The organism is uncultured Sutterella sp., from assembly GCF_937923675.1.
Classification (GTDB): Bacteria; Pseudomonadota; Gammaproteobacteria; order Burkholderiales; family Burkholderiaceae_F; genus Sutterella.
In genome coordinates, this window is the sequence record NZ_CALDXB010000019.1 from 1 (window position 1) to 55,449 (window position 55,449).

The 55,449-nt window shown below is 60.4% G+C and carries 55 protein-coding genes, 1 tRNA gene and 1 riboswitch (1 of these 57 only partly in view); of the genes, 40 read left to right on the top strand and 16 right to left on the bottom strand.

The genetic code is table 11. The features are described 5' to 3' along the window. Positions 1-93 precede the first annotated feature (93 nt). The 6 genes from Q0106_RS01770 to Q0106_RS01795 all read left to right on the top strand — a co-directional run bounded on the left by Q0106_RS01770 (position 94) and on the right by Q0106_RS01795 (position 7,085). The gene (locus Q0106_RS01770; RefSeq protein WP_297608066.1) at positions 94-2,793 is read left to right on the top strand and encodes a bifunctional acetate--CoA ligase family protein/GNAT family N-acetyltransferase; all 2,700 of its coding nucleotides are present in this window, start codon (positions 94-96) and stop codon (positions 2,791-2,793) included. A gap of 13 nt (positions 2,794-2,806) precedes the next feature. Continuing rightward, positions 2,807-3,568, top strand: coding sequence for an enoyl-CoA hydratase-related protein (locus Q0106_RS01775; protein WP_297608069.1), 762 nt, complete (start codon positions 2,807-2,809; stop codon positions 3,566-3,568). Positions 3,569-3,779: 211 nt separating this feature from the next. Then, entirely contained in the window at positions 3,780-4,682 is a 903-nt protein-coding gene (locus Q0106_RS01780; RefSeq protein ID WP_297608072.1) for a transporter substrate-binding domain-containing protein, read from the top strand. A gap of 196 nt (positions 4,683-4,878) precedes the next feature. Continuing rightward, positions 4,879-5,613 (top strand): amino acid ABC transporter permease, encoded by a 735-nt coding sequence (locus tag Q0106_RS01785; protein WP_297608075.1) that lies wholly within the window; start codon positions 4,879-4,881, stop codon positions 5,611-5,613. 12 nt (positions 5,614-5,625) lie between these two features. Then, on the top strand, positions 5,626-6,312 hold the full coding sequence (locus Q0106_RS01790) for an ABC transporter permease subunit (protein WP_152157769.1): 687 nt from the start codon (positions 5,626-5,628) through the stop codon (positions 6,310-6,312). A gap of 44 nt (positions 6,313-6,356) precedes the next feature. Continuing rightward, positions 6,357-7,085, top strand: coding sequence for an amino acid ABC transporter ATP-binding protein (locus tag Q0106_RS01795; protein ID WP_165697889.1), 729 nt, complete (start codon positions 6,357-6,359; stop codon positions 7,083-7,085). Between the two features lie 3 nt (positions 7,086-7,088). Here the strand turns inward: Q0106_RS01795 and Q0106_RS01800 are convergent, their stop codons facing one another. Further along, positions 7,089-7,226: a hypothetical protein gene (locus Q0106_RS01800; RefSeq protein ID WP_297608078.1), complete on the bottom strand. Its 138-nt coding sequence runs from the start codon at positions 7,224-7,226 to the stop codon at positions 7,089-7,091. Between Q0106_RS01800 and Q0106_RS01805 the strand changes: the two genes are divergently transcribed. The 8 genes from Q0106_RS01805 to rapZ all read left to right on the top strand — a co-directional run bounded on the left by Q0106_RS01805 (position 7,225) and on the right by rapZ (position 13,770). Beyond that, positions 7,225-8,217, top strand: coding sequence for a KpsF/GutQ family sugar-phosphate isomerase (locus tag Q0106_RS01805; RefSeq protein WP_297608081.1), 993 nt, complete (start codon positions 7,225-7,227; stop codon positions 8,215-8,217). The genes Q0106_RS01800 and Q0106_RS01805 overlap by 2 nt on opposite strands. Beyond that, positions 8,217-8,750, top strand: a complete 534-nt coding sequence (locus Q0106_RS01810; protein WP_297608084.1) for an HAD-IIIA family hydrolase — start codon at positions 8,217-8,219, stop codon at positions 8,748-8,750. The genes Q0106_RS01805 and Q0106_RS01810 overlap by 1 nt, the downstream gene beginning before the upstream one ends. 4 nt (positions 8,751-8,754) lie before the next feature. Then, positions 8,755-9,363 (top strand): LPS export ABC transporter periplasmic protein LptC, encoded by a 609-nt coding sequence (gene lptC / locus Q0106_RS01815; protein ID WP_152157772.1) that lies wholly within the window; start codon positions 8,755-8,757, stop codon positions 9,361-9,363. A gap of 80 nt (positions 9,364-9,443) precedes the next feature. After that, complete coding sequence (gene lptA / locus Q0106_RS01820; protein WP_297608087.1) at positions 9,444-10,046, top strand: lipopolysaccharide transport periplasmic protein LptA; 603 nt, start codon at positions 9,444-9,446, stop codon at positions 10,044-10,046. 29 nt (positions 10,047-10,075) lie between these two features. Then, on the top strand, positions 10,076-10,855 hold the full coding sequence (gene lptB / locus Q0106_RS01825) for an LPS export ABC transporter ATP-binding protein (RefSeq protein ID WP_297608090.1): 780 nt from the start codon (positions 10,076-10,078) through the stop codon (positions 10,853-10,855). An 8-nt stretch (positions 10,856-10,863) separates the two neighbouring features. Next, positions 10,864-12,327, top strand: a complete 1,464-nt coding sequence (gene rpoN / locus Q0106_RS01830) for an RNA polymerase factor sigma-54 (RefSeq protein ID WP_297608092.1) — start codon at positions 10,864-10,866, stop codon at positions 12,325-12,327. Then, entirely contained in the window at positions 12,324-12,803 is a 480-nt protein-coding gene (locus Q0106_RS01835; protein ID WP_297608095.1) for a PTS sugar transporter subunit IIA, read from the top strand. Before rpoN ends, Q0106_RS01835 begins: the two co-directional genes overlap by 4 nt. 76 nt (positions 12,804-12,879) lie before the next feature. Beyond that, the gene (gene rapZ, locus Q0106_RS01840; RefSeq protein ID WP_297608098.1) at positions 12,880-13,770 is read left to right on the top strand and encodes an RNase adapter RapZ; all 891 of its coding nucleotides are present in this window, start codon (positions 12,880-12,882) and stop codon (positions 13,768-13,770) included. On the opposite strand, the gene mutY is transcribed toward rapZ, so the two are convergent. Beyond that, entirely contained in the window at positions 13,758-14,855 is a 1,098-nt protein-coding gene (mutY, locus tag Q0106_RS01845; RefSeq protein WP_366139465.1) for an A/G-specific adenine glycosylase, read from the bottom strand. The two genes, rapZ and mutY, sit on opposite strands and share 13 nt — an antisense overlap. 82 nt (positions 14,856-14,937) lie before the next feature. Between mutY and Q0106_RS01850 the strand changes: the two genes are divergently transcribed. The 14 genes from Q0106_RS01850 to Q0106_RS01915 all read left to right on the top strand — a co-directional run bounded on the left by Q0106_RS01850 (position 14,938) and on the right by Q0106_RS01915 (position 29,562). Continuing rightward, complete coding sequence (locus Q0106_RS01850) at positions 14,938-16,764, top strand: tetratricopeptide repeat protein (protein WP_297608101.1); 1,827 nt, start codon at positions 14,938-14,940, stop codon at positions 16,762-16,764. After that, positions 16,761-17,258, top strand: a complete 498-nt coding sequence (locus Q0106_RS01855; RefSeq protein ID WP_297608104.1) for a lipoprotein insertase outer membrane protein LolB — start codon at positions 16,761-16,763, stop codon at positions 17,256-17,258. Before Q0106_RS01850 ends, Q0106_RS01855 begins: the two co-directional genes overlap by 4 nt. Continuing rightward, on the top strand, positions 17,258-18,172 hold the full coding sequence (ispE, locus tag Q0106_RS01860; protein WP_297608107.1) for a 4-(cytidine 5'-diphospho)-2-C-methyl-D-erythritol kinase: 915 nt from the start codon (positions 17,258-17,260) through the stop codon (positions 18,170-18,172). The genes Q0106_RS01855 and ispE overlap by 1 nt, the downstream gene beginning before the upstream one ends. Further along, a tRNA-Gln gene (locus Q0106_RS01865) sits at positions 18,163-18,237 on the top strand. The genes ispE and Q0106_RS01865 overlap by 10 nt, the downstream gene beginning before the upstream one ends. 104 nt (positions 18,238-18,341) lie before the next feature. Continuing rightward, positions 18,342-19,292 (top strand): ribose-phosphate pyrophosphokinase, encoded by a 951-nt coding sequence (locus tag Q0106_RS01870; RefSeq protein WP_165697890.1) that lies wholly within the window; start codon positions 18,342-18,344, stop codon positions 19,290-19,292. Between the two features lie 81 nt (positions 19,293-19,373). Beyond that, positions 19,374-20,009: a 50S ribosomal protein L25/general stress protein Ctc gene (locus Q0106_RS01875; RefSeq protein ID WP_297608110.1), complete on the top strand. Its 636-nt coding sequence runs from the start codon at positions 19,374-19,376 to the stop codon at positions 20,007-20,009. A gap of 243 nt (positions 20,010-20,252) precedes the next feature. Further along, complete coding sequence (locus tag Q0106_RS01880) at positions 20,253-22,076, top strand: DEAD/DEAH box helicase (RefSeq protein ID WP_297608113.1); 1,824 nt, start codon at positions 20,253-20,255, stop codon at positions 22,074-22,076. 50 nt (positions 22,077-22,126) lie between these two features. Continuing rightward, entirely contained in the window at positions 22,127-22,747 is a 621-nt protein-coding gene (gene pth, locus Q0106_RS01885; protein ID WP_297608116.1) for an aminoacyl-tRNA hydrolase, read from the top strand. 6 nt (positions 22,748-22,753) lie between these two features. Beyond that, positions 22,754-23,260, top strand: coding sequence for a DUF523 domain-containing protein (locus Q0106_RS01890; RefSeq protein WP_297608119.1), 507 nt, complete (start codon positions 22,754-22,756; stop codon positions 23,258-23,260). A 75-nt stretch (positions 23,261-23,335) separates the two neighbouring features. Next, entirely contained in the window at positions 23,336-24,430 is a 1,095-nt protein-coding gene (ychF, locus tag Q0106_RS01895) for a redox-regulated ATPase YchF (RefSeq protein WP_152157296.1), read from the top strand. 114 nt (positions 24,431-24,544) lie between these two features. Continuing rightward, positions 24,545-24,910, top strand: coding sequence for a helix-turn-helix transcriptional regulator (locus tag Q0106_RS01900; RefSeq protein WP_152157295.1), 366 nt, complete (start codon positions 24,545-24,547; stop codon positions 24,908-24,910). A gap of 115 nt (positions 24,911-25,025) precedes the next feature. Further along, the gene (gene ahpC / locus Q0106_RS01905) at positions 25,026-25,589 is read left to right on the top strand and encodes an alkyl hydroperoxide reductase subunit C (protein WP_297608123.1); all 564 of its coding nucleotides are present in this window, start codon (positions 25,026-25,028) and stop codon (positions 25,587-25,589) included. Between the two features lie 138 nt (positions 25,590-25,727). Then, positions 25,728-27,287, top strand: a complete 1,560-nt coding sequence (gene ahpF, locus Q0106_RS01910; RefSeq protein WP_297608126.1) for an alkyl hydroperoxide reductase subunit F — start codon at positions 25,728-25,730, stop codon at positions 27,285-27,287. 151 nt (positions 27,288-27,438) lie between these two features. Continuing rightward, on the top strand, positions 27,439-29,562 hold the full coding sequence (locus Q0106_RS01915) for a hypothetical protein (protein ID WP_297608129.1): 2,124 nt from the start codon (positions 27,439-27,441) through the stop codon (positions 29,560-29,562). A 5-nt stretch (positions 29,563-29,567) separates the two neighbouring features. On the opposite strand, the gene coaD is transcribed toward Q0106_RS01915, so the two are convergent. Both coaD and Q0106_RS01925 read right to left on the bottom strand, forming a co-directional pair. Further along, the gene (coaD, locus tag Q0106_RS01920; protein ID WP_297608133.1) at positions 29,568-30,050 is read right to left on the bottom strand and encodes a pantetheine-phosphate adenylyltransferase; all 483 of its coding nucleotides are present in this window, start codon (positions 30,048-30,050) and stop codon (positions 29,568-29,570) included. A 3-nt stretch (positions 30,051-30,053) separates the two neighbouring features. Continuing rightward, on the bottom strand, positions 30,054-30,683 hold the full coding sequence (locus tag Q0106_RS01925; RefSeq protein WP_297608136.1) for an RsmD family RNA methyltransferase: 630 nt from the start codon (positions 30,681-30,683) through the stop codon (positions 30,054-30,056). Positions 30,684-30,775: 92 nt separating this feature from the next. On the opposite strand from Q0106_RS01925, the gene ftsY reads away from it, so the two are divergent. From ftsY to trmL, 6 genes are all read left to right on the top strand, one after another. Beyond that, positions 30,776-31,726, top strand: coding sequence for a signal recognition particle-docking protein FtsY (ftsY, locus tag Q0106_RS01930; protein WP_297608139.1), 951 nt, complete (start codon positions 30,776-30,778; stop codon positions 31,724-31,726). Between the two features lie 39 nt (positions 31,727-31,765). Continuing rightward, positions 31,766-33,229 carry a Ppx/GppA phosphatase family protein gene (locus Q0106_RS01935; protein WP_297608142.1) on the top strand — a complete coding sequence of 488 codons (1,464 nt, stop codon included), beginning with the start codon at positions 31,766-31,768 and terminating at the stop codon, positions 33,227-33,229. A 10-nt stretch (positions 33,230-33,239) separates the two neighbouring features. Beyond that, the gene (locus Q0106_RS01940; RefSeq protein ID WP_297608145.1) at positions 33,240-33,914 is read left to right on the top strand and encodes an ATP-binding cassette domain-containing protein; all 675 of its coding nucleotides are present in this window, start codon (positions 33,240-33,242) and stop codon (positions 33,912-33,914) included. 5 nt (positions 33,915-33,919) lie between these two features. Then, on the top strand, positions 33,920-34,810 hold the full coding sequence (locus tag Q0106_RS01945) for a permease-like cell division protein FtsX (protein ID WP_297608148.1): 891 nt from the start codon (positions 33,920-33,922) through the stop codon (positions 34,808-34,810). 93 nt (positions 34,811-34,903) lie between these two features. Continuing rightward, positions 34,904-35,938: an RNA polymerase sigma factor RpoH gene (rpoH, locus tag Q0106_RS01950; RefSeq protein ID WP_297608151.1), complete on the top strand. Its 1,035-nt coding sequence runs from the start codon at positions 34,904-34,906 to the stop codon at positions 35,936-35,938. 26 nt (positions 35,939-35,964) lie between these two features. Next, complete coding sequence (gene trmL, locus Q0106_RS01955) at positions 35,965-36,435, top strand: tRNA (uridine(34)/cytosine(34)/5-carboxymethylaminomethyluridine(34)-2'-O)-methyltransferase TrmL (RefSeq protein ID WP_297608154.1); 471 nt, start codon at positions 35,965-35,967, stop codon at positions 36,433-36,435. A 21-nt stretch (positions 36,436-36,456) separates the two neighbouring features. On the opposite strand, the gene Q0106_RS01960 is transcribed toward trmL, so the two are convergent. From Q0106_RS01960 to Q0106_RS01970, 3 genes are all read right to left on the bottom strand, one after another. Then, on the bottom strand, positions 36,457-37,116 hold the full coding sequence (locus Q0106_RS01960; protein ID WP_139688245.1) for a response regulator transcription factor: 660 nt from the start codon (positions 37,114-37,116) through the stop codon (positions 36,457-36,459). A 235-nt stretch (positions 37,117-37,351) separates the two neighbouring features. Further along, the gene (gene secB / locus Q0106_RS01965; protein ID WP_297608157.1) at positions 37,352-37,891 is read right to left on the bottom strand and encodes a protein-export chaperone SecB; all 540 of its coding nucleotides are present in this window, start codon (positions 37,889-37,891) and stop codon (positions 37,352-37,354) included. 113 nt (positions 37,892-38,004) lie between these two features. Next, positions 38,005-38,409: a rhodanese-like domain-containing protein gene (locus tag Q0106_RS01970; RefSeq protein ID WP_139688247.1), complete on the bottom strand. Its 405-nt coding sequence runs from the start codon at positions 38,407-38,409 to the stop codon at positions 38,005-38,007. A 119-nt stretch (positions 38,410-38,528) separates the two neighbouring features. On the opposite strand from Q0106_RS01970, the gene Q0106_RS01975 reads away from it, so the two are divergent. From Q0106_RS01975 to Q0106_RS01985, 3 genes are all read left to right on the top strand, one after another. Further along, a complete protein-coding gene (locus Q0106_RS01975; RefSeq protein WP_297608160.1) occupies positions 38,529-39,770 on the top strand; it encodes a peptidoglycan DD-metalloendopeptidase family protein in 1,242 nt (413 codons plus the stop codon). Between the two features lie 87 nt (positions 39,771-39,857). Continuing rightward, positions 39,858-41,372, top strand: a complete 1,515-nt coding sequence (locus tag Q0106_RS01980) for a S41 family peptidase (protein WP_297608163.1) — start codon at positions 39,858-39,860, stop codon at positions 41,370-41,372. An 84-nt stretch (positions 41,373-41,456) separates the two neighbouring features. Beyond that, complete coding sequence (locus tag Q0106_RS01985; protein WP_366139461.1) at positions 41,457-42,233, top strand: HesA/MoeB/ThiF family protein; 777 nt, start codon at positions 41,457-41,459, stop codon at positions 42,231-42,233. A 62-nt stretch (positions 42,234-42,295) separates the two neighbouring features. Here the strand turns inward: Q0106_RS01985 and sppA are convergent, their stop codons facing one another. From sppA to Q0106_RS02025, 8 genes are all read right to left on the bottom strand, one after another. Further along, positions 42,296-44,104, bottom strand: a complete 1,809-nt coding sequence (gene sppA / locus Q0106_RS01990) for a signal peptide peptidase SppA (protein WP_297608166.1) — start codon at positions 44,102-44,104, stop codon at positions 42,296-42,298. Positions 44,105-44,112: 8 nt separating this feature from the next. After that, positions 44,113-44,772 (bottom strand): HAD-IA family hydrolase, encoded by a 660-nt coding sequence (locus tag Q0106_RS01995; protein WP_297608169.1) that lies wholly within the window; start codon positions 44,770-44,772, stop codon positions 44,113-44,115. 131 nt (positions 44,773-44,903) lie between these two features. Further along, the gene (gene dksA, locus Q0106_RS02000) at positions 44,904-45,323 is read right to left on the bottom strand and encodes an RNA polymerase-binding protein DksA (RefSeq protein WP_139688251.1); all 420 of its coding nucleotides are present in this window, start codon (positions 45,321-45,323) and stop codon (positions 44,904-44,906) included. Between the two features lie 224 nt (positions 45,324-45,547). Beyond that, positions 45,548-46,543, bottom strand: coding sequence for a GTP-binding protein (locus Q0106_RS02005; RefSeq protein ID WP_152157278.1), 996 nt, complete (start codon positions 46,541-46,543; stop codon positions 45,548-45,550). Positions 46,544-46,625: 82 nt separating this feature from the next. Beyond that, a complete protein-coding gene (locus tag Q0106_RS02010; protein ID WP_297608173.1) occupies positions 46,626-47,831 on the bottom strand; it encodes a class I SAM-dependent methyltransferase in 1,206 nt (401 codons plus the stop codon). A gap of 29 nt (positions 47,832-47,860) precedes the next feature. Then, the gene (gene dapF / locus Q0106_RS02015) at positions 47,861-48,721 is read right to left on the bottom strand and encodes a diaminopimelate epimerase (protein ID WP_297608176.1); all 861 of its coding nucleotides are present in this window, start codon (positions 48,719-48,721) and stop codon (positions 47,861-47,863) included. A 21-nt stretch (positions 48,722-48,742) separates the two neighbouring features. Further along, positions 48,743-49,630 (bottom strand): lysophospholipid acyltransferase family protein, encoded by an 888-nt coding sequence (locus Q0106_RS02020; RefSeq protein WP_297608179.1) that lies wholly within the window; start codon positions 49,628-49,630, stop codon positions 48,743-48,745. Beyond that, complete coding sequence (locus tag Q0106_RS02025) at positions 49,630-50,502, bottom strand: lysophospholipid acyltransferase family protein (RefSeq protein ID WP_297608182.1); 873 nt, start codon at positions 50,500-50,502, stop codon at positions 49,630-49,632. The genes Q0106_RS02020 and Q0106_RS02025 overlap by 1 nt, the downstream gene beginning before the upstream one ends. 419 nt (positions 50,503-50,921) lie before the next feature. Here Q0106_RS02025 and metK point away from each other — a divergent pair, with 419 nt between their 5' ends. The 3 genes from metK to ahcY all read left to right on the top strand — a co-directional run bounded on the left by metK (position 50,922) and on the right by ahcY (position 55,203). Further along, on the top strand, positions 50,922-52,100 hold the full coding sequence (gene metK / locus Q0106_RS02030; RefSeq protein ID WP_139688257.1) for a methionine adenosyltransferase: 1,179 nt from the start codon (positions 50,922-50,924) through the stop codon (positions 52,098-52,100). A gap of 189 nt (positions 52,101-52,289) precedes the next feature. After that, positions 52,290-53,600 (top strand): tryptophan--tRNA ligase, encoded by a 1,311-nt coding sequence (locus tag Q0106_RS02035; RefSeq protein ID WP_297608186.1) that lies wholly within the window; start codon positions 52,290-52,292, stop codon positions 53,598-53,600. An 83-nt stretch (positions 53,601-53,683) separates the two neighbouring features. Then, a riboswitch (S-adenosyl-L-homocysteine riboswitch) is annotated at positions 53,684-53,782 on the top strand. Positions 53,783-53,802: 20 nt separating this feature from the next. Continuing rightward, positions 53,803-55,203, top strand: a complete 1,401-nt coding sequence (ahcY, locus tag Q0106_RS02040) for an adenosylhomocysteinase (RefSeq protein WP_297608189.1) — start codon at positions 53,803-53,805, stop codon at positions 55,201-55,203. 92 nt (positions 55,204-55,295) lie between these two features. On the opposite strand, the gene Q0106_RS02045 is transcribed toward ahcY, so the two are convergent. Beyond that, positions 55,296-55,449 carry the end of a 5-formyltetrahydrofolate cyclo-ligase gene (locus Q0106_RS02045; RefSeq protein WP_297608192.1) on the bottom strand. The gene runs 404 nt beyond the window's last position, so only the last 154 of its 558 coding nucleotides appear in the window; its start codon lies beyond the right edge, outside the window; it ends in the stop codon at positions 55,296-55,298.

The window sequence follows — 55,449 nt, forward strand, 5'->3', positions numbered from 1 at the left end:
TAAAACTATACAGGGCTGAGCTTCAATAAATATTTGTAATCGTCAGCCCTGGGCTACACTCTCGAGTGCACGCACTTTCCGCATGGCCGATTCATGTTGAGCTCAAAGCTATCCGCCGCACTTTCCCCGCGCTCCATCGCCGTCATCGGTGCAAGCAGCAATCCGGGCAGCCGCGGCTATTACGTCTGGCGCTCCGTCCTCCTTTCGACGGGACTCGAACGCCTGTGGGCGGTAAATCCCAAATACCGCTTCATCGGCGAGCGCCCCTGCTTTGCGGATGCTTCCAGAATTCCGACGGACAAGATAGACCTTGCCATCCTCTGCGTAGGAAGAAAGCACCTTCCAGCCGCACTCAGGCAGCTCGCCGACAAGCCGCCCGAAGCGGTGCTCTTTGCACCCCAGGAGGAAGGCCCGCTCTCCGACCGCTTTGAAATTGAAGATCTCCTCGAATCAGCCCGCGCGATGGGGGCAAGACTCATCGGCCCCAACTCCATCGGCATCCTGAATCCCGCCAAAGGCATCAATGCAAGCTTCTGGCCTCGCATGCCTCAGCCGGGCGGAATTGCGCTCATTACCCAGTCGGCCATGGTCGCGACGGGGCTCATGGATCATGCAGAGGAATCGCGCCTCGGTTTTGCCGGCATCATCAACACCGGACTCGAAGCCGACATCAGCATGGCCGAGTGCATTGAATGGTTCTCTGCGAATGCCGCTGCCCGCGTGATTGCAATTGAAGTTGAGGCGCTGCGGAACCCAAGAACCTTTGCGTGCGCCGTGAGAAAAGCCTCCCAGACAAAGCCCGTCATCGTGCTTCGCGCCGGTCCGGGGTCAGGCTATGCGGGCGACAGACTCGCAGCCGGCCGCTTCGGCACGGATGCGGGCGACGACAGAGCATTCGATGCGCTTCTTGCCGCTTCCGGCGCCCTGCGCGTGCGCTCCTATGAGGAATTCTGCGCCGCCGCAGCAGCCTTTTCCTCGGGCACGCTTCCGGCCGGCCGTTCTGCCGCCATCATCGCCAACGACAGCGGCGTAGCCGCGCTCGCGGCCGATGCCGCCGACTCCGCGGGGATCCTCATCCGGGGACTTTCCAATCGGACCATTCAGGCGCTCCACAAGGCGCATCCGGAAGAACACATACCCGTCAACCCCGTCGTCCTCGGCGCAAGCGCTCCCGGAGAACGCTTTGCCGGAACCCTCAGCATGGTGCTTGACGACCCTGGGATACACGGCGCCGCCGTGGTTGTCGGTCCGAGCCCGGTCTCAACGCTCGATCCGACGCTCTCTGAAATCGCCCGCGCAGCCATGAAGACCTATAAGCCGGTCTTCGTCTCCTGGATCTCCAGCCGCAGCACGCCGGTCGTACGCCGGCAGCTCGCGGCATTCCCTGATTCGCGCATCATCCCCGTACGGACGCCCGAGCTCGCAATGCGCGCCTTCGGTCTTCTTGCGGAACGCGAGGACCTCATCCGAGAGCGACGCTCGCCGCCTCAGCACGGCAGGAGCTCCCTCAAAAAAGAGGAGCTTGACGGCATCCGCACGCTTTTTGAGCATGTCCTTCATTCAGGACGCCATGTGCTCGGACCCCGTGAAGTTCGCGAACTCATCAGCGCGCTCGGGCTTCTGCCGGTCCCGGCAAAGCTCACCACGTCGCTTGCGCAGGCAATTGATGCCGCAAAGGAAATCGGCTGGCCCGTCGCCATCAAGGCCGTCAGCGAAGGACTCGGAAGCCGAAGCGCCTCGGGTCTCGTTTTTCTTTCCATTTCGGGCCCGGACGACCTGGCTCAGGCCTGGGAAAAGCTCACGGCAAATCTTGAGGATTTTTCTCCTCTTGCCCGTCCCGAAGGCGTGCTGGTCGAAAAAATGGCGTCCCACTCCCTTGAGCGCGAGCTGAGGCTTTCCATCAGGCTCGATGCCGTGCTCGGCCCCGTCGTGGAGTTCGGCGGCGCCGGTCTCGCTTCTTCCCTCTACGGCGACTGCGCCGTAGGGCTCCCTCCCATTTCCCGTCTTGCGGCCGAACGAATCGCCAGAGCACCGAAAGCAGCCCTCGCGCTCGGCGACTACCGCGGTCTTCCGGAAATCAACTGGGAGACGCTTTTCAGCGCGATCTGCCGGCTTTCGGATCTCGCCGCTGCGGTTCCGGCGCTCCGGGAACTCCGTCTTGAACCGGTGGTGCCTGTGCCCGAAGGCCTTCTCGTGCTCGACGCTGAAGCAGCGCTTTATGATGCGCCGCTCTCCGCCGACCGCAGCTTCAGCCATCTCGCGCTCCAGCCCGCCCAATGGGAGCTCCTGCGCCCCATCGAGCTTCGTTCCGGAAGGACGCTCTATCTGCGCGCACTCATTGAAGACGATTTCCCGCTTCTGAAGGACTTCATTCAGGAGCTCTCGGAAACCTCCCGCTACTATCGCTTCCACACGAATGCCGAGCTATCCGACGAGCGCATTGCAGAACTCTGCCGTCCGGACTGGTCGGCAGGCGGCGCCTGGGTCCTTGCCGAGTCGCCGGACAGGTCCGCGCGCATCGCCGCCTGCGGACGCTGGTCGTCGCTTGCCGCAGGTGAAGCGGAATTCGGCATATGCGTGCGCGACGACATGCATCGCCTCGGCATCGCCCGCAGGCTTCTTCACTGGCTCGAATCCGAAGCATTCCTCGAGGGTTTCCATAAAATGACGGGCTACGTTCTGCGCGGCAACGAACCGATGGAAAGCTTCATGCGGTCAAGCGGCTACGAAGCCGCTCCCGCTGAGGCGGTTTCCCCGACGGTTGCCTGGAGCAAAACGCTCCGCAACTCCTGAAACAATTGAAATCATGAGCATTCAGACCACCCTTCAATACGGGATTCTTCATCTCACCATCGACCGCAAGGAGCGGCGCAATGCACTGACGTGCGACATGTTCCGCGCTCTCGCAAAGGCCCTCACGGATGCCGGGAGCGACCCCAAAGTCCGCGTCGTGCTGCTTAAGGGCGCGGGCTCCGTCTTTTCCGCCGGCGCTGACCTTGAGGAGATGCTTGCTGCGCCGGAGGATGCAGAAGCTGCCGCAGGAGAATTTTTCGCGGCCATCCGGGCCTTCACGAAGCCCGTCATCGCTCAGGTGAACGGTCCCTGCGTGGGCGAGGCCTTCACGGCGCTCCTCTACTGTGATCTGGTTTATGCAGGTCCTCATGCACTTTTCTCGCTCCCCTCGGTGGCGCTCGCACGCACGCCGCGCTGGGGCGCCGGCGCCATCATTACGGCTGCTGCAGGGTTCCCCAAAGCCGCTGAAAAGCTGCTTCTTTCCGAGCCCATCAGTGCGGATGAAGCGGAAGCCATGCGTCTCATCACGCGCGTCGTCGAGGACGAGCACCTCGACAATGTCGTCGCCGCCAAGACGGCGCGCCTTGCCGTGCTGCCGCCCCTTGCCGTAGCCGGCACCAAAGCGGTTCTCAAGGCTGCCCGCGGCGAGGAAATTGAGCGAAGCATCCGGCTTGAGGAAGAAATCTATGCCCGCCAGAGCGCAACGCCTGAGGCGGCAGAAGCACTCAAAGCCTTCCTTGAAGGACGGCGCCCGGTCTTCCAGACGGAAGATTAATTTGCACCAAATTGGTGCTTAGGCACCATATCGATGCATTACAAAATGCCCCGCAGACGCAATGCGGGGCATTTTTACTTGTGCGAACCTCATTTCCTCTGCTCCCCTCGTTTGGCACGGCTATTGCTTCAATAGTTATTACAGGTTCGCCCCGATACGTATACGGCACCTGCAGCATTCCAAGAGACCATTCAGAGATCAGGAGCCAGATATGTTCAAGATTTCCCGCCGCACAGCCATCGCCGCTGCCACATGCCTTCTTGCCGCCAGCACCGCCGTGAGCGCGGCAGAACTGACGGGCACGCTCAAGAAAGTTCAGGAAACCGGCTCCATTACGCTCGGCTACCGCGAAAGCTCGGTTCCCTTCTCCTACCTCAATGCCGACGGCAAGCCCACCGGCTACGCCTTCACGGTCTGCCAGCGCGTCGCGGACTCCGTCAAGAAGGAGCTCGGTCTTTCGAAGCTTGACATCAAGTATCAGGCAGTCACCTCCGCCAACCGCATTCCGCTCATCCAGAACGGCACTGTTGACATCGAATGCGGTTCGACCACGAATTCTCTGAAGCGTCAGCAGGAAGCCGCCTTCTCGGTGAGCTACTTCGGCATTCAGGTTTCCGCTGCTGTCTGGAAGTCGAGCGGCATCAAGACGATCGACGACCTCAACGGCAAGACCATTGCGCTCACGTCCGGCACCACCTCCGTTGCGCTCACAAAGGCTTATGAGCGCGCTCACAAGCTCAAGTTCCGCTACCTCATGACGAAGGATTTCGCGGAATCGATGCAGCTTGTCGCCAACAAGCGCGCCGACGCCTTCATCATCGACGACGTGCTGCTCGCCGGTCAGATCGCCAACCTTTCCAATCCGCAGGACTTCACGATCCTCGATGCCGCGCTCTCCGTCGAACCCTACGGCGCCATGTTCCGCAAGGACGATCCCCAGTTCAAGGCTCTCGTCGACAAGACCGTCACCGACATGATCAAGTCGGGCGAACTTGAAAAGCTCTACACGCAGTGGTTCGAGTCGCCGATCCCCCCGAAGAACACCAATCTCAACTTCAAGATGAACTCCTACACGAAGGAGCTCTTCAAGAACCCGAGCGACAAGGGCATCTGATCAGGCCCTGCCGTCTCTGATTGATCTTTTTCAATCCCGGATGCGGTCTGCTAGCACTTTGGCTGCATCCGGGATCTTCTTCAAACGTCACAGACTCCCGCCCCGGACGGAGCTCCCCCTCAGGCGCTTGACTGAGGGCTTCACGGGAAGACCCCCTTGAGCAGAGCCGTCTGAGTTATAAAAAGAGGATTGCGTCATGGCGCTCAATTTCAGTCTGGACTCGCTCCTTGAGCAGTCCCTCCTTACAGAGGACCCCTGGTGGGTCTACATCCTCAACGGCGCCTGGTGGACGATCGGCCTCACCATCGCCGCTTTTGCGCTTGCGCTTCTGCTTGGCATCATCGTCGGCACTCTGCGAACAGCGCCCAATAAATTCGTCCGCGGTCTCTGTGAAGCCTGGATTGAACTCTTTCGCAATATCCCTCTGATCGTCCAGATCTTCATCTGGTACTTCGTCGTCCCCGAACTCGTTCCCTGGTACAAGGACTGGCTCATTGAAGTTGATCCTGCCGTCGGACAGTTCGTTACCGCCTTCATCTGCATGGGGCTCTTTACGTCCTCGCGTATCGCCGAACAGGTCCGCGCAGGCATCTCATCGCTCCCGCGGGGGCTCCCCAATGCCGCGAAGGCGCTCGGCTTCACGACCGTTCAGGCCTATGTCCAGGTCGTGCTCCCGATGGCCATGCGCCTCATCGTTCCGCCGCTCACGAGCGAATCGATGAACCTCGTCAAGAACACCGCCGTCGCCATGACGATCGGTCTCCCGGAACTCACGATGCGCGCCAATGAAATGGGTGAAAACACCTTCACCTTCTTCGCCGCTTATCTGTGGGCCACGATTCTCTACATCATCATCGCTCTCGTCGTGAATCAGCTCATGGCCTGGGTCGAGAAGAAGAGCGTCATTCCCGGCTTCATCGCCGCCAAGTAAGGAGCACCGATCATGTCCGTTGATTTTTCCTCAATCTCCGGCTCGGTGGACTTCCTCCTTGCCGGCGCCGGCTACACCATTCAGCTCACAGCCATCACCGCCGTTCTCGGTCTTGCGCTCGGAACGCTCCTTGCGCTCGCCCGTCTTTCCTCCATCGGCTGGCTTTCGCTCATTGCGCGCCTCTACATCAACCTGATGCGCGCCGTGCCTCTCGTCCTTGTGCTCTTCTGGTTCTTCCTCCTGATGCCGGAAGTGCTCCGCCTCATCTTCGGCCTCGACCATCCGGTAATGATCGGCGCCAATCTGACTGCAATCATTACGTTCGTGCTCTTTGAGGCGGCATACTTTGCGGAAATCATGCGTGCGGGCATCCAGTCGATCGGCCGCGGGCAGTACTTTGCCGCCACCGGCCTCGGCCTGTCCTATGCACAGACGATGCGCTACGTCATTCTTCCGCAGGCTGTGCGCAACATGCTCCCGGTGCTCCTCACGCAGACGATCATTCTTTTCCAGGACACCAGCCTCGTCTACGTCATCAGCGGCAGCGACTTCATGGGCGCAGTCGTTAAGATCGCCCAGCGCGACGGACAGCTCGTTTTGATGTACTCTTTTGCAGCTGCCTGCTACCTTGCAGTCTCGCTTTCGCTCTCAATGCTCATTCGCCGCCTGCAGGCGAAGATGGCTGTCGCTGCACGCTGACACACTAGAAGAAGAGCTCACCCTTAAGGATCCCTCTCATGGCAATGATTGAAATTAAGAACCTCAGCAAGTGGTACGGCAACTTCCAGGTTCTCAAGAACTGCAACGTCAACGTTGAAAAAGGCGAGGTCGTCGTCGTCTGCGGACCGTCGGGTTCAGGCAAGTCGACGCTCATCAAGACCGTGAACGCGCTCGAACCCTTCCAGAAGGGCGAAATCATCGTCGACGGCGTCTCCGTGGGCGACCCGAAGACGGACCTGCCGAAGCTCAGAAGCCGCGTGGGCATGGTCTTCCAGCACTTTGAGCTTTTCCCGCACCTTTCCATCCGCGAGAACCTGATCCTTGCGCAGATGAAGGTCCTCGGCCGCTCCCGCGAGGAATCGCTCGCCCGCGGCCTCAAGCTTCTTGACCGTGTTGGCCTTCTCGCCCATGCCGACAAGTATCCCGGACAGCTCTCGGGCGGCCAGCAGCAGCGCGTCGCCATCGCCCGCGCGCTCGCCATGGATCCGATCTGCATGCTCTTTGACGAACCGACGTCCGCGCTTGACCCGGAAATGATCAACGAAGTGCTCGACGTGATGGTGAGCCTTGCCAAGGAAGGCATGACGATGATGGTCGTCACGCACGAGATGGGCTTTGCCAAAAAGGTTGCCGATCACGTGATCTTCATGGACGCCGGCGAAATCATTGAGAACCTGCCGGCTGAGCAGTTCTTCAGCCAGCCCCATACCGAACGCGCTCAGAAGTTCCTCTCGAAGATCCTTAATCACTGATCTTTACAGAAAAATCCCTGGCGAAAGAAATTCAGGGATTTCCGGACGCTCCGTCCGGTTCCGGCAAAGCGAGCCGGAATCGGCGGAGCGTTTTTCTTTTAAAATAGAGAGTTGCCCTAAATTCTGGAGCTTAACCGCCATGATCGAAACGCATTACGACGCAGAAGCTGCCGTCCGCCTCGGCCGCGATGTCCTTGCGCACGAAGCCGACGCCATTCTTGCCGCAGCCAAGCGTCTTGGCGACACGCCGGACTTTGCCCTGGCCGTGAAGGCCGTTCTCGGCTGCCGCGGCCGCCTCGTCGTTTCAGGCGTCGGCAAATCCGGCCACATCGGCCGCAAGCTTGCCGCCACCTTTGCGTCGACCGGCACGCCGGCCTTTTTCGTTCATGCGGGCGAAGCAGCCCACGGCGACCTCGGCATGATCACGAGCGACGACATCGTGCTCGGCATCTCCTACTCCGGAGAAACGCAGGAGCTTCTCATGATCGTCCCGATCCTGAAGCGCGAGGGAGCGACCCTCATCGCGATGACCGGGAACCCGAATTCAACGCTCGCCAAACACGCCGACCTGCACATCAACTGCCACGTCGAGCGTGAAGCCTGCCCGCTCAATCTTGCGCCGACCTCGTCCACTACCGTAACGCTTGCGCTCGGCGACGCCCTCGCGGTTGCCTGCCTTTCGGCCAAGGGCTTCAGCAAGGAAGATTTCGCAAGGAGCCATCCGGGCGGAGCGCTCGGCCGCAGACTTCTCATTCATGTCCGCGACATCATGCGGCAGGGCGATGCGGTCCCGCGCGTCACGGCGGACATTCGACTTCTTGACGCCATTCGCGAAATCACCGCGAAGCACATCGGCATGACGGCTGTCGTCGATGCTGACGATCACGTGATCGGAATCTTCACGGAAGGCGACCTGCGCCGCCTCATTGAAAAAGTGGGCGATGTCCGCAATCTGGTCATGCGGGACGTCATGACCCCCAACCCGCACACCATCGGCCCCGATGAACTTGCGGCATCCGCCGTCAAGGCGCTTGAAGCGCATCAGTGCAATCAGCTTCTCGTGGTGGATTCCGACGGCAAGCTCCTAGGCGCCCTGCACATGCACGACCTCATGGACGCAAAGGTGATCTGATGACGACGACGCTTGACCGGCTTAAGGAAATCCGCATTGTCGTCCTCGACGTGGACGGCGTCCTCACTGACGGCTCCCTCGTCTTTACCGACAAGGGCGAGCTCGCCAAAAAGTTCCATGTCCGCGACGGCATCGGCATCAAGCTTCTGCAGGCTGCCGGCATTGAAGTTGCAATTCTTACGGGCCGCACGTCAGGGATCGTCGCCTACCGCGCCGACGAACTCGGAATGACGAAGGTTGAGCAGGGAAAGCTCAGGAAGCTCCCTACCCTCAGGAAGATGCTTGAGTCGGCCGGACTCAAGCCGGAAAACTGCGCCTACATGGGCGACGATCTTCCCGACCTTCCCTGCCTCAGAGTAGTCGGCTTTGCGGCTACGCCCAGGGACGGCAGCAGCGAGCTTGACCCCTACATTCACTGGCGCGCTCCGCATGAGGGCGGCCGGGGTGCGGTGCGCGACCTCGCTGAAAAGATTCTTCAGGCCCAGGGACGCTGGGAGGAACTCATCGAAAAGCAGTTCCTCTCTCAGGAGTAAGCGCATGGCTCACCGCCGTCTCATTTTCCGCGAGCGCATCACCGCCATCGTCGGTTCCGTCATCCTGTTCGGCCTGGTGCTTTTGAGCTACTGGTATTCCGTGCAGTCCGAAATTGCCGGACTCAAATACATCCCGAGCGACAAGAGCCCGGATTTTCTCGCCCGCAATGTTTCACTCACGGACTTCGATGAGACGGGCCAGCCCAAATACAAGGCTTTCTCAGAAAATCTGCAGCATTTCTCCGATGAGCGCATGCATGCTGAAAAAGCGCTTGTGCTGTCGCTCGCCCCGGGCGAAGCCGTTGCAAGCGCGCGCGCCGATGAGCTCTGGAGCAACGACGGCATGGAAACGGTGGAATTTTCCGGAAATGTCGAAGTAACCCGCGAACCCTGGGGAACAGAGCCCGAGCTTTACTTCCGAACAAACTTCCTGCGGGCATGGCTCGACACGCTGCGCTTTGAGACGAACGAACCCGTCTTCATGCGCCGCGGCGAGAATACGACCGAATCTGAGGGCGGTGCAATATACGATAATGTGGCCCGCACCATTGAACTCCGGGACCGCGTCACTACGATTCTCCAGCCGAAAAGTCTTTCGGCCGATGCCCCCTGAAGTCCGGACAAACCTGATTCATCCCTGACACCCATTTTCCCGCCTCCCACATCCAGAGGCCATCTACGGAGTCTTTCTTCATGAAGAAGCTTCTCATCGCCGCCATCGCCGCCAGCATTGCCTCCGGCGCCTGGGCGCTGCAATCCGACCGAGAGCAGCAGATCGAGGTTCACGCCGACCAGTTCAACGGCGACGAAGTGAAGCAGACGGCCGTCTACAGCGGCGCCGTAGTGGTCGACCAGGGCTCCATGCGCCTTACGGGCGACGTGCTCGAACTCAGGATTACGCCCAAAGGCTATCGTCAGGCGACAATCACCGGAGCTCCCGCACGCTTTCGCCAGCAGCGCGATCCGGACGCCCAGAACCCGGTGGATGAATGGATGCATGCGGAAGCGAAGCGCATTGTTTACGACGAAGAGACCGACAAGGTGACGCTCACGGGCGGCGCCAGACTCTCGCGCTCGGGAAACGGCGTTGAAAAGGACATGACCCAGGGCGAGCGCATCGTCTACGACATGAGGAATGCCCGCTCGGTCGTGGAGGGCGGCGTCAAGACGGGAAGCGGTCAGCGCGAGCGCGTGACCACCATCATTGCGCCCCGCACGAAGAACGCTCAGCCTGCCCAGCGCGAAGGCGCTCAGCTTCAGAGTGCGCCCTCGCTTTCCGCCCCTGCCAAGCCCTGATCCCATACTCTTCTCCGTCTTGAATTCCAATGGAAGCAACTGACAAACTTCAGAGCGCCGACACCGTCAAGCACACGCTGGTTGCCAAAGGCCTCAAGAAGCACTACGGCTCCCGCCAGGTCGTCAAGGGCGTGGATCTTTCCGTGAAGTCGGGCGAAGTCGTCGGACTTCTCGGCCCCAACGGCGCGGGCAAAACCACCACCTTCTACATGGTGGTGGGCCTGGTTGTTGCCGACGACGGCACCATCGAACTCGACGGCAAGTCGATCATTCACCAGCCGATCTACCGCCGCGCCCGCATGGGGCTCTCTTATCTGCCTCAGGAAGCGAGCGTCTTCAGGAAGCTGACGGTTGAAGACAACATTCGCGCCATTCTTGAGATGCAGCTCAACGACGAGGGCCGCCCGCTTTCGTCCTTCGAGGTTGAGGAGCGGCTCGAAAAGCTCCTTGACGAGCTTCAGATCAAGCACATTCGTACGAATCCGGCGCTCTCGCTTTCCGGCGGCGAACGCCGCCGCACGGAAATCGCACGTGCGCTTGCCGCAAATCCGCGCTTCATTCTGCTCGACGAGCCCTTTGCAGGCGTCGATCCGATCGCCGTGATTGAAATTCAGCGCATTGTGCGCTTCCTTCGTGACCGCAATATCGGCGTTCTCATCACGGATCACAACGTGCGCGAAACGCTCGCCATCTGCGACCACGCATACATCATCAATGAAGGCCGCGTTCTTGCTTCGGGCGAACCGAAATCCATCATCAACAACCCCGACGTGCGCGCCTTCTATCTGGGCGACAACTTCAGCATGTAGGGAGCGTCATGTCGCCGAGCATTTCCGCCTCTCTTGCCGCTCAGCTCGCGCAGCAGCAGACGCTTGCTCCGCAGCAGCAGTATGCGCTCCGGCTCCTGCGCATGAATGCGCTCGAACTCCTTGCCGAAGCTGATCTTGCTGCTGAAGAGAATCCGCTCCTTGAACGCGAGGCGCCGGAAGCAGAGGCGCAGACCGAATCCGCCCCGTCGCTGCACGAGGAAAGCGATGCTGTGCGCGGCGAGGACGAGACGCCTTTCCCTGAGGATCGCGGCCCGCTCGAAAACATTTATTCCGGCTGGTCCGGTTCCGGCGCAGAACATGCCGACGAGACTCCTGCAGTGGAGCGCGTTGCGGCGGAATCGTCGCTGCGCGACGACCTCATTGCTGAACTCAACTCCCTCAATACCGATGAACTGACGCATGAGCTCGTCATCTCGCTTATTGAGGAACTTGACGACTCCGGCTTTCTGCCGCAATCGCTCGCTGAAACTGCCGAAAGCCTCAGAAAAATTATTTCTGCACCGCTCGAGGCCTGGAAGAAAGCCCTCGCGCTGCTCCAGACCTTCGATCCTCCCGGGGTCGGCGCCTCTTCTCCGGCAGAAAGCCTCGCGCTCCAGGTCCGCCGCCGCATGGAATCGGGATCCGTCGACGAAGAGACCGGCGAACTTCTCATCGAACTCATCCTGAAGCACCTCAGGGAAATTGCGGCCGATGACAGCAAAGCGCTCCTCGCGGCAGCGAGCGGCGACAGCGAGAGACTCGGGAGCGCGCTCGCGCTTCTCAAGACCCTCAACCCGCACCCGGCCGCCAACTATGCGAGCGAAGCCACGCAGTACGTCATCGCCGACATTTCCATCCGGCGCGAAGGCGGCCGCTGGCAGGCCTTCCTCAACCCCGGAGCCCAGCCGGGACTTCGGCTTTCCGCCGTCGCTCAGACCATTGCAGTGGATGAATCCACGCCCTTCGGTCGATACCTCTCGGAAGCGCGGCGCCTCATTTCCGGCATAGAAGCCCGGCAGACCACGCTTCTTCGCGCCGCAGAATTTGCGACCGAACGTCAGCAGGCTTTTTTTGAAAAAGGCCGCGCAGCCTTGCTGCCGCTTACCATCGGAGAAGCCGCCGCTGCTCTCGGGCTCTCGGATTCAACCGTTTCGCGCGCAGTCTCAGGAAAATATTTCCAGTGCCCGCTCGGCACATTTGAACTTCGCAGCCTCTTTCTTCTTCCCGCAGTGCAGGCAGTCGATGCGGAAGGCCTCAGCGCATCCGTCACACCTCTGCGCATCCGCGCACGCATTTCTGAACTTATCGCCCAGGAAAATCCTGAAAAGCGGCTTTCCGATCAGGCGCTCACCGATCTGCTTCGCGCCGAAGGCTTTGACATCACGCGCCGCACCGTAGCGAAGTACCGTGATCTTGAAGGCATCCCTACGGCACGTCTGCGCAGGGACAAGACCTCTGTTCTTTCTGAATGACTCTTCTCACACCCTATCTCAAGCTTGAATCCGTCAGGCTTGACCTCAATATCGCCAGCCAAAAACGACTCTTTGAAGAAGCTTCGCTCGCCTTCGAGCGCGCTTACGGCGTGCCGCACGACGAGGCCTTCGCGGCGCTCATGGAGCGCGAGCGAATCGGCTCGACCGCCGTGGGTCACGGCTGCGCCGTTCCGCACGGCAGACTCGCCGACCTCGAAAACCCGGCAATCGTTTTCCTGCGCACCCTGGCGCCCCTCAGAGTGTCCGCGCCCGACAACCTGGGCGTGCAGCTCTTTTTCGCAATTCTTGTGCCTGCGGAGAATCCCGGCGATCATCTTGCGCTCCTCAGGGAAACCGCCGGCATTTTCGGCGACGACAAGACCCGCGAAGCGCTCCTCAGAGCGCCCGATGCGACGAGCTTCCTTGAAATACTCTCGCAGTGGTCTCCCGGATCAGAATCCGGAAAATTATCCTGAGCAAAACCTCCTCTGAGCCGGCCATTCCTGATAAAACGAAGGCGTTCTCTCAACTCCAGAAGCGTGAGGCACCATCATGCAGCTCATCATCGTCACGGGACTCTCCGGCGGCGGCAAGTCGATTGCCGTTCGTCAGCTTGAAGACAGCGGCTTTTACTGCATCGACAACCTTCCGGGCGAATTCCTTCTCCCCGTTGCGAAGAGCCTCGCCGCAAGCGGCACGCGCGCTGCGGCCGTGGCGATCGACGCACGCTCGCACGCGACTTTCGACAAAGCGCTTGAGGCGTTTGAGGAATTGAAGCGCGAAGGATTTGACATGCGCGTGCTTTTTCTCACCGCTTCGAATGAGGAACTCATCCGGCGCTTTTCGGAAACGCGCCGCCGGCATCCTTTAAGCACGCATGCAGAGCATCTCGATCAGGAACTGACGCTTCAGGAAGCCATCCGGCTCGAACGGGCCCTCCTCGCGCCCGTTGCGCAGATCGCGCACGTCATGGACACGAGCCGCCTGCTGCCCTCGCAGCTGCGCCGCTGGGTGCAGCAGTTCATCGGAGCACCGTCCGCCAGGCTGACGCTCACCTTTGAGTCTTTCGGCTATAAGCGCGGTCTTCCCTTCGCATCAGACCTTGTCTTTGACGTGCGGTGCCTGCCGAACCCCTACTACCTGCCGGAACTGAGGCCTCTTACAGGCATGGACAAGCCCGTTGCCGACTATCTCGCCGGACAGCCTCTGGTCGGCGAAATGGTTGCCGACATCGCGTGCTTCATCGAAAAGTGGCTGCCGCATTACACCGCGCAGAACAGGCACTACCTCACGGTATGCATCGGCTGCACGGGCGGCCAGCACCGATCCGTTTATGTTGCAGAAGCGCTCGGCCGGCATTTTGCCAATCGTGCGGGAACGATTGTCCGTCACCGGGCAATCGAAGCCAATACACCTCAGGAAGCAAAGCTTCAGACGGAGTAGCCGGCAACCTGGAGCGCGGCCTTTGCAAGCGTCCGTACGGATGCCGGCATCCCGGGCAATTCATCCCGCCCGGGGAGAAAAGCGCTGTAGCCTTCGGCCTTCAACGTTCCCTCATGAGAAATAAACGCTGCGGCCTGAATGAACAGCCGCTGATGCGTGAGCTCTCGCTGGGAATTCCCCAGGCAAACCGTCTTCCACTCGGCATCAAGGCCAAAATCCGAAGGGAATAACAGCCCCTTCGACTCCTCAGCAGGAATTTCCCGCACGCAGGGTACCCAAAGCCCACGCCAGATTGAGTCGCTGTTCGGGCGCAGCCAAAGTCCTTCAGCAGAAACAGCAAACCCAAGCAGCAGATGCCGCTCTTTTTTCTCGGGAGATTTCTTGGGCTTTGGGAAATCCTCCGGATGAGCATCCGCGGCCCGGCAGAAAGTCCGAACCGGGCACAACGTGCATTTTGGATTCCGTTTACGGCAAATCTGGCTTCCGAGATCCATGAGCCCCTGCGTATAGTCCGCAATCAGGTCGCTTCCGGGCATCAGCGCCTTCGCGCATTGCCGGACCTTTTTTTCAAAGGTCTTTTGACCTATCCGACCGGGAATCATCCGAATCCTTGCACAGACGCGCTTGACGTTGCCGTCAATCATCGGGACCTTCGCCTCATGACTCGTGAAGGCCGCTACGGCCGCTGCCGTTGAAGGGCCAACGCCCGGAAGCGTCAGCAGACTCTTCACGCGTGTCGGAAACTTTCCCCTAAGATTGGTTACGACATGCACTGCAGCGCGCTGCAGATTTCTTGCCCGGGCGTAATAGCCGAGTCCGGCCCAAAGCCGCATGAGCTCATCTTCAGGAGCTTCTGCGAGCGATTCCACCGTCGGGAATCTTTTCAGAAACCTCTCGTAATAAGGGATCACCGTGGCTACCTGCGTCTGCTGCAGCATGACTTCGGATACAAGCCGTTCGTAAGGCGTATCAAAAGCCTGCCACGGCAGCGTGCGTCTGCCGCATGAGCGCTGCCATTCAACAAGCGTGCGGGAAAAGGTCGTCTGTGTCATGAAGGGATCCTGGGGGAATATTGGGGCGCACATTCTCTCATGCAATCCGAAGAAACACCTTGAGACTTTCACGATCGGCGACGCATAAGGTACTGACGCTGCGTCGGCAGATACAATGATCCGACTTAAGCCGGCGCTCCCGGATCCTGCCGGCCACTCCGAAAGAATTACAAAAGGACGCACCATGCCCACGGGCAGATTCAGTTCACTCTCCGCCGCAGTTCTTGCTGCTGCCGCCATGTCTGCAGCGCACGCCATGCCCGGCATGCCGGCAGGACATCCTGCCGTTTCCATGCCCGACCGCACGCTTTTTGAACTCATCGCCGCCGGCGTCGCCATCCATCGCAATGATCCGGACTTTGCCTATGCCGCCTGGATGGATGCAGCGCAAAAAGAGCGCAACCCTGAAATCGCCGAACTCGCCTGGCAGGCGGCTGTAGCCTCCCGGCAGCCAGAAAAAGCGCTCGAAGCTGCCCGACTCTGGCTGCGCCTTGACCCCAAATCCGAAAAAGCCCTTCAGACGATCCTGGCAGATGCAGTTGAACGAAACGATCAGCAGGGAATCCTTGAGACGCTCGCCCGAATGGAAAAAGCACTGTCTCCGGGCGATCAGAAGAAGGGAGACTGGATTGATCGCCTCCTCGACGTGCTCGGCCACACTGCCAAACCGGGAGCAGGTCTTCAAAAACTCAGCGATGCGCTTGCCCCCTATGCCGCCCGCTACCCGAAGCGCGCCGACATCGAGATCGGTTATGCGCAGCTTCTTTCGCGATCGGGAAAAATGGCGCTTGCCTGCACGCGTGCCGAAACTGCCATCCGTCAGGCGCCCGACGATCCTGAACTTTTAGGACGCGCAGCCGACATCTGCTGGCCTGCCGATACGGCAAAGACGCGCGCACTGCTGAATCAGTACCTCAAGCGTCACCCGGACGACAGTCTTGTTCTCCTGATTTCCGGCCGCGTCGAACAGCGTCTCGGCGAACGCGCTCAGGCGCTCGCCACGCTCGACCGCGCCATGAAGAAGGGAACCAGGGATGCCCGCATTGCGCTCAACGCTGGACAGCTTGCCGCGGATCTCAATGACGCCGCCCGAACGGAAAAATTCCTTCTGCGCTATGTGGAGCTTCTGCGCGAGGAAAGCGAAGAGATTGATCTCTCTCGTCTTGAAGTGTGGCTTCAAATGGGCAACGCCGCGCTCATGCAGAAATCGCCCGAACGCGCCGCCGAATATTTCCATGAACTTCAGAGCGGCCCCTTCGCGCTTCAGGCGCGCATCCGCGAGGCGCTGGCTCTCACAGACATGGGCAGGAACGATGAGGCGCTCCTTGTTCTCAGAAAAGCCCGCGAGACGCTCCCTCTGGACGCCGCCGCCCTCTATTCGGCAGAAACAAAGCTTCTTCTCGAACTTAATCGCCGGGATGATGCGGTAAAGCTCATCACGGAAGCCGCAGAAAAGCTCCCGTCAGAACCCGGCATCCTCTATGACGCCGCCATGGTGGAGGAGGAATCCGGGAACACTGCCGCCGCAGAAAAGCACCTCGAAGCGCTCATCAAGCTCAGTCCCAATCATGTCGAAGCGCTCAACGCTCTCGGCTACCTCTGGGCGGACGGCAACCGCAATCTCAGGGAAGCCCGGGAGCTTCTCGAACGCGCCTATAAGGCCGAGCCGCTCAATCCCTTCATTCTGGATTCCATGGGCTGGCTCTGCTACCGGGAAGGACGCCTCAGGGCTGCGGCGGAATTTACGAGCGCCTCCCTCAAGCGGCTCTGGGATGCTGAAGTTTCCGCCCATCTGGTCGAAATCCTCGCACGGGACGGGCGCACCGCCGAAGCGGAAAGAATGCTTGCGGACTATGCGGCCCGCACCAGTGCGGAGGAGGCTAAGACCCTGGCCGACCGACTATCCCTCAAGATGCCATCTCTCCCTGAGACGAAGAAATGATGCAGCGACGCCTCGTCCTTTCCGCCTTTGCCGCAGCGCTTCTTGCTGCCGGATGCGCCGCACCGCTCGCGAATGCGCGAACCTGGAAAGGACGGTTCGCGCTCCGAAGCGCAAAGGAAAACCTCTCCGGTCGCTTTGAACTCACCGATGCCCCGGACCTTCTGAGGCTCGATCTCCTTACGCCGCTTTCGGGCATCCTCGCGCGCATTGAGGAAACTCCTCACGGCGCAGTCTTCATGAAGAGCCTCTCGGATCCGGGAGTCAAGGGCAAAAACCTTGAAGCGCTCATGGAGTCGCTGCTCAGATTCACGCTGCCCGTTCATGACCTTCTCGCCCTCTTGAGAGCGGGGGCGGCAGCCCGGGATCTTTCATCCCGAAACTGGCAGTGCCGCATCCTCTCGAGGCTCCCCGACGGGGCGCCGCAGCGTCTTCGCATCGAGCGCGCCGCACCGGAAGCCCTTCAGGTCACGCTTTTCATTGATGAGGCTCACTGATGACTGCTGTTTCTCAGGCGCCGCGCAGGCTCATCGGGCTTCCGGCACCGGCAAAGCTCAATCTTTTTCTTCATGTCATCGGCCGCCGCGCCGACGGGAAGCACCTTCTCGAATCCATCTTCATACTGATTGATCTCGCCGATGAGCTCGACTTCACGCTCCGCGATGACGGCGCCATCGTTCGTACGGGAGATCTCGAGTGCGAGGCTGAAAAGGACCTCTGCGTCCGCGCCGCTGCCGCCCTCCGGGAAGCCGCAGGGAAGTCCCTGGCGGGCGCGGAAATTCACGTGAAAAAGCACATCCCGGCCGGAGCCGGCATGGGAGGGGGAAGTTCCGACGCCGCAACAACCCTTATTGCGCTCAATCGCCTCTGGGGGCTGGACCTTCCCCGGGAGGAGCTTGCCCGCATAGGCGAAGCGCTCGGCGCCGACATTCCCTTTTTCATCAGAGGGAAAAATGCGTTCGTTGAGGGCATTGGAGAAATCATCACGCCGATGGATGTTCCGCCCGCCGAATACGCTGTCCTCTGGCCCGGACGCGGTGTTTCCACTGCGAAAATTTTCTCTTCCCCTTCCTTGACAAGGGATAGTGAATCCTTGAAAATAGCCATCTTTTCCGACTTACTCCGGAACCGCTGGCCTGAGCTCCCCGGACATAATGACCTGCAGAAAACTGCAGTCGGTCTTGAGCCTGCGATCCTTCAAGCCCTGGACGCGCTTGCGCCCTTCGGCGAAGCCCGCATGACCGGCTCCGGAAGCGCTGTCTTCGCACTGAACAGGACCGGTTCGGCCGACTCTGCATCTCTGATGGAACGCATCCCTGTTGACTGGCGTTTCTTCAGCGTTCGCAGCCTCCCCGAACATCCGCTCTGCGCGTGGACGCGCAGTGCCGAAGAAGAAAGCACAGGGGTGTAGCCAAGCGGTAAGGCACCGGATTTTGATTCCGGCTACCGAAGGTTCGATTCCTTCCACCCCTGCCAGATCCCCGGGATCATCAGAAAACTGATGCCTCGGCGGAGCGCCCTGGCGGACACCCTCGCCAGCCTCAACCCAACCCCAAGTGAGAGCAGAAATCATGGTCCCCATGGTGCCGGAAAGCATGATGGTCTTTGCAGGCAATGCCAATCCCAAGCTTGCCCAGGCCGTCACCGAATATCTCCACATTCCCCTCGGCCGCGCGTCGGTTGCCCGCTTCAGCGACGGTGAGGTCAGCGTTCAGCTGCTGGATACGGTCCGCGGCAAGGACGTCTTCGTTCTGCAGAGCACCTGTGCTCCGACGAACGACAATCTGATGGAGCTGCTGATCATGGTGGATGCGCTCAAGCGCGCTTCTGCCCGCCGCATCACGGCTGCGATTCCCTACTACGGCTATGCCCGTCAGGACCGCCGTCCGCGTTCGGCCCGCGTCGCCATCTCGGCGAAGGTCGTCGCCAACATGCTGCAGTCGGCCGGTGTCGATCACGTCCTGACGATGGACCTGCATGCCGACCAGATTCAGGGCTTCTTCGACATCCCCGTCGACAACATTTACGCCACGCCGGTGCTCCTCGCCGACCTGCACGCCCGTCACCTTGAGAACCCGATCGTGGTCTCTCCCGATGTCGGCGGCGTCGTCCGCGCCCGCGCCATGGCGAAGGCCATCGAATCTGATCTCGCCATCATCGACAAGCGCCGTCCGCGCGCCAATGTCGCTGAGATCATGAACATCATCGGCGACGTGAAGGGCCGCACCTGCATCATTACCGACGACATCGTCGACACTGCCGGCACGCTCTGCAATGCCGCAGGCGCCCTTAAGGAACGCGGCGCGCTCGGCGTTGTGGCCTACATCACGCATCCGGTGCTCTCGGGCGCCGCGATCGACCGCATTACCAATTCCGCTCTGGACGAGCTGGTTGTGACGGATACCATTCCGCTCTCGCCCGCCGCCCAGGCCTGCCCGAAGATCCGCCAGGTCTCCTGCGCGGCCATCATCGGCGAAACCCTCTCGCGCATCGCGCGCGAAGCCTCCGTGAGCAGCCTGTTCGCGGAGTAATGAGCAAAGCGGCGCGGAGTTGGTCGCGATTCCCGCCGCGCTCTTTTTTCTTAATTAATCATCACTCCTGAGGAGTTACCAATGAAAGTCATCGCCACCACGCGCAAGGCGCAAGGTACGGGTGCGAGCCGCCGTCTGCGTCGTGCGGACAAGCTGCCGGGCATCGTCTACGGCGGCAACCAGCCCGCTGCGCCGATCGAGCTCGAACACAATCCGATCTTCTTTGCCCTTCGCAAGGAAAAGTTCCACGCTTCGATCCTGACGATGGAGCTTGACGGCGTCGAGCAGCTCGTTGTTCTGCGCGCCTTCCAGATGCATCCCTACAAGCCGCAGGTCATGCACATCGACTTCCAGCGCATCATGCCGGACGAAGAAGTCACGATGCGCGTGCCGCTGCACTTCTCGGGCGACGAAATCAGCCCGGCCGTCAAGGTCTCGAAGTGCATCATCTCGCACACCGTCTCCTACGTCGAAGTGGCCTGCCTGCCGCGCGATCTTCCGGAATTCATTGAGGTCGACCTCTCGAAGATGGAAGACGGCATGACGCTGCACTCCACCGAGCTCGTGGTCCCGGCCGGCGTTCGCGTTGTCACTGACAGCGTCGTCGCCTCCGTCATCACGCCGGTTGAAGAAGTCGTCACCGCTCCGGCTGCCGACGCCGCTGCTCCGGCTGCTGACGCTGCCGCTGCTGCTCCCGCCGCTGACGCTGCCAAGTAATCCGGCTTTCACAGCCTGATTTACACTTAAGGGCCCGCTCGACAAATTTGCCGGGGCGGGCCTTTATATTTTTCAAAATTCCCGAATGCGGGCAGGCCAGGGGAACTCATCTCTCCCCATTTTTTCTTCCTGCCGCACTTCGCTAAAGACTTTTCTCCTGCTGTCCGCCTCATTCTCCATGACTTTCGAGACCTGATGTGCGAGGCCGTTCAGCGCCATCTCCTACACCGAATCTCAAAAATCATGGCTACATTTGCCGAACTCGGCCTCTCGCCCCAGCTCGTCTCCTCTCTTTCCGCCCTCGGCTTTGAAGAACCCACGCCCATTCAGGAAGCCGCCATTCCGGCAATCCTCAAGGGTTCGGACGTTCTCGGCCAGGCGGCTACCGGCACGGGCAAAACCGCTGCTTTTGCGCTCCCCCTGATCGAGCGCTGGGCGCTCGGACATGAGCCGGGCGAACCCGTCATTCTCGTGCTCACGCCGACCCGCGAGCTCTGCCTCCAGGTCTCCGAATCCTTCCACAGCTACGGCCGAGATGGCGGCATCGTCGTTACGCCCATCTACGGCGGCCAGGAATACGGCCGTCAGATCCGCGCGCTCAAGCGCGGCACGCATGTTGTCGTCGCCACTCCGGGACGCGCACTCGACCACATCAACCGCGGAACGCTTCACCTCGAAAGCATCCAGGCCATCGTGCTTGACGAAGCGGACGAAATGCTCGACCTCGGCTTTGCCGATGAGCTTGACGCCATTTTCGAAGCGCTCCCTGGCCACGTCCAGACGGCGCTCTTCTCCGCCACGCTTCCCCCGCGGATTGCCAAGATTGCCGACGAACACCTTGAGAATCCCGAACGCATTTCCATCGCCCGCGAGGAAACGCCTGAGGGAGAAGCTCCCAGAGTGCCGCAGATCGCCTATGTGGTTCCGCGCAACTACCGCACCGCAGCGCTCGGCCGCATTCTCGACCTGGAAGACCCGGAACTCGCCATCATCTTTGCGCGCACCCGCAACGAAGTCGATGAACTCACCGAAGCGCTGCGCGTGCGCGGCTACAGCGTCGAAGCGCTCCACGGCGGCCTCGATCAGCCTACGCGCGACCGCGTGATGCGCCGCGCCCGCGCCGGGCAGCTCGATGCCATCGTGGCAACCGACGTTGCCGCCCGCGGCATCGACCTCGAAAATCTCACGCACGTCATCAATTTCGGCATTCCGGCTTCCTTCGAAACGTACGTCCACCGCATCGGCCGCACCGGCCGCGCCGGACGCACCGGCACGGCGATCACAATCATCGAGCCGCGCGAACACCGTCAGCTCCGTGCGCTCGAGCGCTTCACGCGTTCAAAGATTGAGATCCGCACGGTGCCCTCGGCTACTGATGTGCAGGCAAAGCGCCTTGAAGTGACGCGCGGCGCCATTGAGGAGCTCCTCACGGAAGGCGACCTCGACCGCTACCGCGTCATTGTCGAGTCGCTCTGCGAAGAGCATGATCCGATGGATGTTGCAGCGGCCGCCGTACGCTATGCCTTTGAAAACGAGGGCGCCGCTGAGGATGAAATGGAAATTCCGGCCTTCGCCGCCCGTGAACGCCGCGAACCGCGCGACGAGGGAGACCGCCGCCGTGGTCCGCGTCAGGATCGCCCGCGCCGCGAACCTTCCGAACCTGAACCCGGCAAGACGCGCCTCTTTATCGGCGCGGGCCGCATGGTCGGCATCCGTCCGGGGGACATCGTCGGCGCCATTGCCAACGAAGCCAATGTGAGCTCGCGCGTGATCGGCGCCATCGACATCTTCGAGCGCTTTACCCTCGCCGATGTGGATTCGGATGTGGCCGACGACGTGATCGAAGCGCTTCAGGGCGTCCGCTTCAAGGGAGCCCCCGTAACGGTGCGCCTCGACAACGGCGGCCGCAGAAGCGATGACGGCAGCCAGAATTACGAACGCCGTCCGCGCGGACGCAATTTCGACGACCGTCCCCGTCAGCCCCGCTATGACGACAGCCGCTGGGCGCCCCGCGGCGACGATCGATACAGCCGTTTTGACGATGATGACCGCGGCCCCCGCCGCTGAGCCTCGTCCGCATACGGCCTTATTCACTTGTTCTGAGATTTTTTGCTGATATGGCAAACACTCCCATTCGTCTCATCGTCGGGCTCGGCAATCCCGGGCCCGAGTATGAGAGAACGCGGCACAACGCCGGATTCCGCTTTCTCGATGCACTCGCCGACAAGAACGGCGGGACCTTCCGCAATGAGCCCAAATTCAAGGGCGAAATTGCGCGGGCGCGCATCGCAGGCGAGGAAGTCTGGCTCCTGAAGCCTCTCACTTTCATGAATAGCTCAGGGGAAAGCGTTTCTGCGGTCGCGAACTACTACAAGATAAAGCCTGAGGAGATCCTCGTCGTTCATGACGAAATGGATCTTCTTCCGGGATGCATGCGCATCAAGCAGGGCGGCGGCAATGCCGGCCACAACGGACTGAAGTCGATTACCCAGCAGCTCGGCACTCCGAACTTCTGGCGCCTGCGTCTCGGCATCGGCCACCCGCGCACGCTCGGACTGGCGCAGCAGGTCTTTGATTTTGTTCTGTCCTCGCCTTCCGCCGAACACGCCGAAGCGATCCGCACCTGCGTCGACGCAGCGCTGCCGACCGCTGAACTTTGGGCCGAAGGCGAAATGGAAAAGGCTCACCGCACCATCGCCAAATACGGGGCGCCCGCGAAGCCTGCGAAAGCGAGCTGAGGCGCCATGAGCGCGATCCCGGTTCTGATCAGCCGGTGCCTTTTGGGCTTCGCCTGCCGCTACGACGGGATGGCGAAGCCCTCCATCCTTCCCCGGCTCGGGGAGCTGCCTGAAATCAACTGGATCCCCGTCTGTCCGGAAGCAGAGGGCGGACTTCCGATTCCGCGGCTTCCCTGCGAGATCGAACCGGGCGCAACCGCTGCCGATGTTCTCGCCGGCAGCGGGCGCGTGCTTACGAAGGAAGGCCGGGACTGCACCCGCGAATACTGCCGCGGCGCACAGCTCGCGCTCCTCAGGGCAGAAGCGACCGGAGCGAAATTCGCGCTTCTCAAAGCCAGGAGCCCTTCATGCGGCACGCGTTCAGTCTATGACGGAACGTTCTCGCGGACGCTGATCCGAGGCCGCGGCATTACGGCAGAGCTCCTCGCCGGCGCGGGCATAACCCTCTTTTCGGAAGATGCGCTTGAGTCTTTCTCCCGAACGCTCTCAAGTGCGCGCCCCGAATCCGATTAACCTTTAGAATGAGTCCCCCTCCGGTACAGCTTCCGGAGCTCGGATGACTCCCACCAGAAAAGAAGAGTAAACACCATGGGTCTGAAATGCGGCATCGTCGGCCTGCCCAACGTCGGCAAGTCCACCATCTTCAACGCGCTTACGAAGGCCGGCATCGCGGCGGAAAACTATCCCTTCTGCACGATCGAACCCAACGTCGGCATTGTTGAGGTTCCCGATCCGCGCCTCAAGAAGCTCGCTGAAATCGATCATCCGCAGCGCATTGTTCCCGCTGCAGTGGAATTCGTCGATATCGCCGGCCTCGTTGCAGGCGCGAGCAAGGGCGAAGGCCTCGGCAACCAGTTCCTTGCCAACATCCGCGAATGCGACGCCATTGCGCACATCGTGCGCTGCTTCAACGACGACAACATCGTTCACGTTGCTGGCGAAGTCAATCCGCTCAACGACATCAGCGTCATCAATACCGAGCTCGCGCTTGCCGACCTCGCTGCTGTTGAAAAAGCGCTCAACCGCTACTCGAAGCAGGCCCGTTCGGGCGGCGACAAGGAAGCGCTCAAGCTCGTGCAGGTTCTCGAAAAGCTCCAGCCCGTGCTCAACGAGGGCCTTCCCGCCCGCTCCGTGCCGCTCACGGACGAAGAGAAGGTCGTCATCCGTCAGCTCTTCCTCCTCACGATGAAGCCGACGATGTACGTCGCCAATGTCGAGGAGCACGGCTTTGAGGGCAATCCGCTGCTTGACGCCGTCAAGGAATATGCCGCCAAGGAAAATGCCCCGGTGGTTGCCGTCTGCGCCAAGACGGAGGCCGACATTGCCGACCTCGACGACGCCGACAAGCAGATGTTCCTCGAGGACATGGGCATGCATGAGCCGGGCCTCGACCGCGTCATCCGCGCCGCCTACGACCTCCTCGGCCTTCAGACCTACTTCACTGCAGGCGTGAAGGAAGTCCGCGCCTGGACCATCCACAAGGGCGACACGGCGCCTCAGGCGGCCGGCGTCATTCACACGGACTTTGAGCGCGGCTTCATCCGCGCCCAGACGATCAGCTTTAACGACTACATCGCCTACAATGGCGAAAAAGGCGCCCAGGAAGCTGGCAAGATGCGTGCGGAAGGCAAGGACTACATCGTCCAGGACGGCGACGTCATGAACTTCCTCTTCAATGTCTAAAGCGCACGAAGCCTCAGCTTTCAGTTACATCTGAAGATAAAAAGCGGCTCCTTTACGGGGCCGTTTTTTTCATCTCCGCTCCACAATGAACGGAGCTTTTCAGCACTCAAACTCATGGCAACGACCTCCACGAAAAAAAGACAGGAAACCGGTGCAAGGCTGCGCGCCGAACGCGTGCGCCTCGGCTACCAGCCCCGTCAGATTGCGCAGCTCCTCGGCGTTCCGCTCGAAGCTTACGAACGCTTCGAATCAGGCGACGCCGACCCCGGCATCTGGCGCATGCCTCGCCTTGCGGCCTGCGGCTTCGATGTGCTCTACATTCTGACTGCCGAACGACATCTCGTCATTGCGGAGGAAAACGAGCTTCTTTCGCGCTTTCGCGAACTCTCCCAGCGCGGCCGGGCCTCCATCTTTACGACGCTCGACGCACTGGAACGGCTCGCTCCCAATATCCGCAAACAGTTCGATCGTTTGCGCTGAGAGTAGCAATTGACGCGCGCTGACAATAGTTTTTACTTTTTAAGTTTGACAAGTCAATAAATTATCGCTACAGTAACAACCATCACGTTCAATTCCACTTTCTAAGGAATTTCAAATGTCTCTTCTTACGACTGAAATCCTCCCGTTTGAAACCGAGGCTTATCACAACGGCGCCTTCAAGAAGGTCACCGATGCCGACCTGAAGGGCCACTGGTCCGTCGTCTTCTTCTATCCGGCCGACTTCACGTTCGTCTGCCCGACGGAACTCGAAGACCTCGCCGAACACTACGAAGAGTTCAAGAAGCTCGGCGTTGAGATCTACTCCGTCTCCACCGATACGCACTTCACGCACAAGGCCTGGCACGAATCCTCCGAAGCCGTCGGCAAGGTGCAGTTCCCGATGCTCGGCGACAAGGCCGGCGTCCTCGCCCGCAACTTCGACGTCATGATTGAGAAGGACGGCCTCGCTGAACGCGGCACGTTCGTCATCAACCCCGCCGGCAAGATCGTTGTCATGGAACACCATGACGGCGGCATCGGCCGTGACGCTGCCGAGCTCCTGCGCAAGGTCGAAGCTGCTCAGTACGTTGAAAAGAACCCCGGCCAGGTCTGCCCGGCCAAGTGGCGTCCCGGCAAGGAAACGCTCACCCCGTCCTTCGATCTCGTGGGCAAGATCTAATCGCTGACTGAAGCGAATAGACAAATTCAGCAGTCCGTTATGCAGGCCTAATTCGCCTCCGGCCGCTGAAGAAAGGCCGCGGCAATGCCGCGGCCTTTTTTAATACCCCTCAGTTTCTGAATTGTCAGAGTCAAAAAAATGCTTGACGCCTCCGCTCTCCAACAGGTCAAGGGCTATCTTGACCGCCTCTCCAATCCGATCACGCTCACCATCGCTCCGGATGGTTCTGCCGAATCCGGCCAGATTCAGTCCCTCCTGAAGGACGTTGCCTCGGTTTCGGGCAAGATCACCCTTGCCACCGAAGACGTGAGCGCCCAGGTTCGCCGCCCGAGCTTCACGGTCAGCCGCACCGGTGAAAAAATGGGCGTGCGCTTTGCCGCGCTCCCGATGGGCCATGAATTCTCGTCCTTTATTCTCGCCATGCTTCAGGCGAGCGGCTATCCGAGCAAGGAGGATCCGGATCTCCTCGAGCGCGTCCGCAGCCTCAAGGGCAAGTACGACTTTGAGATCTACATGTCTCTCTCGTGCCATAACTGCCCCGACGTTGTGCAGGCGCTCAACCTGATGGCGATTCTCAATCCGAACGTTTCCGTCACCGTGATTGACGGCGCGCTCTTCCAGGACGAGGTGAAGGCCCGCCACATCATGGCTGTGCCGACCGTTTACCTGAACGGCGCTCCCTTCATTTCCGGCCGTCATGAGCTCGGCGAGATCGTCGCCAAGCTTGACGAAGGCTTCGTCAAGGCTCAGGCAGAGAAGCTCTCCGCCAAGGCGCCCTTCGACATTCTCGTCGTCGGCGCCGGCCCCGCAGGCGCCACGGCGGCGATCTACGCCGCCCGCAAGGGTCTTCGCACCGGCGTCGTCTGCGAACGTCCGGGCGGACAGGTGAATGAAACCTCTTCCATCGAAAACTTCACGTCCATCCTGATGACGGACGGCGTCGCGCTCGGCAACCGCTTCATGGAGCACGTCAACCATTACGGCGTCGACGTTATGGCCCTTGAGCGCGTCGTGAAGCTCGAAAAAGCCGGCGAATACTGGGAAGTCGAGCTTTCGAGCGGCGCGAAGCTCCAGACCAAGGCCGTCATTGTCTGCTCCGGCGCTCGCTGGCGTCAGCTCGGCGTTCCGGGCGAAAAGGAATACCAGGGACACGGCGTCGCCTACTGCCCGCACTGCGATGGTCCGCTCTTCAAGGGCAAGGACGTCGTCGTTGTGGGCGGCGGCAACTCCGGCGTTGAAGCGGCGATCGACCTCGCTGCGCTCTGCCGCTCCGTCACGCTGCTGCAGCGCGGCGGGAAGCTCACTGCGGACGAAGTGCTCGTGAAGCGCCTCGAATCGACCTCTAACGCAAAGATCATCTACAACCTCGACATTGATAAGCTCGAGGGCGACGGCACGGTGCTCACCGGCGTCACCTACCGCGAGCGCGCCACGGGTGAACTGCGCACGGTTTCGGCCGCCGGCTGCTTCGTGCAGATTGGTCTCGTCCCCAATACGGACTTCCTCAAGGGCACGGTTGAGCTCACCAAGTGGGGCGAAATCGTGGTTGACGCACACGGTGCCGCTTCTGCTGAAGGCATCTTCGCCGGCGGCGACTGCACGGCTGTTCCCTATAAGCAGGTCGTCATTGCGCTTGGCGGCGGCGCCACCGCTGCGCTCGGCGCCTTTGACTGGCTGATCCGTCAGGAAACCAAATAACGCCTCCTGAGCGCTTGATGAGAAAAGCCGGAGAGCACGCAAGTGTTCCCGGCTTTTTCTATTCATGGCCGAAGAAAACAGACTGCTCCCCAATGTGGCAGACTGTCGCCGAAATTCCATGCTTTCTTCCCGGCTTCCGCCCTCGAAATTTATGCGCTACATCCGCGTTCTGCTTGCAGTCTTCCTTTTCGCCGCAGTCATCGTTCTCATACTCGTGACCGCGCTTGCCTGGTGGATCACGCCGGATCGCGTCGGTCACCGGATTGCTGAAGCGCTCAACGCGCATCTCGCGCTCAATGCGGAGTTCCAGGGCCCCATCGAGATCAAGCGGCTGCCGGAGCTGCGCATCACGCTTCCCGCGGCAACGCTCACGCACTCAACTGACGGCTCTGCCGCCGGGCGCTTCGACGCCGCCGTCATCGAACTCAAGCCCTGGTCATTCTTCGCGGAATCTCCGCGCATCGACCACATTCTCGTCGACGGACTCTCCTATAACCCGAAGCCCGGCACGCCAGCGGCTTCAGAGGCCGTCAATCGGCTTTCCACGACGCTCTGGGACGTCGAGCTCATGGAACTTCGCAACAGCGCGATCGCTTTTGATGCCGGCGTCTTCGGCCCTGCTGAGGCCCGGCTTTCCGCAATTCAGGCGCGCCTTGAAAACATCAGTGAAAAAGGCGGCGCAATACGGCTTGCCGGCATGCTCGAAAGCGCCTCCGTCTCAGGTTCAGCGTCCTTTGCCGGAATCCTGCGCTTTAAGGATGGTGCAGGCGACCTCCTCACGCGCATTGCGCTCGATTCACCCGCCGTCACGCTCGACGGTCTGTGGAACCGCAAGAGCGTGCACGCGGAAGTGCGCGCAAAGTCCGTTGCGCCTACAGGTTCAGGCTGGCAGATCGAGTCGCCGGACGCCAGAACCGTTTTTGCGAACGGCCCTGAAATTTCCGTCGCCGCCTCGTCAGCGCTTCTTTCCCCGGAAACTTTTGCGAGCGACCGGCTTTCGCTTGCCGCCGCTCTCAATACCCGCGACGGACAGTTCTCCGCCTCTGGAACGATGAAGGCAATGCATCGCTTCCAGCCTCAGAAAACGGAACTGAGCCAGATCGACCTCACGACGCGCTTTGCCCCGAAAGAAGCGGGCGGCGAAGCTACTGACAGCCGCCTCACCGGAAATGCGGCCTGGTCGGAAGACGGCGCCGCAGAGATCCGCCTCACCGGCACGCTCCTCGGCGCGGCGCTCTCCTTCAACGCCTCCTCAGCACCGGCAGAAACCGAAGATCACCGGCTCAGCCTCAATGGCGACCTCACGCTGGGCGAACTGTCGCCCGAACGGCTCGCGCAGCTTCCCTGGGATCTCGAATGGCTCTCGCTCATCAACTTCAGAGGCAATATTTCAATCGCCGGTCTTGGTCCCGTCTGGGGACTTTCCGACCTTTCCGCACATGCGGAACTCTTTAAGGGCGGCCTCATTCTTTCTGAAGGGAAAGGCGACTGGCTGGGCGGCAAAACAGACTTTGCCGCCATCCTGACGCCGGACGGCGCCTGGCATGCGAACATCAGGGCACGCGACGGCCGTGCGGAAAGCTGGTTCTCCGGCCAGAATCGTCCTGCCGCCATTTCAGGGCGAACGGATGCAACGCTCGCGCTCGCGGGCAGCGTTCAAACCCCTGAGAGCCCGGCAAAACTTCTGCAGGCGGACGGGACCGTCCGCATGACGTCCGGCGCTTTCTCGGGCTTCAACGTACCGCTCGCCTTCCGGATTCTTGCCGACGAAACGCCTGACGCCACGCCGCCCGAAGTGCGTCAGCCGCACTCCGTTTCCGCCTTTAATGAGCTCAGCTTCACGACGACAGTGAAGGACGGGCGGCTTCTACTCTCCGACGGCAAGGCAAGCGCCGAGGACTGGTCCGGCAGCTTTACGGGAGAAGCCTTGAGCGGCAACCTTCTCATTCATGCCGTCTTCCATGCGCCTGCCGCCGGAAAGCTCCCCGAACTCAGTCTGACGGCAAGCGCTCAGACAGGATTCGACCTGGTTCCCGTCTGGAGCGCGGAATGGGACAAAGCCGCTCAGGCCGTCGATCAGGCCCGCTCGGGAGAACCCATGACCCTCGACCGGCTCGGCCGCAGGGTTGAACGCGCCATCAAGGACTTCTGGCAGGGACTTGAGCTGCCGGACATCAAGATGCCGGAAATAGAGCTCCCCGACTGGAAGCTCCCGAAGATGCCCTGGGAAAAAGATGAGCCGGCGCCTCAGAAGCCTGCTTCACCCGCAATCTGATCCTGCTATCGCGCTGCGGCCGCCTTGAGAAGCGGCCAGATGCGCGGGTCGACGAAGCGCGAGGCATCCTCGCCCCCGAGGCGGGCGATTTCCCTCACAAAGGTGCCGCTCACAAACTGGAACTGGTCCGAGGGCGTAAGAAACACCGTCTCCACTTCGGGCATGAGCTGCCGGTTCATGCCCGCCATCTGGAATTCGTATTCGAAATCGCTCACGGCGCGGGCGCCGCGCACGATGACATGAACGCCGTGCGAGCGCACGAAATCCTTGAGGAGCCCGGTGAAAGGGAGCACCTCTACATTGTGATAGTCCGCGCAGACGAGCTTCGCGCAGTCAAAGCGCTCCTCGAGCGTGAGCAACGGGTGCTTTCCCACGCTCTGCGCTACGGCCACATAAACCTTTGCAAAAATGTTCGACGCCCGGCGCACGAGATCCTGGTGTCCGCTCGTCATCGGGTCGAAGGTTCCGGGATAAACCGCAATCGTCATTCCTTAATGCTCCTCACTGCGCTCCCGGCGCATGTTCTTTTTTGAAGGCTTCTCCTCGCGCGCGAGCCCGGCCATCAGGCTCTCTTTCCGCGCCAGAAGTTCGCAGTCTACCTGTCCTGCCGAAGTGCTTCTGAGCCGCACGAGCCCGAGTTCATCGAGGAGCGCCTCAGCGGTTCTCAGGCCCGCGCGCTCCACGTAAAGAATTCCCTCGTTCTTCAGCCGGGGGAGCGCCCTGCGGATTGCCTCGTCCTGGAGATTAAGCGCAAAGGGCGGATCGATGAAGATGACGTCGTAGCTTTCTGTCGTGCGGCCGAGGAACCCGAAGGCATCTTCTCTATGGACGCGCACGTTTTCTTCAGCACTAAGCCTCTCGACCGTCTGAAGAATGTTCCTTGCCTGAACCCTGTCAAGCTCCACCGCATCGAGGACAGCCATGCCGCGCGAGAGAGCCTCGAGTCCCAGAGCACCGGAGCCCGCGAAAAGGTCGAGCGCGCTGCGTCCTTCGAAAGTGCCGAAAAGGTGCCGCAGCCAGTCAAAAACGGTTTCCCTCACGCGCTCGGGCGTCGGCCTCAGGCCTCCGAGATCCGCAACCGCAAGCGGCGTGCGGCGCCACAAGCCGCCCACAAGGCGCACTTCCCCTGCTCGGCCACGCGAAGAGGTTGTTAAACTTACGAGATTCGAGCGCCCGCGCTCCTTTTTCGGATTTTTCATCGCTATCTATCAGTATGGGTTTTGGTTCTTCTGAAGGCTGGCTTTCCCGCCTGAAACGCGGCCTTTCGCGCACGCGCGTCAACATCGTCGGTCTTTTTTCCGGAGGCGTCGTTGACGACGACTTTCTCGAGGAACTCGAATACGCTCTGATCTCCGCCGATGTCGGCGTAGAGACCTCCACGCGTATCTTAGAGCGCCTTCGCGATGACATTAAGCTCAAGGGCCTCAAGACCCAGGATGAAGTCCGCCGGGCGCTGCGCGACGAACTTGAAAAAATACTCGCCCCGGCAGAAGGCACGCTCAATACGGATCAGGCAAAGCCCTGCGTCATCATGATGTGCGGCGTCAACGGCGCCGGCAAAACCACATCCATCGGCAAGCTTGCCAAGCGCTTTGCCGATGACGGCAAAAGCGTTCTGCTCGCAGCTGGCGATACCTTCCGCGCCGCCGCCAGGGAGCAGCTTGCCGTCTGGGGCGAACGCAACCGCGTGGAGGTCATCTCGCAGACCGGCGGCGACCCCGCCGCCGTCGTCTTTGATGCTGTTTCCGCAGGCCGCGCCCGCGGCATGGATGTCGTGATTGCCGACACTGCAGGGAGGCTTCCCACGCAGACCAATCTCATGGAGGAGCTCGGCCGCATCCGCCGCTCCCAGGAAAAGGCGATGGAGGGCGCTCCCCACGAGGTGATTCTTGTCGTCGACGGCACCAACGGCCAGAACGCGCTCGCGCAGGTTCGCGCATTTGATCTCTACGCGCATCTCACCGGCCTCATCGTCACCAAGCTTGACGGCACGGCCAAGGGCGGCGTCCTTGCCGCCATCACTGCGATGCGCGGCGAGAAGCCCCTGCCGATCTACTACATCGGCGTGGGAGAAAAACTTGAGGATCTGCAGCCCTTCAACGCTCACGAATTTGCAAGCGCACTGGTCGGACTCGATCCTCAGGACGACGTAAGCGGCAGCTGAAGATAGCCCCGTTACGCAAAAGCTTTCAAAGGACAAAACATGCTATTAGGTGCAGTGGATCTCGGCAGCAACAGCTTCCGCGTTGAAATCGGCCGCGTTGAAGGCGAACGCATCGTCACGCAGAGCTACTGGAAGGAAACCGTCCGGCTTGCCGGAGGCTTCGACAAGTCCGGAGCGCTTACGCCGGAAATTCAGGCCCGTGCGCTCGCTGCCCTTGCCCGCTTCAACGAGCGCCTCGCGGGGCTTCCTCCGGAACGCGTTCGCGCCGTCGGCACGCAGGCGATGCGCGTCGCGACGAATGCGCCCGACTTCCTGAGGAAAGCGCAGAACGTCCTGGGCTATCCGATCGACATCCTCTCGGGGCACGAGGAAGCGCGCCTTGTCTTCAAGGGCTGCGCGCAAACGCTTCCGCCTTCCGACAAGCGCCGTCTCGTGGTCGACATCGGCGGGGCGAGCACGGAGATGATCATTGGTCAGGGGCTTGACGCCAAGCGCTATGAAAGCTACCGCATCGGATGCGTCAATACTTCCATCCGCTTCTTCGCGGACGGACGCATCACGGCAAAGTCTCTCGAACGCGCCATCACGGCGTGCGCCGCGGAACTTGAGGAAAGCATGACCACCTTCGGCGCCGGAAATTACGACGAGGCCTACGGTTCCGCAGGCACCTTCGGCGCAGTAAGCGACATCTGCCGCGCTCTCGGATGGACCGACGGCGTTGTTCGTCCCGAGCACCTTGAGAAGCTTCGCCGGATGCTTCTCGACATGCGCGACATCAGCGAGATTTCATTCCCCGGACTCAAGGAAGACCGCCGGGAAGTCATTGCCGGCGGCATAGCCGTCCTAACGGCCGTCTACCGCGTACTCGGCATTGAGGAGATGCGGCCCGCGTCGGGCGCTCTCCGCGTCGGCCTCCTCTACGATCTTCTCGGGCGCGTATCGAACCGCGACACGCGCGACGTCTCCATTGAAACGCTCATGGAAGCCTCGCGACTTGACCGCGAGCAGGCGAGCCGGGTCGCCAACATCGCTCAGACGATATACGGCACGCTCAGTCCCGATGCTGACCCGGAGAAAGTACGCTACCTGCGCTGGGCGGCGCTCCTTCATGAATGCGGGATGATCATTTCTTCCTCGCGCTACCACAGGCACGGCCACTACATTGTGAGCAATGCCGACATGCCGGGGTTCAGCCGCCTTGAACAGGATCGCCTCGCCGCGCTTGTCCTTGCGCAAAGGGGCACGCTCAAGAAGGTTGAGGACAAGCTCGATACCCTCATTTCAACTGAGACCGTCCTGGCGCTCCGCCTGGCCGTCATTTTTGCGCACGCCCGCAAGGATGTCGCGCTCCCCGTGATGGATGCGAAGCGTACGGCCGGCGGCATCGAAATGCGGATGGAAGAAGTCTGGCTCAATGCCCATCCGCTCACGGACTACCTCCTGCGGGAGGAAACGGAATTCTGGAGCAAGATCGGACGCCATCTCTCCATCCAGAAATTCTGAAGGCCCACTTATGGCGGATGCTGCTCTTCTTGAACTTCGCCAGGCAAGCGTCATTTTCAATGGCGCGGCTGCCGTCGATCGCGTTTCGCTCTCTGTACGCAGGGGCGAATTCGTTGTCCTGCGCGGTGCGACAGGGAGCGGCAAAAGTACGGTTCTCAAGCTGCTCGCCGGTCTGGTGCAGCCGACCTCGGGAGAAGTCGTCGTTGCCGGCGACCGCGTCGACAGCTTCAGCGAAATGGAGCGCCGCTGGCTCAGACGCTCCATGGGACTCATGATGCAGGACGGCAGACTCCTCGAAGACCGCACCATCCACGAGAACGTCATGCTGCCGGCGCTTGCCGCTGAGGAATCCTATGCGGAAGCGCGCCGCAGAGCCTTTCTCGCGCTTGAAAAATGCGGCATCGGCGAACTCGCTCCCGCCCTGCCCGGCCGTCTTTCCGCCGGCGAAAAGCAGCTTGCGCTTCTCGCCCGTGCCGTCGTCAACCGCCCGGTGGTTATTCTCGCCGACGAGCCCGTAGCGCACCTCGATGAAGCCAATGCCCAGGCGCTCCTCGCGCTTCTCTCTGCCTTCGTGCGCGCCGGCGTTACGGTTGTAGCGGCAAGTCACGAGGCGCTTCCCGTTGCCGGCACTCCGGTGCGTGAAATCACGCTCGCCACGCCCGGCGCCGTTGAGGTTCGTCCATGAGCTTCATGACCCCCCGCCGATGGGCCTTTTCCGAGATGCTTCGCGGCCTGAAGCGCGACGGCTCGCGTTCGCTCCTGTCGCTTCTGCTTGCTGCGCTCGCGCTCTCGATACCGCTTTTCATCGCCCTCGTTTTTTACGGCCTCTCCGAGCCCCTGAGAAGTCTGCCCATGTCCGTTGAGCTCACGGTCTTTGCCAAGGACAAAGCGCCGATGGATAAGCTCGAGTCGGACGTGAAGGCCATGCCCTGGGTAGCCTCCACTCAGATCATTCCCCGGGATGAGGCGCTCAAGGGCCTCAATGAAAAGCTCGGGCTCCCCCAGAGAAGCGGCAGCAATCCGCTTCCGGACATTCTCATCGTGACGCTCTCGTCTGACGCGACCTCCGCAGAAATCGAGGATGTCGCCAAACGCATTGAAGCGCTTTCTTCGGTCGACTTCGTCCCCTATGAAGCGTCCTGGCACGAGAAGCTCCAGAGCGTGTCCCGCGCCGTATGGACCGGCCTCGGCTGCCTCGGCGCCGTGACGGCGCTCCTTGTCGTGCTTGTGCTCGAAACGGCCATCCGTCTCACGACGCTCGCGGCGGGATCTGAAATGCGCACGCTCTACCTGCTCGGCGCGACGCCCATTTTTGCCGTTCGCCCGTATGCCTGGAGAGGCTTCGTGCTGATGGGAGCAGCCGCCGGTCTGGCGCTGCTGCTCGCTCAGGCCGGCCTCATCGTCCTCAGCCCGGCGCTTAACGATGCCGCAGCGCTCTATGGCGGCGAACTGAAGATTTCCCTTCCGCCGCCCGTCTGGTGCTGGGGCTTTGCCGGAATCAGCGCCTTTATCGGCAGCCTCGTTGCCGCTCTCGCCGCCCTTTCAGCCTGGAGAGGCATCATCCGCGAATCCGGACGCTGACACGCTGTGTTGCACCTTTGCCGCGTGTGCGCCTGCCTGAAAGTGTTATCTTGAGGCGCATCACAGATCTCCTTCCCGGCTTTCCCTCGCCTCATGTCCAGTAAAAAAGCCTCTGCGGCCACTCATTCAGACGACATTTACGACATCGCCAGCGACGATGACTTTGCCATCGCCGATGACGCCGCGCCTGAGCGCGAACCGAAAAGCCTGCTGCCGGCGATCAAGCCTTCAGGCAGCCTCGTGCCTTATGAGCCCGCTCGCCTGCCTGTTCCTGCCGGAGGCCTGGGAACGCTCGACGCCTTCCTGCGCGCTGCGGAAAAAGCTCCCATGCTTTCAGCTGATGAAGAACGCTCGCTCGCGATTGATCTGCGCGATCATGACGACCTCGCCGCCGCGCAGAAGCTGGTGCTTTCTCACCTTCGCCTCGTCGTGTCCATCGCGCGCGGCTATCTCGGCTACGGGCTCCCCTATGCGGACCTCATCCAGGAAGGCAACATCGGCCTCATGAAGGCCATCCGCCGCTATGACCCGGACCGCGGCGCGCGGCTTATGACTTTTGCGCAGCACTGGATCCGTTCTGAAATTCAGGAATACATCATCAGGAACTGGCGCATCGTGAAGCTCGCAACAACGAAGAATCAGCGAAAGCTCTTCTTCAACCTCCGCCAGCTCAAGGAAGACAGTCAGGCGGCGCTCACCCACAATGAAGCCGAACGCATCGCGCTTACGCTCGACGTGAAGCCCAAAGAAGTCCTTGATATGGAGGAGCGCATGTACGGGCAGGAAGCCTCGCTCGATGCGCCTTCGGATTCCGACAGCGATGAAAGTTATTCCCCTTCGGACTGGCTTACCCGCAAGAGCGACGAACCTGAGGCCATGCTCGAAGAAGAGGACAAGCAGCGCCTCGAAGGCGAAGGTCTTCAGAAGGCGCTCGCTTCGCTTGACCCGAGAAGCCGCAGAGTGATTGAGGCGCGCTATCTCAATGTGGATGCGGAGGGGAACGCCAAGCCCGTCACGCTCCAGGCGCTTGCCCAAGAATTCAATATTTCCGCCGAACGCGTTCGGCAGATCGAAAAGCTTGCCATCAAGAAAATGCACGGCGAACTTGCCGGCGAAGATCCCTTTTGATATTCCCTGACTCTTCCAGAAATCCCATGTTCAACGTTGTGCTCGTTCACCCCGAGATCCCGCCCAACACCGGCAATGTCATACGCCTCTGCGCCAATACCGGGTGCGCCCTTCACCTCGTGCGCCCGCTCGGCTTTTCGCTCGAGGACAAGCACATGAAGCGCGCGGGACTCGATTACTGGGAGTATGCGACCCTCAAAATTCACGATTCCTTCGACGCATTCCTGGCGGCGGAAAAGCCGGACCCCAAGCGGATGTTCGCGATGACGACGAAAGGCTCGAGCATCTTTTCGTCTCTTTCCTTCAGACCCGGCGACTGGTTCGTTTTCGGCTCGGAAGGATCAGGGCTGCCCGAGGAAATACGGGCGCAATTTCCCGCCGGGCAGCGAATCCGCCTCCCGATGAGGCCCGACAACCGCTCGCTCAACCTCTCCAATGCCGTCGCAGTTACGGTTTTCGAAGCCTGGCGGCAGCAGGGCTATGCAGGAGGCGTCTGAAGCCTCCTGCCCGGGAGGAGATCAGAGTTCCTTGTCGATCTTGTGCTCGATTGCGTAGATCGCCGCCTGCACGCGAGAAGAAAGGTTGAGCTTTCTGAGAATGCTCTGCACGTGCACCTTGACGGTGGATTCGGCAAGGTTGAGCGCACGGGCGATTTCCTTATTGGAGACGCCCCGGGCGAGCCAGGCAAGCGTCTGGCGCTCGCGGCGCGTAAGCACCGCCGGATCCTGACCCTGCGCCGGACGGGTTCTTCCCGCCTCCGGGTCCGCAAGCCGGTTGACGAACTTCGTCATCATCTGCGGAGAAATCACGCTGTCGCCGTTATAAGCCGCACGAATGGAGCGGAGCAGGAAGTCCTGATCGATCTTCTTCAGGAGATAGCCGCGGGCGCCGAGCTTCAGGCACTCGCCGAGCGTTTCGCAGTCTTCGCTCACCGTCAGCATGAGAACGGCCAGGTCGGGATGCGTTTCGCGAATCTGCTCGAGCGCTTCGCGTCCGTTCATGCTCGGCATATCCACGTCAAGCAGCACCACATCCGCCTCAACCTGCTCAACGAGCTTGACGCCTTCTAGGCCGTCGCTCGCCTCGCCGACGACCTCAAAGTCGGGCTGACGCTGCAGGAGCGCCTTTACGCCGCTTCTGAAAAGCGTGTGATCGTCAATGAGCAGAATTCGAATCATTTTTTTCTTTCCCCTCTCGGAAGCATTCACCGCAGACTGCGGAAAATCCTTTTTGATGCAGTCAGTCCATTCTAGAGGAGCAGTCGGCATTAGGAATTCACCAAAAGTCGAGGTTTGCAGAAGAATTGAAAAAAAGACCGGCCGATCTTCTGTCGAATGGCTTCGACAACCGATCCGCCGGTCTCTCCTTCATGCCCGGATGCCTCGCGGCACCCGTCAGACTTCCGCGCGTCTATCAGTTCGCGGGCGTCTGATTGCGCTGGGCTTCAGCCTGCGCCTGAGCAAGACGCTGCTGATAGAGCACTTCAAAGTTCACTTCAGGCAGATGCACCGGCGGAACATTGGCGCGGGTCATCAGATCAGCGAGGTTGGCGCGCAGATAGGGGTAGACCATCGACGGGCAGAGAACGTTCGTGACGTGCTGGAGCGGCTCGGCCGGAATGCCGTGGATCGCGAAGATGCCGGACTGACGGCCTTCAACGAGGATGATCGCCTTGTCGCCGGCAGTCTTGACGGTGATCGTGCCGCGCACGGTCACATCGTAAAGATCCGTCTGAATGAGGTGCTGGCTCACTTCGAACTGGATGTCGACCTGCGGGGCCGCATCCTGCTGCTCCATGAGGATCTCGGGCGCATGCGGCATCTCGAGAGAGGCATCCTTCAGGTAGCAGCGCTGAAGCTGGAAGACCGGCTGGTCATCCTGGGCAGGCTGCTGATCCTGCGGCTGCTGGGCAGCTGCGGCGCCCTGGGGCTGCTCGTTTTCGTTTTCGGCCATTTTCTTTACCTTGATTGAGAATGACGAAGACCTTCAGAAGATCTCCGGAGTTTTCGGAGGACAGCGCCCGGAATCACGCGTGCGTTGCCTCTTCCTTATATGGGGACGAAATATCAATATTCAAGCGGAAGCTTGTCGCGCATCCAGCCGACAAGGCCGTCCTGAAGGAGGTAGACGTTGGGGTAGCCCACGCCGCGCAGAAGCTTCGCCGCGCCGGCCGCCATGCTGCCGGAATTATCCACGAGGAGAATCGTGCGCTCCTTCGGGATTTCATTCAGGCGCCCCTGAATGACATTGGCAGGGATATTGACTGAACGGGCGATGCGCACCTTGCGGAAGTCCTTGTCGGAACGGACGTCGATGACGAGCGCGTTCTGCTTGTTGATGAGCTGAACCGCCACTTCAGGCGTCACCATCGGACCATAACGGCGGCGATTGAAATACGGCATGGCAAGGGCACCGCCCGCGATGACCGCAATCAGAATAAGAAGCGTGTTCTGAAGAAGAAACTGAGACATTTCAAAAGAGATTGTCAGTGTGGCGTTATTGCCGCAAAAGTACAATTATAGAAGGGGCGGCCTCATGGCCGCTCTTGCCTTCTCTGCGATTTCCGAAGTTCCATTGAAGCCTGACTCCCATGCTCCGCGCTCTTTCGCTGTCACTCTTTCTTGCCGCCTCTGCAGGGCTTGTCCTCTGCGCTGAGGCGGCTCCTGCCGCCTCCGGCTCCGCCGCCACGGCCAAGCAGAAGGCGCGCGCGGAAAATCAGAAGGCTAACGTCGAAAAACAGCTCTCCGACATGCAGAAGCGCCTCTCGGAGCGCGAGGCCGCGAGCGAAGCCGCCAACGATGAGCTGAAGAAAGCCGATCAGGCTATTTCGGACGCCAACCGGCGCCTGAGGAGCCTCAAGGGCGAACGTGAAAAGGTAGAGGCCCGACTCGCAGAGCTTCGCAGCGACAGCCGGACGGTCGGACGGGACCTTTCGGGCGCGGAGAAGCTTCTTGAGGACATCGTCCGCGCCCAGTACATTCATTCTCAACGCCACTCCTGGCAGTCCCTGATCGAAGGCGGCAACCCCAACGAGCTCTCCCGCACGGCGGCGGAGCTGCGCTACCTTTCGATTGCTCAGGTGCGCGCGGCGGATGCGCTTGAAAAAGAACAGTCCCGCATTGAAACAGTTTCCGAGGAAACGCGCGCACGCCGCACTGAACTGCAGCGCATCGCGCGTGAAGAGGAGTCCAACCGGCGCGAGCTTCTCTCCGAAAAGCGCGATCGCCAGGAAGCCGTCAAGAAGCTCAGGCGCGACATTGAAACCCAGCAGGCAGCGATCGACAAGCTTAAAAAAGACCAGACGCGCCTCGAAAACCTCGTTGCCGACATTGACAAGCGCCTCGAGCGCGAGCGTGCGGCCGAGGAAGCCGCCAGGCAGCGCGAAGCCGCGCGGCAGGCAAAAGCCAGTGCGAAGCCCGTTGAGCCCCTCGCCTCAGGAAATTTCGCAAAGCTCAAGGGCCGCCTCACGAAGCCGGTTTCCGGACGCATTGCCGCCACGTTCGGCAGCCGCCGCACAGGGTCGGCCCTCTGGCAGGGACTGCTTTTCAGGGCGCCTGAAGGCGCGGAAGTTTCCGCCTGCGCATCCGGCCGCGTCGTCTTTTCCGACTGGCTGCGCGGCTACGGCAACCTCATCATCATCGATCACGGCAACACCTACATGTCGGTTTATGCCAATAATGAGTCCATTCTCAAAAACGTCGGCGACCGCGTGAAGGCGGGTGAAACCGTTGCCACCGTCGGCACTTCGGGCGCAAGCGATGAACCCGGGCTCTACTTTGAAATCCGTTACAAGGGCAAACCCATCAACCCTCAGCCGTGGCTTGCCAAATAAGCGAGAATTACCCGGCTGATGGTCCCCTTGAAGCGAGCAGCCCGCCCTTCGGAAGCTGCCGCTCAGAAGAAAACAGAAAAATCAAGCATGAAACTTCGTCTTCTTTCCCTTTTCGTTGCCGGCGCCTGTGCCGGCGTTCTCGCCAGCGTCGGCTTTCAGGCCTATGCAGAGAAAAATACGGCCGAAGGACTGCCGCTGCAGGAAATCCGCCAGTTTACGAGCGTCTTCAATGCCGTCAAGGACTACTACGTCGACGAAGTCAGCGATAAGGAGCTCCTTGAATTTGCGGTCGAAGGCATGGTGAGCGGTCTTGATCCGCACTCGAACTTTCTCGACCCCAAGGGGTTCGAGGACATGAATGAAGCCACGCACGGCGCTTTCGGCGGCCTCGGCATTGAGGTGACGAAGGATTCTGCCGGCGTGCGCGTGATTTCCCCCATCGACGACACGCCGGCGGCCCGGGCGGGCATCCGCGCGGGCGACATCATCACCAAAATCGACGGCGAGGCCACTGCGGACCTTCCGCTCGATGACGCGGTCAAGCTCATGCGCGGCGAACCCAAGACCAAGATTCGCCTTGAAGTCGCACGCAAGGGCGAAATGAAGCCCCTGCAGTTCACGCTCGAGCGCGCAATGATCAAAACGCAGTCCGTGCGCATGAAGGAACTTGCCGACGGCATCGGCTACATCCGCATTTCGCAGTTCCAGGAACGCACTGCGGAGGATCTTGCCGAGAACCTCAACAAGCTCGAGAAGTCCGGACACCTTAAGGGACTCGTGCTCGACCTGCGCAACGACCCGGGCGGACTTCTTCAGGCTGCCATCGGCGTCTGCGCGGCCTTCCTCCCGGCAAACGCCGACATCGTTTCGACGAAGGGCCGCACGCCGCAGTCCGACTACGTCTTCAAGGCCGTTGAATCCGACTACCGTTCCGGCAATGCCGTGAAGGCGCTCTCAGCGCTCACGCCGAAGGCGAAGACCGTTCCGATCGTCGTGCTCATCAATTCGTCCTCCGCCTCCGCATCAGAAATCGTTGCGGGCGCACTCCAGGACCACAAGCGCGCGACGATTCTCGGCGACCGCTCCTTCGGCAAGGGATCCGTGCAGACGATTCTTCCGATGACCTTCGGCGATAAAACGGTTGCCGTGAAGCTCACGACCGCACGCTACTACACGCCCTCCGGACGCTCCATCCAGGCGCGCGGCATTGAGCCTGATCTCTATGTCGACGACACGCCCAAGGGCAACTATCCGACCTTCCAGGTCCGCGAGGCGGATCTTGCGCATCACCTTGCCAACCAGCAGAAGAATGCCAAGGAAGAGGACAGCCTCCCCTATGACGACAACGACGCCGTGAAGTCCCCCGACTGGACGTATACATTCGGCGACGACAAGGACTGGCAGCTTACCCAGGCACTTAATCAGCTCAAGGGCGCCAAGGTCGAGCTCTCCAAATACCGCGGCCAGCCCGTATCGGTCGTGAAGAAGCTCCGCGAAGCTGAGCGCCAGAAGGAGAAAGCGAAGGAAGCCCTCGAGAAGAAGGCCGACGCCGCTCAAGCCACCGAAGCAGACAAGAAGACAGAAGAAAAACCTGCTCACTAACCTTTCGCCATTCATCAGGAAGAGCCGCACCGCCCCTATCGCGCGATGCGGCTCTTCCTTTCGGAACCAAGAGGATTGGCCCTTATGCCCATTACTGACAACGAGCGCTTCGACGCGCTTCGGGAACGCCTTTCGCGCCAGATGCTGATTTCCGGCTTCGGCGAGGAAGGCCAGAAAAAGATCATCGCCGCCCGCTTTCTCGTCATCGGCGCGGGCGGACTCGGCTCGCCCGCGCTCCTTTACCTCGCCTCGGCCGGCGCCTGCCACATCACCATCGTCGACCCCGATGAGGTGTCGGAAAACAATCTCTCGCGCCAGATCCTCCATGAAGGCGCCGCCATCGGCCTTAACAAGGCGCAGAACGCCGCACGGGAGCTCCGGCGCTGGAACCCGCAGATTGAGGCCAGGGCGGTTGCAAAGCGCATGATGAGCGAGGAAGACCTTGCGCCCCTCGTTAACGAGGCCGACATCGTGCTTGACTGCTCGGACAACCTCGCCACGCGGCAGCTCGTCAACCGCGTCTGTCTTGCAGAAAAGAAGCCTCTTGTCCTTGCAGCTGCCGTCAAGATGAGCGGACAGGTGACCGTCTTCGACTTCCGCGATCCCGATTCCCCCTGCTATCGGTGCCTCTTTGACGAAGACGACGCCGCCAATGATGAAAAAGCCTCGACCCTGGGCGTCTTCTCAGGCCTCACGGGCACGATAGGACTTCTGCAGGCGACGGAAGCGCTCAAGCTCGCCGCAGGCTTCGGCAAGCCCCTCGTGCGGCGGCTCCTCATAGTCGATCTTTTCGGCATGGAAATGACGGAACTGACCTATAAGCGCAGGAAAACATGCCCCTGCTGCGGGAAAGCGCATTAGGCCCCTTCAAGAGAAAGGCCGCCCTTCAGACGAAAAGCGGCCTTTTTTCTCTGCGCGGCTGATCAGATGCCTTCCGGCACGTCAGCCCATGCGAGCACGCGGCGGGACTTCAGGAGCGCCTCGAGCCGCTGCCACTCAGACTCTGAAGCCCCCGGCAGCAAAAGCAGTCTCATGGAAGCGCTCTTCGGAACCATGGCCAGGACTTCACCCGAAAGCTTCGCCACAAGCGCCGACATGCCGTCAGGCTCTGCATCAAAGTAGCGCACCGGCGCGTCGTCAGGAAGATCGGCCAGCTGACGCGCCACCTTGACCGCATCAGACAGGTCTCCCAGACTGTCGACAAGCCCGTGCTCGAGCGCCTGAGCGCCCGTCCAGACCCGGCCCTGAGCCACCTTTTCGATTTCGGCTTCCGTTTTCCCGCGATTGTTTGCGGCAAGAGCCTTGAAGCGGTCGTAAACACGCTCAACGCCGGAGCGCAGAATTGCGCTTTCCGCGGCATTGGGACGATGCAGAGGGGAGCCGAATTCCGCCAGCTCTCCGGTACGGTAGCCGTCCCGGCCGACATCAAATTCAGCAAGCAGTCCTTCCGCATCAGGGATCACCGAGAAAACGCCGATCGAGCCGGTAAGCGTCAGGGGATCCGCGATGATGCGCTCTGCGCCGAGACTGATCCAATAGCCTCCGGAAGCCGCCGCATCGCCCATGCTCGCCACCACATGGATGCCGCTTGCTCTTATGGCCGCAAGCTTCTCGCGAATCGCCTCCGCCGCAATGGCGTCTCCTCCCGGGCTCGAGATGCGCAGAACCAGAGCACGCGTGCCCGGAGTTTTGGCCGCCCGTTCAAGACGATCGCAAAGCTCTTCGGGCGAGATTCCCGAAGCGGCGCCCGAGCTGATCGTGCCTTCGGCAAAAACGACGGCGACGCCGCTGCCGGAAGCATCAGGAAGATCCGTCGCATTGAGGTAGTCAAGATAATCAATGCGCTTCAGCTTCGCCTTGTCTCCGCCTTCGGCAAAGCGCTTCGCGAGCTTCTCTTCAAATTCGTCTTCAGTCAGAAGATCCGTGACGAATCCGGAAGTTTTCAGAATCTCTGCCGGATCTTCGCCGTCGTTAAGCTTCGCGGGAAGCTCCCTGAGATATTTATCCACGGCTCCCGGCATCAGACCGCGGGCCTTTTCAATATCCCCCGCGAGTCCCTGCCAGGATGCATCCATCCAGCTCTTCTGAGCCTCAAGATTTTCCCTGGAAGGCGCATCGCTGGTGAAAATTTCCGGCGCGCTCTTGAAGACGCCCGCCTTATAGACGGAGACGCCGATGCCGACATGCTCAAGGAGCTTGCCCCAATAGAGATTTGCGCCAGAAAGTCCCCGCAGCATGACGAGCCCCATCGGATGAAGCGATATCTCATCGGCATGAACCGCCGCTGCATACTGTCCCTGGCTGAAGCTTTCCGACCAGGCATAAACCGGTCTCCCCGTCGCGCTCTTGAAGCGCTCAACGGCATTGCCGATCGTTCTCGCGGAAGCAAGGCCGATCCGGGCAAGGTCGCCCGTCACGATTTCCACGCCGGCGATATCCGGATCCATTGCCGCGCGGTCAAGCGCCTCCACCACGTCAATCAGCCGGGTCGACTCCGCTCCTTTGCCCGTGAACATCCTCATGTCTGCGGAAAGGAGCCTCATGGGATCCGACTCCACGACGGGCCCGCGCAGGTCGAGCACCATTACGGTTCGGGGACCGATAGCCGGCGCCTCCGGCTCCGACCAGTACCAGAGCGCGGCAGCGAGTATGAGGATTCCGTAAAAGACCACATTAAGGACAAGCCTGCGAAGAAAATCGAGGCATCGTCCGATCCAGCGTAAAAGTTGCATCGTTACTCTCAAATGCGCCCAATGCGGCGCAAAAGTTCTTCAACATCATGAACGACAAGATCGACGGCAGGATGCGCCATCGGCGCATTCCAGGGCATTCGCAGACCGGCATGGCGGCGTCTCATGCCGATGCACCAGACGGTCCGCATGCCGGCGAGCTTCGCCGCCCGGAGATTGAGGAGACTGTCGTCGATCAGAACCGCATCCCGGGGCCTGATGCCGAGCCGCGCCGCAAGCGCTCTCATCATGGCAACCGAAGGCTTCGGCCGCCAGTCGCCGAAGATCCTCATGTCCGAACTCGTCACCTCAAGATCAAAGAATCTCCTGAGTCCGATCGCGGGCAGAATCGCATCGGCATAGTTCCTCGGGCCGTTCGTCATCAGCACGCGTCTGCCGGGAAACTTCGACAAAACGGAGCGCATGGACTTCAGGCCCGCGAGATAAGGGGCATAGTCAAAATCGTGCACGGCAGGCAGAAACACTCTTGGATCCACGCCGTGACAGCGCCAGAGGCCGATGAAGGTCGACCCATAGGTGCGCCAGTAATGTTCGCGAAGAAAGTTGGCTTTCTCCGCGCTGAACCCCATGCGGCGGATGAGAAAGTCGTTCATGAGATCATGCACCTCATCGAGGATCCCTGCGGACGAGGCGAGGAGCGTATCGTCCATGTCGAAGATCCAGACGCTCGGATGAGAATGCAAAAACGGCACGGCGCCCGGTAAGCCGGGCTCAGTCCGTGCCGTCATGCATGGTGCGTAATCTCTGCGGCGTTCTTCAGGGAAACGTCGCGCGCGCACGATCAGTCTCCGTACATCTTCTGCTTGAGCTCGCGGCGCTGCTGAGCTTCAAGCGAAAGCGTGGCCGTCGGACGCGCCATCAGACGAGCCACGCCGATCGGATCGCCCGTTTCCTCGCAGTAGCCGTAATCGCCGTCGTCAATGCGCTTGATGGCAGCCTGCACCTTCTTGAGCAGCTTGCGTTCGCGGTCGCGGGTGCGCAGCTCAAGCGCATGCTCTTCTTCGATCGTCGCACGGTCTGCCGGATCCGGAACAACAGTCGTCTCGCGCAGATTGACCGTCGTCTGGTCGGCATTTGCGCGCAGCTCGCGCTCCATATCCGAAAGACGGCGACGGAAAAACTCAAGCTGCTCGTCGTTCATGTAGTCGTCATCCGACATCTTGAGGATTTCTTCCGCGGTAAGTCCCTTTTTGGTGCCCATGTTCTTATTTCCTGTGAATTCAGCCCCGATCCTTCAGGCTTTGTCGTTGAGCCGCCTCGCCGCATTACTAGCGAACGTTGGGAAACTTGACTTCAAATCTCCCGGCCTTCGGGATCAGTTCCTTAGGGTAGGGAAGCGTTATACCGAAAAAATCCCGCTTCTGCCACTCGAGAGAAGCGGGATTTTTTTGAGGAAATTCAGTAAATCTTTTTTACTGCTGAATCTCACGCCAGACAGGTGTCAAGTCCCTTGCGGATTGCCTCTTCCGGAAGGTTGCGCCCGATGAAGACCAGCTTCGAGAAAGGCTTGCGGTCGCCCCAGGGTCCGAGAACGTCTGAAACGGCGAGCATGTGTACGCCCTGGAAGACGACCCTGCGGTCGACGCCCTTAAAGTACAGAATGCCCTTGTAGCGCAGCATGTCCGGCCCGTAAACGCTCGTGAGCGACATGATGTAGCGTTCGAGCTTCATCGGGTCGAAGGGCTTTTCAGAGTCGTAGACGAAGGTATGAATGTCGTCATTGTGATGATGGTGATGGTGGTCGTCCACAAAGAAATTGGGATCCACATCGAGCACATCATTCATGTTGAAGCCCGCGATGTTGAGGACGACATCAACCGGGCAGTTGCCCATGTCGACGCGGCGGATGGGTGCGCGGGCATTCATGCCGCGAAGACGCGCTTCAAAGGCCTCGAGCTCCTCAGGGGTCACGAGATCGCACTTCGAGACGAGAATGCGGTCGGCGAAGCCCACCTGATCGCGGGCGTTGGCCTCTTCGTCAAGCGTCTTAGCGCCGTATTTGGCATCCACCACCGTGACGATGCCGTCAAGGCGGAAGAACGGCGCCACAGCGTCATCCATGAAGAAGGTCTGGGCAACGGGGCCGGGATTCGCCACGCCTGAGGTTTCGAGCACGACGTAGTCAAAGTCGATCTCGCCGCGCTCGCGCTTCAGGCGAAGGTTGGTAAGCACGCGCGAGAGATCGCCTCTGATCGTGCAGCAGACACAGCCGTTGTTCATGCTGACGATCTGCTCCTTCTGCTCGGTCACGATGAGATCGTTGTCGATATTTTCCGTACCGAACTCGTTTTCAATGATCGCGATCTTGAACTGATGATTTTCCTTGAGAATCCTGTTGAGCAGCGTCGTTTTCCCGGCGCCGAGGAAGCCCGTCAGAATGGTTACCGGGATTTCCGGTTCCTGTGGTTCTTCAACAACCATTTTCCTTATCCTCCAATGCCCTTAATGGAAAAAGGAGCGCGCTTCCTTTCCTCGCACGCTCCTCCTTCAGCTCAGGGACTTGTCAGGGCCGCACCGCGAGGCGCATGCCCTTCAGATATTCGCCTTCCGGACAAGTCATCAAAAGCGGATGATCCGCTCCCGCACCGAAACGCCCGGTTGCCCAGGCATTGAGTCCGGAGTCAATCACTGCACCGGCAACAATTTTCTGGAAAAGATCCACATCAATTGCACCGGAACAGGAGAACGTAAAGAGTTCGCCGCCCGGCTGCAGGAGTCTCAGCCCGTTGAGGTTGATGTCCTTGTAAGCCCTGGCCGCGCGTTCCACATGATAGTGGCTGGATGCGAACTTGGGCGGATCAAGAATCACGAGATCGAAGTGCTCGCCCGCGTCGCGAAGCCTCCTGAGGCAGGAAAAGACATCCTCGCACACCCATTCGGCCTTGCCGGCAAAGCCGTTGCGCGCAGCGTTGGCCTTCGCCATCTCAAGCGCCTCTTCGGAAGAGTCGACGGAAACCACTTCTTCGGCGCCTCCCTTGAGGAGCGCGAGCGAGAAGCCGCCCGTGTAGCAGAAGCAGTTGAGCGCGCGCATGCCGCGCCCGTGAATCCGGCGGAATTCCTCAGCGGCGGCCTGAGCCGCCAGACGGCTCTCGCGCTGGTCAATGTAGAAGCCCGTCTTATGCCCGATGCGGCAGTCAACGCCGTAGCGCACGCCGTCTTCGACCACTTCAATCGCTTCGGGCGGATTGTCGCCCGCAAGGAGCTCGGAACGGACTTCAAGGCCTTCGCGCCGGCGCGTAGCCGCATCAGAACGGTCATAGATGCCGCGGGCACCCGTGGCCTCCATCAGAAGGCGCCCCAGAAGCGGGCGATAGGCTTCAACGCCGGCTGACTGGAACTGCGTCACCAGCCAGTCGCCGTACTGGTCGACAATGAGGCCGGGAAGCCCGTCAGCTTCGCCGAAAATCAGACGAATCGCGTTCGTGCGGCTCCTGAGCGGCTCGCGAAAGAGAATGGCTTCCCTGACCTTGCGCTCAAACCACGCGTCATCGATGACCTCGTCTTCTCGATAGGACCAGCAGCGCGCCCTCAGCGTGGAGGCCGGCGAATACGCAGCCCAGGCGAGAAAACGCCCGTCGCGAGAAAGAACGCGCACCGTGTCACCCGCCATGGGCTTGCCGACCACACGCTCAACTGCAGTGTCGTATACCCAGGGGTGCCGACGAAGAAGGGACTTTTCCTTGCCCTTTTTCAGAATAAGGTCTGACATTTCTAAAATTTCCAGATTCAATCGCCAAATTAAATTTCAATGCTGCCCGTAAACACCACTTCAGCCGGGCCAATCAGGCTGAGCGCGGCGCCCGGGCCTTCCCAGGCGCAGGCAAGCGCCCCGCCCCGGGCCGAAAATTCAACCCGCCTGCCGAAAATGCCGCGCATGAGGCCTGCGGCCATCGCTGCGCTTGTTCCGGTACCGCAGGCAAGCGTCTCCCCGGGGCCTCGCTCCCAGACTCGGATTTTTGCTTTCTCGGCGCTTTCGACTTCAACGAATCCGACGTTGACACTTTCCGGGAAAGCCGGATGTTGCTGCAGGAACGGACCGATAAGGTCAATGCGTTCATGGTCAACATCATCCGTGAGGAGCGTTGCATGGGGATTTCCCATGCTCGTCACAGTGAATTCAATGTCGCGCTTGAGCGGCGTACAGTAAGCCTTCCAGACCGGAATCTGATTTTCAATCCGGCATTCAAGACCTTCAGGACGGAAGGGTATGTCTTCGGGCAGAAAGCGCGGTTCGCCCATATCGGCCACCATGCGGCCGTCAGGCTCCCGCTTCACGCAGATTTTTCCCTTCATCGTCTGAAACGGAATCGAGTCGCCCGAAGCGTAGCCCCGCTCAAGCGCAAAGCGCCCGATGCAGCGCGCGCCGTTGCCGCATTGCTCCACCTCATCGCCGTCGCTGTTGAAGATGCGGTATCGAAGCGGTTCGCCTTCCCTTTGGGGCGGGTCGAGCAGAAGCAGCTGATCCGCACCGATGCCGAATCGCCGGTCCGCCAGACGGCGCACAAGCTGAGGAGTTACCTCTACAGGCTCCGCCACGCGGTCGAGGACGATGAAGTCGTTCCCGGCCCCCTGCATCTTGGTGAAATGTAGCTCGGTCATTATTAAATTTTTAGATGAAAATCAATAAACAGAAGGTTCGCCCTCGGGCCGCGTCTTAAAGCGCCGGTGCACCCAGAGATACTGGTCCGGATGCCGGCGAATGTAGACTTCAAGCTCCTTATTGAGACGCATCGTATCGGCTTCGGGATCCCTGGTCGGGAAGTTCTCGAGGGGAGCGGAAATTTCAACGCGGTAGCCGTCTTCCGTCATGGTTGCAATGCACCAGACGACCTTTGCGCGCATCACGCGCGCAAGCCTCGAAACCATCGGGATCGTAGCGGCCTTCACGCCGAAAAAAGGCACGAAGATCGAATTTCTCGCGCCGTGATCCATATCGGGCAAATAGTAGAAAGGAAGGCCTTCGCGGATGTGCTTCATCACCGTTCTCAGATCATTGTCGCCGGTCTTGGCAATGAGCACCGGGTTGCTGAAGCGCAGCCGCCCCTCGAGCAGGGCTTTGTCCCAGACGGGATTGCTCTGCTTCTGATAGAGCGACACGCCGCGCACATAGGTATTGAGCGCAATGCCTGCAGCGTCGAGCCCTGCAAAATGAGGCGACACCACAATGATCGGACGATTCTCGGGATTGAGAAGATGCTGAAGTCCCTCGAATTTGACCAGAGCCTGCACCTCTTCCTTCGTGCCCGTCCAGAGCGTGCCGTGATCGATCGCTGCGCGCGCGAGACGCACGTAGACGCGGCGCGCAAGCTTGATACGCTCATCTTCAGAGAGCTCCGGGAAGCAAAGCCGCAGGTTGGTCAGAATGACGTGACGGCGTTTGGGCACGGCCTGCCAGAAAATCGCAGCTGCGCATCGCGCAAGCCCCCAGCGCGCGGGCATCGGCAAATGCCTGAACGAGCGGACAATACGCACCCAGGCACGGGAAAAAGCTTCATTAAGGGACGACATCAGCGATGAGCTCCTTCTTCAGGCGGCGGAGCACCTCTCGGACGTTTGTAGCGGTTGTAGCTCCAGGCATATTGTTCCGGCATCCGGCGAATAATGTGCTCAATCATCCTGTTCATGGCAAGCGCATCTTCATGGATGTCTCCAGTAAGCGGATCCGTCCACTCCTCGGCCTCCACTCTCCAGCCGTCCTCCCCGCGCACGCCCCAGGCAAAAATGCGGATGGCGTCAAACTGGTGAGCGACCTTGACGGGAAGCGTCATCGTATAGGCGGGCCTCCCGAAGAAAGAGGCCCAGACGCCTTCGCCCTTGCTCGGCACCTGATCCGGGAGCGCGCCGAAGGTATTGCCTTCGCGCAGGCTGCGGATGATGCGCTTGACGCCGATCAGCGTCGTGGGAACGGCTTCGATCCCCGGCGCCTGACGGGCATCGCCCACAACGGCGCGCAGAATCTTCTTTCTCGGCGGCCGATAGAGAATCGTGATGCGGCGGCCGGTTTCCTTGTAGAGCGTCCCGGCAAGCCAGACCGGAAGCACCTCGAAGCACCCGACGTGAGGCGTCATGAAGACGATCGGCCGACCGCTTCTCATGGCATCTCCGATCAGCTTCTCCGCTTTTTCGTCCGCATGCACGTGCTCAAGCACGGTTTCCACCGGACGGTACCAAACCCAGATGCTTTCCATCGCCTGGCGCCCGGCATTGCGGCCGACGCGGGCAAAAATGCTTTTATGCGTATATCCGGCCGCACACAGATTGGCGCGCGTACGCCGGCGATACCCTGGTGCGAGCCAGAAAACGAGTTCACCGATGAAGGCGCCGAAAAGCTGCAGGAAAGACAGCGGAAGTTTGGCAACGAGCGTGAGTAGCCTGTGCATGCGAAAGACAGTCTCCGATCCTGAAAGCGCAGCCCGCAGGGCTGAGCATTATTGCGGCGAATCATTAATTTTACTTGGCGCCCGGGACCTTTTTGCGCCATGAATCCGCGGCACTCATCGTTTTCTCGCTTAAGGGAAACGATAGCAGCATATAAAGCAAGCAATCACTCTCAATATTTCACTTGTTTACACGGAATCTTCGTCAAGGCTAATTGACATCTCACGCCGCCTTGCCTGACTCAAAAGAACCTCATTCGTCAGATTCCTTTAATTCTCCATGCGTTATCATTGCGCCCGATTCGCCGAGTTAACAGGACAACTTGCGGGGCGAACAAGAAATTCCGCTAAAGCGTCTCCCGCATGGAGCCAAGACCAATGCGCAGAGCGCTTCTCCTTCTCAATACTGGAGTTTTATGGCCATGGCCCACGAATATCTCTTTACTTCCGAATCCGTCAGCGAAGGTCATCCCGACAAAGTCGCAGACCAGATTTCTGACGCCGTTCTCGACGCCTGCCTCACCGAAGACCCGATGAGCCGCGTCGCCGCCGAAACGCTCTGCACCACCGGTCTCGTGGTGCTTGCCGGCGAAATCACGACAAACGCCAACGTCGACTACATCGGCCTCACGCGCAACGTTCTTAAGAAAATCGGCTACGACAATACCGACTACGGCATTGATCATCGCGGCTGCTCCGTGCTTGTCGGCTATGACAAGCAGTCTGCCGACATCAAGCAGGGCGTCGACCACGCAATGGACGACGAGCTCAACCTCGGCGCCGGCGACCAGGGCCTGATGTTCGGCTTTGCCTGCGATGAAACTCCGACGCTCATGCCGGCCCCGATCTACTACGCTCACCGCCTCATGGAGCAGCAGAGCAAGGTCCGCAAGAACGGCACTCTGCCCTTCCTGCGTCCCGACGCCAAGAGCCAGGTCACGATGCGCTACCGCGACGGCAAGCCCGTCGGCATCGACACGATCGTCATTTCCTCGCAGCACGCTCCGGAAATGTCCGACGGCACGAAGATGAAGCCCGAATTTACGGAAGCCATTGTTGAGAGCATCATCCGTCCGGTCATTCCTGCCGAATGGCTCAAGGACACGAAATTCCTCATCAATCCGACCGGCCGCTTCGTCGTCGGCGGTCCGCAGGGCGACTGCGGCCTCACCGGACGCAAAATCATTGTCGACACCTACGGCGGCTACTGCCCGCACGGCGGCGGCGCCTTCTCTGGCAAGGACGCCACCAAGGTCGACCGCTCCGCCGCCTATGCCTGCCGCTATGTCGCGAAGAACATCGTCGCCTCCGGTCTCGCCACCTACTGCCTGGTGCAGGTCGCCTACGCGATCGGCGTTGCCGAACCGATGAACGTTACGGTCTTCACCAACGGCACGGGCCGCATCCCGGACGAGGAAATCGCTGCGCTCGTGCGCAAGCACTTCGATCTGCGCCCCCGCGGCATCATTCAGATGCTCGATCTGCGCCGTCCGATCTTCTCGAAGACCGCCGCCTACGGCCACTTCGGCCGCGAAGAGCCGGAATTCACCTGGGAAAAGACCGATAAGGCCGAAGCCCTCAAGGCCGCTGCCGGACTCTAAAAGCCCTCGCAGACGCCTTTCTCGGAAGAGGGTCTTCATAAGACGCCTCATCTGATACGCCAACGGGCGGCGCATCCTTCGACAGAAAGGACGCCGCCCGTTCTCTATTCCGCCGTATGATTTCTTCTTTACGGCAATGTTCCGGCCGTCTGACGGCCGGGAATCCTCTCATTCGATTCTTTTCAAGCGATGACCAAAAAACGCGTTCTCACCGGCATCAACACCACCGGAACCCTGCATATCGGCAACTACGTCGGCGCCATCCGTCCGGCCATTCAGGACAGCCGCGATCCCAACGTTGAGAGCTTCTTCTTCCTCGCGGATCTGCACGCACTCATCAAGTGCCAGGATCCTGCCCGCATTGAAAGAAGCCGCATGCAGATTGCCGCGACCTGGCTTGCCGCAGGCCTTGATCCGGAACGCGTCACGCTCTACCGCCAGAGCGACATTCCTGAAATCCCGCTGCTCTGCTGGATGTTCGACTGCGTCATGAGCAAGGGGCTCCTCAATCGCGCGCACGCCTATAAGGCCGCCGTCGATGCCGCCACTGCCGCCGGCAAGGACCCGGACGCGGATGTCTCCATGGGACTCTTTTCCTATCCGGTGCTGATGGCTGCGGACATTCTGATGTTCAATGCGGAAGAAGTTCCCGTCGGCCACGACCAGCTCCAGCACCTCGAAATGGCCCGCGACGCCGCTCAGCGCTTCAACAACCTCTACGCCACGCCCGAGCATCCCTTCTTCGTGCTGCCGCAGGCAACGGGCGGCAGCAGCATCGAAGTGCTCCCGGGGCTCGACGGGCGCAAGATGAGCAAGTCCTACAACAACGTCATTCCGCTCTTTGAAGGCGGCCGCGCAGCGCTTGATGCCGCCATTGCGCGCATCGTCACCGACAGCCGGGCGCCGGGAGAGCCGAAGGACCCCGACAGCACCTCGCTCACCGTCATCTTCGACGCATTCGCCACGCCCGAAGAGCGTGAGAACTTCCGTGCGGAACTGCGTTCCGGCCTCGGATGGGGCGAAGCCAAAAAGCGTCTCGCCGACCAGATCGACCGCGAGATTGGCCCGATGCGCGCCCGCTATGAAGAGCTGATGGCTCATCCTGCTCAGGTTGAAGAAATTCTGCAGGAAGGCGCCCGCAAGGCGCGTCTCATTGCAACGCCCTTCATGGCCGAACTTCGTCATGCCGTGGGCCTCAGAAGCTTCACCGAAATTGCCGCCCCTCAGGCAGCAAAAAAGAAAGCGCAGAAAGTGCAGCGCGCGACCTTCAAGCAGTACAGGGAAAAGGACGGGCGCTTCTACTTCAAGCTCATTTCCGCGGCGGGCGACGAGCTTCTCCTTTCTGAGGGCTTTGAGTCCGGGCGGGATGCCGGCATGTGGGTCGGCCGCCTGAAAAAGGAAGGCGCTGCGGCCCTCGAGGGCGCTCCGGTGAGCCTCCTCGACGGCATCACGCGGGATGCGGTCGAGGCAGCCCTCCTCTCCTTCAGCGAAGAAGAGTAATTTTTCATAAGAATCAATAAATGAAGGCGGCTATAATGCCGCCTTCATCGCATCCGGGGAATATTCTCCGGCATGGGGACCAGGGGTTCGAGGAGCGCTGCGACGGAGTTTCCTCACACGGGACTTCGCGAGGCTCGAGCCGCTTGCGTCCGCATCCGCATTTCCAACGGCGCTCTCCTTCTTTCTTCTTTCAAGACGACAAATGGACGCTACTGAAAACTACGTCATCGCCGACCTTGGTCTTGCCGACTGGGGCCGCAAGGAAATTCAGATTGCCGAGGTGGAAATGCCCGGCCTCATGGCTATCCGGCGCGAATATGCCGCGAGCCAGCCGCTGAAGGGCGCCCGCATCTCCGGATCGCTCCACATGACCATTCAGACCGCAGTGCTCATCGAAACGCTGACGGCGCTTGGTGCTGAAGTCCGCTGGGCGAGCTGCAACATCTTCTCCACGCAGGATCACGCCGCTGCCGCCATCGTGAAGGACGGCGTCCCGGTTTTTGCGCGCAAGGGCGAGACGATCGAGGAGTACTGGGCCTATACGCACCGCATCTTCGAGTGGCCCGACGGCGGCTACTCCAACATGATCCTTGATGACGGCGGCGACGCTACGCTGCTCCTTCATCTCGGCTCCCGCGCTGAAAAAAATCCGGAAGTCATCGCGCACCCGACGAGCGACGAGGAAACCGCTCTCTTTGCCGCCATCCGCGAGCACCTCGCTGTCGACCCCGCCTGGTATTCAAAGCGCCTCGAAAAGATCCTCGGCGTTTCTGAAGAAACGACCACCGGCGTGCACCGCCTCTACCAGATGAATGAGCGCGGCGAGCTGCGCATCCCCGCCATCAACGTGAACGACTCCGTCACGAAGTCCAAGTTCGACAACCTCTACGGCTGCCGCGAATCGCTCGTCGACGGCATCAAGCGCGCGACCGACGTCATGGTCGCCGGCAAAGTCGCCGTGGTGGTCGGCTACGGCGATGTAGGCAAGGGCTGCGCTCAGGCCCTCCGCGCTCTTTCCGCTCAGGTCTGGGTGGTGGAAATCGATCCGATCTGCGCGCTTCAGGCCGCGATGGAAGGCTACCGCGTCGTCACGATGGACTTTGCCAAGGACAAGGCCGACATCTTCGTCACCGCTACGGGCAATGTCCGCGTCATCACGCACGACCACATGATCGCGATGAAGAATGAAGCGATCGTCTGCAACATCGGTCACTTCGACAGCGAGATTGATGTCGCTTCGATGCGTCAGTACAAGTGGGAAAACATCAAGCCGCAGGTCGACCACATCACGCTCCCGTCGGGCAACCGCATCATCCTTCTCGCGGAAGGCCGCCTTGTGAACCTCGGCTGCGCCACGGGCCATCCCTCCTATGTGATGAGCTCCTCCTTCGCCAATCAGACGCTCGCGCAGATTGAACTCTTCTGCCATCACGACAAATATCCCGTCGGCGTCTACATCCTTCCGAAGCACCTGGACGAAAAGGTGGCTCGCCTTCAGCTCACGAACCTCAATGCAGAGCTTTCCGTGCTTACGGACGAACAGGCCGCCTACATCGGCGTCAGGAAGGAAGGTCCCTACAAGTCGGAAAACTACCGCTACTAATCGAGGGAAGCCGGATTCCCTGCGGCCTTAATCAAAGCCGCACGGATCATTGAAAGTGCCCGGAAGAGCCAGTTCTCTTTCCGGGCATTCTTTTAGAAAATTCCGATATCCGTGATGATGAGGTCAAGCGGCAGATCATGCGGTTCGAAAAGAGATTCATCCACCTCATTGACCCCGTAGGCAATGCCGAGGAGTCTGGGAGAAACGCCTGACCCGAGGAGCCCCGAGATGTAGCGGTCAAAGTAG

Excerpts from the sequence above, each read along its gene's own strand:
- Q0106_RS01770 (WP_297608066.1), top strand. The coding sequence starts at position 94 with ATGTTGAGCTCAAAGCTATCCGCCGCACTTTCCCCGCGCTCCATCGCC.
- Q0106_RS01775 (WP_297608069.1), top strand. The coding sequence starts at position 2,807 with ATGAGCATTCAGACCACCCTTCAATACGGGATTCTTCATCTCACCATC.
- Q0106_RS01780 (WP_297608072.1), top strand. The coding sequence starts at position 3,780 with ATGTTCAAGATTTCCCGCCGCACAGCCATCGCCGCTGCCACATGCCTT.
- Q0106_RS01785 (WP_297608075.1), top strand. The coding sequence starts at position 4,879 with ATGGCGCTCAATTTCAGTCTGGACTCGCTCCTTGAGCAGTCCCTCCTT.
- Q0106_RS01790 (WP_152157769.1), top strand. The coding sequence starts at position 5,626 with ATGTCCGTTGATTTTTCCTCAATCTCCGGCTCGGTGGACTTCCTCCTT.
- Q0106_RS01795 (WP_165697889.1), top strand. The coding sequence starts at position 6,357 with ATGATTGAAATTAAGAACCTCAGCAAGTGGTACGGCAACTTCCAGGTT.
- Q0106_RS01805 (WP_297608081.1), top strand. The coding sequence starts at position 7,225 with ATGATCGAAACGCATTACGACGCAGAAGCTGCCGTCCGCCTCGGCCGC.
- Q0106_RS01800 (WP_297608078.1), bottom strand. The coding sequence starts at position 7,226 with ATGGCGGTTAAGCTCCAGAATTTAGGGCAACTCTCTATTTTAAAAGAA.
- Q0106_RS01810 (WP_297608084.1), top strand. The coding sequence starts at position 8,217 with ATGACGACGACGCTTGACCGGCTTAAGGAAATCCGCATTGTCGTCCTC.
- lptC (WP_152157772.1), top strand. The coding sequence starts at position 8,755 with ATGGCTCACCGCCGTCTCATTTTCCGCGAGCGCATCACCGCCATCGTC.
- lptA (WP_297608087.1), top strand. The coding sequence starts at position 9,444 with ATGAAGAAGCTTCTCATCGCCGCCATCGCCGCCAGCATTGCCTCCGGC.
- lptB (WP_297608090.1), top strand. The coding sequence starts at position 10,076 with ATGGAAGCAACTGACAAACTTCAGAGCGCCGACACCGTCAAGCACACG.
- rpoN (WP_297608092.1), top strand. The coding sequence starts at position 10,864 with ATGTCGCCGAGCATTTCCGCCTCTCTTGCCGCTCAGCTCGCGCAGCAG.
- Q0106_RS01835 (WP_297608095.1), top strand. The coding sequence starts at position 12,324 with ATGACTCTTCTCACACCCTATCTCAAGCTTGAATCCGTCAGGCTTGAC.
- rapZ (WP_297608098.1), top strand. The coding sequence starts at position 12,880 with ATGCAGCTCATCATCGTCACGGGACTCTCCGGCGGCGGCAAGTCGATT.
- mutY (WP_366139465.1), bottom strand. The coding sequence starts at position 14,855 with ATGTGCGCCCCAATATTCCCCCAGGATCCCTTCATGACACAGACGACC.
- Q0106_RS01850 (WP_297608101.1), top strand. The coding sequence starts at position 14,938 with ATGATCCGACTTAAGCCGGCGCTCCCGGATCCTGCCGGCCACTCCGAA.
- Q0106_RS01855 (WP_297608104.1), top strand. The coding sequence starts at position 16,761 with ATGATGCAGCGACGCCTCGTCCTTTCCGCCTTTGCCGCAGCGCTTCTT.
- ispE (WP_297608107.1), top strand. The coding sequence starts at position 17,258 with ATGACTGCTGTTTCTCAGGCGCCGCGCAGGCTCATCGGGCTTCCGGCA.
- Q0106_RS01870 (WP_165697890.1), top strand. The coding sequence starts at position 18,342 with ATGGTGCCGGAAAGCATGATGGTCTTTGCAGGCAATGCCAATCCCAAG.
- Q0106_RS01875 (WP_297608110.1), top strand. The coding sequence starts at position 19,374 with ATGAAAGTCATCGCCACCACGCGCAAGGCGCAAGGTACGGGTGCGAGC.
- Q0106_RS01880 (WP_297608113.1), top strand. The coding sequence starts at position 20,253 with ATGGCTACATTTGCCGAACTCGGCCTCTCGCCCCAGCTCGTCTCCTCT.
- pth (WP_297608116.1), top strand. The coding sequence starts at position 22,127 with ATGGCAAACACTCCCATTCGTCTCATCGTCGGGCTCGGCAATCCCGGG.
- Q0106_RS01890 (WP_297608119.1), top strand. The coding sequence starts at position 22,754 with ATGAGCGCGATCCCGGTTCTGATCAGCCGGTGCCTTTTGGGCTTCGCC.
- ychF (WP_152157296.1), top strand. The coding sequence starts at position 23,336 with ATGGGTCTGAAATGCGGCATCGTCGGCCTGCCCAACGTCGGCAAGTCC.
- Q0106_RS01900 (WP_152157295.1), top strand. The coding sequence starts at position 24,545 with ATGGCAACGACCTCCACGAAAAAAAGACAGGAAACCGGTGCAAGGCTG.
- ahpC (WP_297608123.1), top strand. The coding sequence starts at position 25,026 with ATGTCTCTTCTTACGACTGAAATCCTCCCGTTTGAAACCGAGGCTTAT.
- ahpF (WP_297608126.1), top strand. The coding sequence starts at position 25,728 with ATGCTTGACGCCTCCGCTCTCCAACAGGTCAAGGGCTATCTTGACCGC.
- Q0106_RS01915 (WP_297608129.1), top strand. The coding sequence starts at position 27,439 with ATGCGCTACATCCGCGTTCTGCTTGCAGTCTTCCTTTTCGCCGCAGTC.
- coaD (WP_297608133.1), bottom strand. The coding sequence starts at position 30,050 with ATGACGATTGCGGTTTATCCCGGAACCTTCGACCCGATGACGAGCGGA.
- ftsY (WP_297608139.1), top strand. The coding sequence starts at position 30,776 with ATGGGTTTTGGTTCTTCTGAAGGCTGGCTTTCCCGCCTGAAACGCGGC.
- Q0106_RS01935 (WP_297608142.1), top strand. The coding sequence starts at position 31,766 with ATGCTATTAGGTGCAGTGGATCTCGGCAGCAACAGCTTCCGCGTTGAA.
- Q0106_RS01940 (WP_297608145.1), top strand. The coding sequence starts at position 33,240 with ATGGCGGATGCTGCTCTTCTTGAACTTCGCCAGGCAAGCGTCATTTTC.
- Q0106_RS01945 (WP_297608148.1), top strand. The coding sequence starts at position 33,920 with ATGACCCCCCGCCGATGGGCCTTTTCCGAGATGCTTCGCGGCCTGAAG.
- rpoH (WP_297608151.1), top strand. The coding sequence starts at position 34,904 with ATGTCCAGTAAAAAAGCCTCTGCGGCCACTCATTCAGACGACATTTAC.
- trmL (WP_297608154.1), top strand. The coding sequence starts at position 35,965 with ATGTTCAACGTTGTGCTCGTTCACCCCGAGATCCCGCCCAACACCGGC.
- Q0106_RS01960 (WP_139688245.1), bottom strand. The coding sequence starts at position 37,116 with ATGATTCGAATTCTGCTCATTGACGATCACACGCTTTTCAGAAGCGGC.
- secB (WP_297608157.1), bottom strand. The coding sequence starts at position 37,891 with ATGGCCGAAAACGAAAACGAGCAGCCCCAGGGCGCCGCAGCTGCCCAG.
- Q0106_RS01970 (WP_139688247.1), bottom strand. The coding sequence starts at position 38,409 with ATGTCTCAGTTTCTTCTTCAGAACACGCTTCTTATTCTGATTGCGGTC.
- Q0106_RS01975 (WP_297608160.1), top strand. The coding sequence starts at position 38,529 with ATGCTCCGCGCTCTTTCGCTGTCACTCTTTCTTGCCGCCTCTGCAGGG.
- Q0106_RS01980 (WP_297608163.1), top strand. The coding sequence starts at position 39,858 with ATGAAACTTCGTCTTCTTTCCCTTTTCGTTGCCGGCGCCTGTGCCGGC.
- Q0106_RS01985 (WP_366139461.1), top strand. The coding sequence starts at position 41,457 with ATGCCCATTACTGACAACGAGCGCTTCGACGCGCTTCGGGAACGCCTT.
- sppA (WP_297608166.1), bottom strand. The coding sequence starts at position 44,104 with ATGCAACTTTTACGCTGGATCGGACGATGCCTCGATTTTCTTCGCAGG.
- Q0106_RS01995 (WP_297608169.1), bottom strand. The coding sequence starts at position 44,772 with ATGGACGATACGCTCCTCGCCTCGTCCGCAGGGATCCTCGATGAGGTG.
- dksA (WP_139688251.1), bottom strand. The coding sequence starts at position 45,323 with ATGGGCACCAAAAAGGGACTTACCGCGGAAGAAATCCTCAAGATGTCG.
- Q0106_RS02005 (WP_152157278.1), bottom strand. The coding sequence starts at position 46,543 with ATGGTTGTTGAAGAACCACAGGAACCGGAAATCCCGGTAACCATTCTG.
- Q0106_RS02010 (WP_297608173.1), bottom strand. The coding sequence starts at position 47,831 with ATGTCAGACCTTATTCTGAAAAAGGGCAAGGAAAAGTCCCTTCTTCGT.
- dapF (WP_297608176.1), bottom strand. The coding sequence starts at position 48,721 with ATGACCGAGCTACATTTCACCAAGATGCAGGGGGCCGGGAACGACTTC.
- Q0106_RS02020 (WP_297608179.1), bottom strand. The coding sequence starts at position 49,630 with ATGTCGTCCCTTAATGAAGCTTTTTCCCGTGCCTGGGTGCGTATTGTC.
- Q0106_RS02025 (WP_297608182.1), bottom strand. The coding sequence starts at position 50,502 with ATGCACAGGCTACTCACGCTCGTTGCCAAACTTCCGCTGTCTTTCCTG.
- metK (WP_139688257.1), top strand. The coding sequence starts at position 50,922 with ATGGCCCACGAATATCTCTTTACTTCCGAATCCGTCAGCGAAGGTCAT.
- Q0106_RS02035 (WP_297608186.1), top strand. The coding sequence starts at position 52,290 with ATGACCAAAAAACGCGTTCTCACCGGCATCAACACCACCGGAACCCTG.
- ahcY (WP_297608189.1), top strand. The coding sequence starts at position 53,803 with ATGGACGCTACTGAAAACTACGTCATCGCCGACCTTGGTCTTGCCGAC.